General features: G+C 57.9%; 41 protein-coding genes (1 of these 41 running past the window's edge). 22 read left to right on the forward strand and 19 right to left on the reverse strand.

Annotation, left to right across the window (positions count from 1 at the left end; all coding sequences use genetic code 11):
- From AC3ZU9_RS15050 to AC3ZU9_RS15060, 3 genes are all read left to right on the forward strand, one after another.
- Positions 1-681 (forward strand): ShlB/FhaC/HecB family hemolysin secretion/activation protein (locus AC3ZU9_RS15050; protein WP_490090900.1); only part of this gene is annotated, 681 nt, incomplete at its 5' end.
- 33 nt (positions 682-714) lie between these two features.
- Complete coding sequence (locus tag AC3ZU9_RS15055) at positions 715-13,056, forward strand: two-partner secretion domain-containing protein (RefSeq protein WP_490090901.1); 12,342 nt, start codon at positions 715-717, stop codon at positions 13,054-13,056.
- Between the two features lie 18 nt (positions 13,057-13,074).
- The gene (locus AC3ZU9_RS15060) at positions 13,075-13,812 is read left to right on the forward strand and encodes a hypothetical protein (protein ID WP_256577188.1); all 738 of its coding nucleotides are present in this window, start codon (positions 13,075-13,077) and stop codon (positions 13,810-13,812) included.
- A 413-nt stretch (positions 13,813-14,225) separates the two neighbouring features.
- Here the strand turns inward: AC3ZU9_RS15060 and AC3ZU9_RS15065 are convergent, their stop codons facing one another.
- Positions 14,226-14,780 (reverse strand): thioesterase family protein, encoded by a 555-nt coding sequence (locus AC3ZU9_RS15065; protein ID WP_490090902.1) that lies wholly within the window; start codon positions 14,778-14,780, stop codon positions 14,226-14,228.
- 254 nt (positions 14,781-15,034) lie between these two features.
- Here AC3ZU9_RS15065 and AC3ZU9_RS15070 point away from each other — a divergent pair, with 254 nt between their 5' ends.
- Positions 15,035-16,570, forward strand: coding sequence for an aldehyde dehydrogenase family protein (locus AC3ZU9_RS15070; RefSeq protein WP_490090903.1), 1,536 nt, complete (start codon positions 15,035-15,037; stop codon positions 16,568-16,570).
- 9 nt (positions 16,571-16,579) lie between these two features.
- On the opposite strand, the gene AC3ZU9_RS15075 is transcribed toward AC3ZU9_RS15070, so the two are convergent.
- The 4 genes from AC3ZU9_RS15075 to AC3ZU9_RS15090 all read right to left on the reverse strand — a co-directional run bounded on the left by AC3ZU9_RS15075 (position 16,580) and on the right by AC3ZU9_RS15090 (position 21,138).
- Positions 16,580-17,593, reverse strand: a complete 1,014-nt coding sequence (locus AC3ZU9_RS15075; RefSeq protein WP_490090904.1) for an AraC family transcriptional regulator — start codon at positions 17,591-17,593, stop codon at positions 16,580-16,582.
- 20 nt (positions 17,594-17,613) lie between these two features.
- Positions 17,614-19,050 carry a coniferyl aldehyde dehydrogenase gene (locus AC3ZU9_RS15080; protein ID WP_490090905.1) on the reverse strand — a complete coding sequence of 479 codons (1,437 nt, stop codon included), beginning with the start codon at positions 19,048-19,050 and terminating at the stop codon, positions 17,614-17,616.
- A 54-nt stretch (positions 19,051-19,104) separates the two neighbouring features.
- Entirely contained in the window at positions 19,105-20,253 is a 1,149-nt protein-coding gene (locus AC3ZU9_RS15085) for an amino acid deaminase/aldolase (protein ID WP_490090906.1), read from the reverse strand.
- A 210-nt stretch (positions 20,254-20,463) separates the two neighbouring features.
- Positions 20,464-21,138 carry a TetR/AcrR family transcriptional regulator gene (locus AC3ZU9_RS15090; protein WP_490090907.1) on the reverse strand — a complete coding sequence of 225 codons (675 nt, stop codon included), beginning with the start codon at positions 21,136-21,138 and terminating at the stop codon, positions 20,464-20,466.
- 162 nt (positions 21,139-21,300) lie between these two features.
- Here AC3ZU9_RS15090 and AC3ZU9_RS15095 point away from each other — a divergent pair, with 162 nt between their 5' ends.
- The 7 genes from AC3ZU9_RS15095 to AC3ZU9_RS15125 are packed head-to-tail and all read left to right on the forward strand — an operon-like array spanning position 21,301 to position 29,058.
- Positions 21,301-21,726: a DUF2147 domain-containing protein gene (locus AC3ZU9_RS15095; RefSeq protein ID WP_421526466.1), complete on the forward strand. Its 426-nt coding sequence runs from the start codon at positions 21,301-21,303 to the stop codon at positions 21,724-21,726.
- A gap of 27 nt (positions 21,727-21,753) precedes the next feature.
- Positions 21,754-22,635: a TorF family putative porin gene (locus tag AC3ZU9_RS15100; RefSeq protein ID WP_330211931.1), complete on the forward strand. Its 882-nt coding sequence runs from the start codon at positions 21,754-21,756 to the stop codon at positions 22,633-22,635.
- A 10-nt stretch (positions 22,636-22,645) separates the two neighbouring features.
- Positions 22,646-24,274: a xylulokinase gene (locus AC3ZU9_RS15105; protein ID WP_490090908.1), complete on the forward strand. Its 1,629-nt coding sequence runs from the start codon at positions 22,646-22,648 to the stop codon at positions 24,272-24,274.
- Entirely contained in the window at positions 24,271-24,948 is a 678-nt protein-coding gene (locus tag AC3ZU9_RS15110; RefSeq protein ID WP_490090909.1) for a class II aldolase/adducin family protein, read from the forward strand. The genes AC3ZU9_RS15105 and AC3ZU9_RS15110 overlap by 4 nt, the downstream gene beginning before the upstream one ends.
- Complete coding sequence (locus AC3ZU9_RS15115) at positions 24,945-26,426, forward strand: aspartate aminotransferase family protein (protein ID WP_490090910.1); 1,482 nt, start codon at positions 24,945-24,947, stop codon at positions 26,424-26,426. Before AC3ZU9_RS15110 ends, AC3ZU9_RS15115 begins: the two co-directional genes overlap by 4 nt.
- A gap of 10 nt (positions 26,427-26,436) precedes the next feature.
- On the forward strand, positions 26,437-27,057 hold the full coding sequence (locus AC3ZU9_RS15120; protein WP_330211927.1) for a hypothetical protein: 621 nt from the start codon (positions 26,437-26,439) through the stop codon (positions 27,055-27,057).
- Between the two features lie 24 nt (positions 27,058-27,081).
- Positions 27,082-29,058 carry an SDR family NAD(P)-dependent oxidoreductase gene (locus AC3ZU9_RS15125; RefSeq protein ID WP_490090911.1) on the forward strand — a complete coding sequence of 659 codons (1,977 nt, stop codon included), beginning with the start codon at positions 27,082-27,084 and terminating at the stop codon, positions 29,056-29,058.
- Between the two features lie 9 nt (positions 29,059-29,067).
- Here the strand turns inward: AC3ZU9_RS15125 and AC3ZU9_RS15130 are convergent, their stop codons facing one another.
- Entirely contained in the window at positions 29,068-30,114 is a 1,047-nt protein-coding gene (locus tag AC3ZU9_RS15130) for an AraC family transcriptional regulator (protein WP_490090912.1), read from the reverse strand.
- A 221-nt stretch (positions 30,115-30,335) separates the two neighbouring features.
- Between AC3ZU9_RS15130 and AC3ZU9_RS15135 the strand changes: the two genes are divergently transcribed.
- The 3 genes from AC3ZU9_RS15135 to AC3ZU9_RS15145 are packed head-to-tail and all read left to right on the forward strand — an operon-like array spanning position 30,336 to position 32,947.
- Positions 30,336-31,760 (forward strand): flavin-containing monooxygenase, encoded by a 1,425-nt coding sequence (locus AC3ZU9_RS15135; RefSeq protein WP_490090913.1) that lies wholly within the window; start codon positions 30,336-30,338, stop codon positions 31,758-31,760.
- Positions 31,750-32,619, forward strand: coding sequence for an SDR family NAD(P)-dependent oxidoreductase (locus AC3ZU9_RS15140; protein ID WP_490090914.1), 870 nt, complete (start codon positions 31,750-31,752; stop codon positions 32,617-32,619). The genes AC3ZU9_RS15135 and AC3ZU9_RS15140 overlap by 11 nt, the downstream gene beginning before the upstream one ends.
- Positions 32,620-32,635: 16 nt before the next feature.
- Entirely contained in the window at positions 32,636-32,947 is a 312-nt protein-coding gene (locus AC3ZU9_RS15145) for an Mpo1-like protein (RefSeq protein ID WP_490090915.1), read from the forward strand.
- A gap of 66 nt (positions 32,948-33,013) precedes the next feature.
- On the opposite strand, the gene AC3ZU9_RS15150 is transcribed toward AC3ZU9_RS15145, so the two are convergent.
- Both AC3ZU9_RS15150 and AC3ZU9_RS15155 read right to left on the reverse strand, forming a co-directional pair.
- Positions 33,014-34,006 carry a CobW family GTP-binding protein gene (locus AC3ZU9_RS15150; RefSeq protein WP_490090916.1) on the reverse strand — a complete coding sequence of 331 codons (993 nt, stop codon included), beginning with the start codon at positions 34,004-34,006 and terminating at the stop codon, positions 33,014-33,016.
- Entirely contained in the window at positions 33,996-35,597 is a 1,602-nt protein-coding gene (locus tag AC3ZU9_RS15155) for an amidohydrolase family protein (RefSeq protein WP_490090917.1), read from the reverse strand. The genes AC3ZU9_RS15150 and AC3ZU9_RS15155 overlap by 11 nt, the downstream gene beginning before the upstream one ends.
- 318 nt (positions 35,598-35,915) lie before the next feature.
- Here AC3ZU9_RS15155 and AC3ZU9_RS15160 point away from each other — a divergent pair, with 318 nt between their 5' ends.
- The 6 genes from AC3ZU9_RS15160 to gabP all read left to right on the forward strand — a co-directional run bounded on the left by AC3ZU9_RS15160 (position 35,916) and on the right by gabP (position 43,737).
- Positions 35,916-37,154 (forward strand): MFS transporter, encoded by a 1,239-nt coding sequence (locus AC3ZU9_RS15160; protein WP_490090918.1) that lies wholly within the window; start codon positions 35,916-35,918, stop codon positions 37,152-37,154.
- Positions 37,155-37,364: 210 nt separating this feature from the next.
- Positions 37,365-40,274: an FAD-binding and (Fe-S)-binding domain-containing protein gene (locus AC3ZU9_RS15165; RefSeq protein WP_490090919.1), complete on the forward strand. Its 2,910-nt coding sequence runs from the start codon at positions 37,365-37,367 to the stop codon at positions 40,272-40,274.
- 174 nt (positions 40,275-40,448) lie between these two features.
- Complete coding sequence (locus AC3ZU9_RS15170) at positions 40,449-41,681, forward strand: pyridoxal phosphate-dependent aminotransferase (RefSeq protein WP_490090920.1); 1,233 nt, start codon at positions 40,449-40,451, stop codon at positions 41,679-41,681.
- 11 nt (positions 41,682-41,692) lie between these two features.
- Positions 41,693-41,884, forward strand: coding sequence for a hypothetical protein (locus AC3ZU9_RS15175; RefSeq protein WP_490090921.1), 192 nt, complete (start codon positions 41,693-41,695; stop codon positions 41,882-41,884).
- A gap of 35 nt (positions 41,885-41,919) precedes the next feature.
- Positions 41,920-42,201: a hypothetical protein gene (locus tag AC3ZU9_RS15180; RefSeq protein ID WP_490090922.1), complete on the forward strand. Its 282-nt coding sequence runs from the start codon at positions 41,920-41,922 to the stop codon at positions 42,199-42,201.
- 102 nt (positions 42,202-42,303) lie between these two features.
- Positions 42,304-43,737: a GABA permease gene (gene gabP, locus AC3ZU9_RS15185; protein ID WP_152748527.1), complete on the forward strand. Its 1,434-nt coding sequence runs from the start codon at positions 42,304-42,306 to the stop codon at positions 43,735-43,737.
- Between the two features lie 69 nt (positions 43,738-43,806).
- Here gabP and AC3ZU9_RS15190 read toward each other — a convergent pair whose 3' ends face one another.
- From AC3ZU9_RS15190 to AC3ZU9_RS15205, 4 genes are all read right to left on the reverse strand, one after another.
- Entirely contained in the window at positions 43,807-45,168 is a 1,362-nt protein-coding gene (locus AC3ZU9_RS15190; RefSeq protein ID WP_490090923.1) for an aminotransferase class III-fold pyridoxal phosphate-dependent enzyme, read from the reverse strand.
- Positions 45,169-45,373: 205 nt separating this feature from the next.
- Positions 45,374-46,849: an NAD-dependent succinate-semialdehyde dehydrogenase gene (locus tag AC3ZU9_RS15195; protein ID WP_490090924.1), complete on the reverse strand. Its 1,476-nt coding sequence runs from the start codon at positions 46,847-46,849 to the stop codon at positions 45,374-45,376.
- Between the two features lie 69 nt (positions 46,850-46,918).
- Positions 46,919-47,278, reverse strand: coding sequence for a tautomerase family protein (locus AC3ZU9_RS15200; protein ID WP_152748510.1), 360 nt, complete (start codon positions 47,276-47,278; stop codon positions 46,919-46,921).
- Positions 47,279-47,392: 114 nt separating this feature from the next.
- Positions 47,393-48,637, reverse strand: coding sequence for a D-amino acid dehydrogenase (locus AC3ZU9_RS15205; RefSeq protein ID WP_490090925.1), 1,245 nt, complete (start codon positions 48,635-48,637; stop codon positions 47,393-47,395).
- A gap of 245 nt (positions 48,638-48,882) precedes the next feature.
- Between AC3ZU9_RS15205 and AC3ZU9_RS15210 the strand changes: the two genes are divergently transcribed.
- Entirely contained in the window at positions 48,883-49,788 is a 906-nt protein-coding gene (locus AC3ZU9_RS15210) for an NAD(P)-dependent oxidoreductase (protein WP_490090926.1), read from the forward strand.
- A gap of 20 nt (positions 49,789-49,808) precedes the next feature.
- On the opposite strand, the gene AC3ZU9_RS15215 is transcribed toward AC3ZU9_RS15210, so the two are convergent.
- From AC3ZU9_RS15215 to AC3ZU9_RS15230, 4 genes are all read right to left on the reverse strand, one after another.
- The gene (locus tag AC3ZU9_RS15215; RefSeq protein WP_490090927.1) at positions 49,809-50,291 is read right to left on the reverse strand and encodes an Lrp/AsnC family transcriptional regulator; all 483 of its coding nucleotides are present in this window, start codon (positions 50,289-50,291) and stop codon (positions 49,809-49,811) included.
- Positions 50,292-50,401: 110 nt separating this feature from the next.
- Positions 50,402-51,685 (reverse strand): 4-aminobutyrate--2-oxoglutarate transaminase, encoded by a 1,284-nt coding sequence (gene gabT, locus AC3ZU9_RS15220; protein WP_490090928.1) that lies wholly within the window; start codon positions 51,683-51,685, stop codon positions 50,402-50,404.
- Positions 51,686-51,901: 216 nt separating this feature from the next.
- Positions 51,902-52,621, reverse strand: a complete 720-nt coding sequence (locus tag AC3ZU9_RS15225; RefSeq protein WP_152748515.1) for a haloacid dehalogenase type II — start codon at positions 52,619-52,621, stop codon at positions 51,902-51,904.
- Positions 52,622-52,710: 89 nt separating this feature from the next.
- Entirely contained in the window at positions 52,711-53,040 is a 330-nt protein-coding gene (locus AC3ZU9_RS15230; RefSeq protein ID WP_152748516.1) for a tRNA-binding protein, read from the reverse strand.
- A gap of 398 nt (positions 53,041-53,438) precedes the next feature.
- Between AC3ZU9_RS15230 and AC3ZU9_RS15235 the strand changes: the two genes are divergently transcribed.
- Positions 53,439-55,004: a PucR family transcriptional regulator gene (locus tag AC3ZU9_RS15235; RefSeq protein WP_330211917.1), complete on the forward strand. Its 1,566-nt coding sequence runs from the start codon at positions 53,439-53,441 to the stop codon at positions 55,002-55,004.
- Positions 55,005-55,034: 30 nt separating this feature from the next.
- Here the strand turns inward: AC3ZU9_RS15235 and AC3ZU9_RS15240 are convergent, their stop codons facing one another.
- The 3 genes from AC3ZU9_RS15240 to AC3ZU9_RS15250 all read right to left on the reverse strand — a co-directional run.
- Positions 55,035-55,970: a DMT family transporter gene (locus AC3ZU9_RS15240; RefSeq protein ID WP_490090929.1), complete on the reverse strand. Its 936-nt coding sequence runs from the start codon at positions 55,968-55,970 to the stop codon at positions 55,035-55,037.
- Positions 55,971-55,996: 26 nt separating this feature from the next.
- Positions 55,997-56,740, reverse strand: coding sequence for a haloacid dehalogenase type II (locus AC3ZU9_RS15245; protein ID WP_490090930.1), 744 nt, complete (start codon positions 56,738-56,740; stop codon positions 55,997-55,999).
- A gap of 397 nt (positions 56,741-57,137) precedes the next feature.
- Positions 57,138-57,671: the final stretch of an efflux RND transporter permease subunit gene (locus AC3ZU9_RS15250; RefSeq protein WP_490090931.1), read on the reverse strand. It continues 2,526 nt past the right edge of the window; the window shows 534 of its 3,060 coding nt (coding positions 2,527-3,060); its start codon lies off the right edge, out of view; its stop codon occupies positions 57,138-57,140.

The raw sequence follows: 57,671 nt of genomic DNA on the forward strand, positions 1-57,671 counted from the left end.
GTGGCCTACCTGCGCACCAACAACTTCATCGAAGACAGCAAACTCGCCCTGAGCAGCAACCGCCTCAGCGAAGCCCAATTCGGCATCAACCATGGCCGGCGTATTGGCGGCTCGTTCCTCAACATCGACCTGGGCATGCAGGACGGCATCGGCGCGTTCGACGCCCAGGCCAATCACAACCCACGCCCTGGCCAGGCCGATGCGCGCTACCGCAAATACACCGCGACCCTGAGCTACCTGTACCCGTTCAAGTTGTGGGGCGAGTCGTTCAGCTTCAGCAGCCTGATGACCGGCCAACGCAGCGAAGACGTGCTGTTCAGCCCGCAGCGCATGAGCCTGGGCGGGCAGTCTTCTATTCGCGGTTACAAGGATCAAAGTCTGTCCGGCGACAGCGGCGGCTACTGGCGCAACGACCTGCGCTGGAGTAGGCCGGTGACCCTCGCGTGGTTGCAGCCAGTGTTCGCCGAGTACGGCACCAGCCTCGGCTATGACCAGGGCGTGATCCGCCGCGACCGCTACAACGCCGAACAGTACGGGCGCATGACCAGCAACTCCGTGGACCTGTTCGCGCGCGGCCAGAACGTCGCGGCCACGGTGACTTTTGCACACTCTTTGGAACGACCGGGGCCGATCACTGAGCGTGAAGCGCCGATCTATTTTCGACTGGATTTCTTTCTTTAAATTTTTACCGCCCCTCGGGCATCGAGACATGACATGGACGTTCGCCAGCTCGCCTTCCTTGCGCGCCAACCTTCTGCAGCCGTGAAAAGCCGTTCCAACTTCTTGGGCTTGCCCAAGCGCGGGCTTGCGTTGGTCTTGGCCAACGCCATGTTCTGGCAGCCATTGCTGGCCCAGGCGGACGGGATTGTGGTCAGTGCGCCGGGGACGACGCTCGGCCAGGCGGGCAACGGCGTGCCTATCGTCAACATTGCCGCGCCCAATGGCAGTGGGCTGTCGCATAACCAATTCCAGGATTACAACGTCGGTCAGCAGGGCGTGATCCTCAACAACGCGACCGGTCGGACCCAGTCGACCCAGTTGGGCGGGATCATCCTCGGTAACCAGAACCTCAATGGTACGGCTGCCAGCGTGATCCTCAACGAGGTCAACGGCGGCAGCCCCAGCCAGTTGCGCGGTTTCACCGAAGTGGCAGGGCAGTCGGCGCATGTCATCGTGGCCAACCCGTATGGGATTACCTGTAACGGCTGCGGGTTTATCAACACCCCGCAAGCCACGTTGACCACCGGCAAGGCCGTCATCGAAAACGGCCAGATCAGTCGCTACCAAGTCGATCAAGGCAGCGTGTCCATCGAAGGCGCAGGCCTGAACGCCAACAACATCGACCAGTTCGAAATCATCACCCGTTCGGCCAAGCTCAATGCCGAGATTCAAGCCAAGAACCTGACGATCATTGCCGGTGCCAACGACGTCGATGCCAAGACCCTCAAGGCCACCGCACGAGTGGCCGACCCAGCAACAGCCCCGCAACTGGCGATCGACTCTTCAGCCCTGGGCGGCATGTACGCCGGGGCGATCAAGCTGGTCAGCAGCGAAGCCGGTGTCGGGGTAAAACTCGATGGCAAGATGGCTGCCAGCGCAGGCGACATCCAGATCGACGCCAACGGCGACCTGACCGTTGCACAAGTCGCCGCCGACGGTGCAGTGAACATAGAGGCCGTCAGCGCCAACATCCAAGGGTCGGCCTACGCCGGCACCACACTGGAGATGAAAACCCGAGGCGACCTGACCAGCCAGAACAACCTTGTCGCCAAGGACCGCATAACCCTCACCAGCGGCGGCCAGTTGGCCAACAATGGCATCATCGAAAGCGGAGTCAATCCCGATAACACCCGCAACACCAACGCCGATATCCGTATCAGCGCGCAGAGCCTCAACAACGCCGGCAGGAACATCATTGCCAGCCGTGACCTCGACATCACCACCACCCAGACCCTGAACAACCAGGGCGGCACCCTCAGCGGACAGCGGCAGACCACCGTCACCGCCGGCACCTTCGACAACCAGAACAAGGGGCGGTTGCTCAGCACCGACCGTCTGACCTTGACCGCCGACAAGGCCGTGAACGGCCGGGACGGTCTGATCTCCAGCAACGGCGACCTGGTGGTGAACGTCGGTGCATTGGGCAATCGCGGTGGGGAAATCTCCAGCCTGGCCGATGTCACCCTGAATGTCGCCAGCCTCGACAATACGTCCGGCTTGATCGCGGCTGACAGGGGGCTCAGCCTCACTGCCAGCGGCGCGATCAATAACCGTGACGGCACCTTGTCGGGTTCAACCCTGGCGACCTTGAAGGCCGTCAGCCTGGACAATACCCGCGGGCAGATTACCGGCGATCTGGGCTTGAGCATCGACCTCAGCGGTGCCTTGGATAACCATGCTGGGACCCTGGGTTCCGGCAAGGCCTTGACCTTGGCCGCCGCCAGCCTCGACAACCGCGCGGCGGGCACGGTGCTGGCGGCGGACGGCACGCTGAGTGCCACCGTTCACGGCGCGCTGGACAACCGCGAACAGGGCAAGCTGCGCGCCACGGGCAGCATCGAGCTGACCACCGGCAGCCTGGACAACCGCGGCGGCAGCCTGGCGGGCAAGGACCACCTGACCGTACGCGGAGGGTCGGCGGACAATCGTGGCGGCCTGATCCAGGCCGACAAAGACCTCAAGCTGCTGGTCGATCAACTGGACAACCGCGACAAGGGCAACCTTGTCGCCAAGGCGGCCGTCGGCTTCGAAGGCACCCGCCTGGACAATAGCGGTGGCCTGCTCAGCGCAGTCGGCCCGGTCAGTCTCAAGGCCAAGGAGGTTGCCAACACCCAGGGCCGTATTGCCAGCCAGGGTGACCTCGAAGCCAGCATCGACAGCCTCAGCCAGCAGGGCGGGGCGCTGGTGGCCCAGGGTTCCCTGCTGCTGACCGGCAAGAGCCTCGACAACCGCAATGGCGGCACGGTCGCCAGCACCCAGGGCCTGACCATCAATGTCGAGCAGATCGACAACCGTACCGGCGAGCTGTCCAGCACCCACAGCAGCGTCAGTGTCAGCGGGCAGCGTTTGGACAACAGCGATGGCGGCAAGCTGCTGACCGAGACTGATCTTGGCGTCGCAGTGGCGCAAGTGATCAACCAGAACCAGGGCCGGCTGTTCGCCAGGGGCAGCGTCAACCTGAACGGCAAGACCCTGGATAACAGTGGCGGCAACATCTCCGCCCTGCAGGGCCTGGATATCCGCCTCGATGGCGCGCTGCTCAACAACACCGGCTCGCTCAGCAGCGAAGGTGCGCTGGGCCTTACGGTCGGCAGCCTGGACAACACGGCCGGCAAGCTCGGCAGTGCCGCCGACCTGTCGATCGACAGTCTCGGCGCGGTGCTCAACCAGGGCGGGTCGATCCTCACGGACCAGGGCCTGGTGCTTGCCAGCGGCAGTCTCGACAACAGCCAGAAAGGCCTGATCAGCGGCGAGGGTGCGACCCGCGTCACCACCGGCACCCTGGATAACCACCAGGGTGGCCGCCTGACCAGTGGCGACCGCCTTGACTTGACGGCCACCCAGGTCAACAACGGCGCTTCCGGGCGTATTGCCAGTGCCAAGGATCTGACGGCCAACGTCAACGGCCTCGACCAACAGGGCGGCGAACTGTTCAGCAAGACCCAACTGAACCTGGACCTGCACAACGGCCGCCTGGACAACAGTGGCGGCCTGATCAACGGCCCGCTGCTGGTGCTGAAGAACCTCGACGTGGTCGTCAACCAGGGCGGTGAAATCTCCAGTGCCCAAGCCTTTGCCCTGGCCGCGAAAAGCCTCGACAACAGCAACGGCAAGCTGCTGAGCAACCAGGGCCTGACCCTGCGTATCGATCAGGCGCTGGGCAACATCAAGGGCCTGGTGGCCGCGGCTTCTCTCGACAGTCGTAGCGCCAGCCTGGACAACAGCCAGGGCCTGATCAGCAGCCGCGGTGCGGTCGACCTCGGCGTAAGCGGGGCGTTCATCAACCAGGGCGGCACCCTGGTGGGCGACGGCGCTATCCTGTTGACGGCCAACAGCCTGGATAACAGCAACGGTGCCGTTTCCGGAAAAGCCGATGTCACAGCGAACATTGCTGCTCTGGATAACCGCAACGGCAAGCTGATCGCCAGCAGCGCGCTAGCCCTGAGCGGCGCCTCCGTGGATAACCGGCTGAACGGCCTGGTAGGGGCGACAAAAGCGCTGACACTCGATGTCGACGTTATCGACAACCGCGGCGGTGAACTCTCCAGCAGTGCCGATATTCGCCTGACCGGCAAGCGCCTGAACAACAGCGACAGCGGCAAGCTCCTTGCCGATACCACGCTGACCCTCGAAATGGCCGAAGTGCTCAACCGCAACCTGGGACTGCTCAAGGGCAAGATCGGCGTCACGCTGGACGGCCAGGCCCTCGACAACACCGGCGGCCAACTATTCAGCGACCAGGACGCACGACTCACCCTCGGCGCTGACCTCGACAACAGCGCTGGCCTGATCAGCAGCGAAGGCCGGCTGGACGTCAGCAGCGTCGGGCTGACCAACACGGCAGGTAGTCTGTCGAGTGGCGGCGCGCTCAACGTCAAGGCCAACGGCACACTGGCCAACCAGGGTGGACGCCTGGTCAGCGACAGCAGCATCAACCTGAACAGTGCCAGTCTCGACAACACCCGGCTGGGAGTGATCAGCGGCAAAGGTGCGGTGACTGTCACTACCGGCGCCTACGACAATCGCACCGGCAGCCTGAGCAGCAGCGACAGCCTCGCCCTGACGGCAGGGCAGGTCAGCAACCAGAGCGGCCGCATCGGCAGCGACAAGGCCCTGGTCGCCAGCGTCACCGGCCTGGACCAGCAGGACGGCAAGCTCTTCAGCAACACGGCACTGACCCTGGACCTGAACAACGGCCAACTGAACAACCAGAGCGGCCTGATCAACGCGCCGTCATTGCGGCTCAACAACCTCAAGGGCGTGAACAACCAGGGCGGTGAAATCTCCAGTGCCCAGGCCTTCGTGCTGGCCGCCGACAGCCTGGACAACAGCAGCGGCAAACTGCTGAGCAACCAGGCCGTGACTCTGCGGATCAACCAGGCACTGAGCAACCTCAAGGGCCAGATCGCGGCCGCCGCGCTCGATATACGCAGCGCCAGCCTCGACAACAGCGGCGGTACCGTGACCAGCCGGGGCGCCCTCGACCTGACCACCAGCGGTCAACTGAGCAACCGCGACCAGGGCCTGATAAACGCCGCCCAAGCCCTGAGCGTCAGCAGCGCCGACCTCGACAACAGGGGCGGTACCCTGCTGGGTGCCAGCGCCGTGACCCTCAACGCCATGGCCCTGAACAACAGCGCCAAGGGCCTGATCAACAGCCAGGCCGGCCTGACGATCAACGCCAGCCGCCTGGACTCCGGCAATGGCGGCGAAGTCTCGGCCAAGGGCGATATCGACCTGAGCCTCGGCGCCCTGGCCCAGAACGGCGGCCGCCTGCTCGGCGACCAAGCCATCCGCCTCGACCTGGCGGGGGGTGATCTCGACAACCGCAACGGCCTGCTCAAGGCCAAGGGCCCCCTAACCCTCAATCATCTGCGTGACCTGAACAACCAGGGCGGCGAGCTGTCCAGCAGCCAGAGCTTCAACCTCACCGCACGGACCCTGGACAATAGCGGCGGCAAGCTGATCAGCAGCAACCAGTTGGGCGTGGCCGGCGACAGCCTGGTCAACCAGGGCGGCCTGATTTCCGGCTGGCAGGGGCTGGCCGTCAACGGCGCGAGCCTGGACAACCGCAACAGCGGCACGCTGTCCAGTCGCAGCGGCAATCTTGATGTCAACGTCAGCGGTGCATTGCTCAACAGTAATGCCGGTGCGCTGGTCAGCCAGCAAGCCCTGACCGTCAACGCGGCCAGCCTCGACAACAGCGCCGGCATTCTTTCCAGTGGCGCGGCCCAGCGCCTGACCGTCAGCGGTTTGTTGAACAACGCCCAGGGCGGCTCCATCGACAGCGCCGCCACCCTGACACTGCAAGCTATGAGCCTGAACAACAGCGGCAGCATCAGCGCACAACAGGCCCTGGATTTCACCGGCAGTACCCTGGACAACCGTAACGGTACCCTGAGCGGCAAGGCCGCAGTCAGCCTCGACCTGCTCGGCGCCTTGACCAACAGCAACGGCCAGCTCGCCAGCGGCGGACCACTGGTGATCAGCCGCAGCAGCCAGATCGACAACCAGGGCGGCCAACTCGTCAGCCAAGGGGGGCTGAGCCTGCTCACCGGCAGCCTGGATAACCGCAATCGCGGTACCGTCGCGGCCAATGACAACCTGGTGATCAGCAGCAGCGGTGCCGTGCTGAACAACAGTGACGGCCTGATCTACAGCCAGAACGCTGGCGTCCGTGTCGACGCTGCGAGCCTCGCCAACGGCAACGGCTCCGTGCAAGGGCAAGGTGCACTCAACCTGATGGTCAGCGGCGATATCGACAACCAGAGCGGTAAGCTGATTAGCCAGAATGGCGACCTCAGTGTCAGCGCGGCCAGCCTCGACAACCGTGGCGGCACCCTGGCCAGCCTCAAGGGCGCTTTCGAAGCCCATGTCGTCGGCGTGCTGAAAAACGGCTATGACCTGGCCAACAATCGCCAGGGCGGCATCATCCAGGCCCAGCGCCTCAACCTCAGGGCCCTTGGCGGGATCGACAACTACGGTGGGCGGATCGCGGCGCAAAGCGGCGATGCCCTGATCACCACCGCCGACTTCGACAACCGCAACGGCGGCCTGTACGCCCAGGGCCTGGTACAGGTCAGCGGCAACAACTTCGACAACAGCGGCGACAACGACGGACAGATCGCAGGCCAGCGCATCGACCTCAGCCTCAACGGCGCGCTGAACAACCGCCTGGGCGTTATTGAAAGCGACAGCAGTTTGAGCGTGCGTGCGGCCAGCCTCGATAACCAGACCGGCCAGATCCGTGCACTGGGCTCCGGCGGCAAGACCGACTTCCAGATCGGCGGCCTGTTCGATAACCGCAACGGCAAGCTGGAAACCGCCAACAGCGACCTGACCCTCAATGCCAGCAGCTTCCAGAATATGGGCGGCAGTCTGCTGCATGTGGGTAACGGCACCTTTGATATCAGCACCGCCAATATCACCAACGCCGGCGGCAGCCTGTTAACCCGTGGCGGCCTGACCTTGACGGCGGACAACTGGACCAACAGCAGCGTGATCCAGGCCGGGCGCCTGACGGTGAACGTCAACACCCTCAACCAGACGGCGGGCGGACAACTGCTGGCCTCGGACAGCCTGACCGGCAACGGTGGCAATTGGAACAACGATGGGCTGATCGCCAGTGACGGCACGGCCAACCTGACCCTGGCCGGCACCTATGGTGGTAACGGGCGCTACAGCAGCGTCGGCACCCTGGGCTTGAGCGCGGCCCAGGTAACCCTGGGCACTGCCACGAGCATTGCCGGTGGCGGGGATACCACGATCAATGCCGGTGGCCTGAGCAACGCCGGGCGCCTGACGTCCGGCGGTTCCATGACGGTCACCGCCAATAGTATCGGCAACACCGGCACGCTGGGGGCGACCCAGGACCTGACGCTGAAGACGCCCACCCTGGTGAACGATCACGGCCTGATCTTCAGCGGCCGAAACATGGGCTTGCTGGTCAATGACTTCACCAACGACAACGGGGATGTCTACAGCATCGGCAACCTGAACATCTCGGGACTCAATGGCGGTCGCGCCAACAGCGCGACCAACCTGGCGTCCTCGATCAATGTCGACGGGGATTTCTCGCTGTCGGCGAACAGCTTCAACAACAAGACCGAAGGGGTTATCGGCAAAGAGCGGCTGGTGTCGGGCGATATCACGTTTAACGGCAGCACGTTCTATATCGCCGAAAACTACACCTCGGAGTCGACCATCAGCGGCACGCGAGCGAGCCTGGCGGTGGCCGGAAACATTGATGGCGATGTCGGCCGCTTTTCCAACACCGCCTCGACGATTTCTGCTGGCAAGAATATTCGCTTGAACGTGGATACCTTCGAGAACCTGGGGTTGGAGGCCGGCAACTTCGCCCGTAACCGGGTCTATACCGGCGTGCGCAATATCTTCACTAACAAAACTTACGCGAACGAAGCGCTGGACGCCTACGCGCGAAGATATTCCCAGTACGTCTACCGATACACCAAGACCGTGCATGAGCCCGACAAAGGCGGGACTCACACCGAGCTCAACGATTACGGCAAACAAAAAACCACAACCGTGAACACCAAATTCGGTCAGGGACCGGATGTGGCCATTCCCGCCGGCATCCTGGCCGGCACCCTGAGCAGCGATAACAAAGTGTTTACCGCCGGGGGTGGCAGTGTCGCTTCGGTGGTCCAGGCCGGGCAGGCGATACAGATCAACGCCAAGAACACCATCGACAACAGCAATCTGCACGCCAATACCCAGTTCTCCGGGACGACGAAGACCGGGACCGGTACCCAGGTCGGCAGCGCGGCCAAGCCGACGGTCGTCTACCTGAACCCACAACTGCCGCCGAACCTGTCCCAGCAGCGGGTGGACCCCGTGGCGTCGCGGGGTTTCAGCCTGCCGGACGGACAAAACGGTCTGTTCCGCCTGAGCGGCCAGGGCGGTTCTGCGGCCCAGGCAAGCCAAACCAGTGCCGGGCCACAGAGCTGGAGCATGGGCAGCGCGACAGTCAGCAGTGCCCAGCGCCAACAGGGCGCGGATGACGTCCAGGCGCGCAACCTGCAGTTCAGCGATGCGGCGCGGATCGCCGCGAGCACTTTTCAACTCGAACAAACTACCCGGCAGGCCACGGGCGCTGGGGTGTCCGGCAGCGTGATCAGTGTCAGTGCGCCGGGCGATTCCGGCAGTGTCCAGTTGCCGGGGCAGGCGGGCGTGGTTTCCACGGTGGGCAGCCAGGTCATCAATCGCGTGCAGGGCCTGCCGGACACCTCGGGCAGGTCCAACCCGCAGAAGTACCTGATCGAAACCAACCCGGTACTGACCGACCTCAAGCAGTTCATGAGTTCGGACTACCTGCTGGCGAACCTCGGTTACAACCCCGATCAAAGCGCCAAACGCCTGGGCGACGGTTTCTATGAGCAGAAGCTGATCCAGCAGGCGGTGGTCGAGCGTACCGGTCAGCGTTTCATCGACGGCCAGACCTCCGACGAAGCGCTTTACAAGTACCTGATGGACAACGCCATCAAGAGCAAGCAGCAGCTCGACCTGTCGGTTGGGGTCAGCCTGACCTCCCAGCAGGTCGCGGCGCTGACCCACGATATCGTCTGGCTCGAAGAGCATGAAGTGAATGGTGAGAAAGTCCTGGTGCCGGTGCTCTACCTGGCCCAGGCGACCAATCGCCTGGCGCCAAACGGGGCGCTGATCCAGGGCGCGGATGTGACGCTGATTGCCGGTCAGGATCTGCAGAATGCCGGGACATTGCGTGCAACGAACAATCTGAGCGCGATGGCGGGTAACAATATCGTCAACAGCGGCCTTATCGAGGCCGGCAATCGTCTGGATCTGCTGGCCAGCAACAATATCGTCAACAAGGCCGGGGGGATCATCTCCGGTCGCGATGTCAGCATGGTCGCGATCGGCGGTGATGTGGTCAGTGAGCGCACTGCCTCGACCACGGGTTACAGCATCAAGGGATATACCCAGACCCAGGACTATGTCGACAGCGCTGCACGCATCGAGGCAGCAAACGACCTAAGCATCAGCGCCGGGCGTGATATCACCAGCGCCGGCAGCGTGATGTACAGCGGCCGTGATACGACCCTGACTGCCGGTCGTGACGTCAACATTGTCTCTGCCGAGCAACACCGTAGCGAAGCCGGCCGGGGACAAAGCAGCAGCGTTAGCCAATATGGCTCCGACCTGATGGTCGGCCGTGACGTATCGGTAAGCGCCGGTCGTGATATCTCGGTGATTGGCAGCGATATCGACGCCATGCGGGATATTAGCGTGAAGGCCGCCGAGAACCTGACCTTGAGTTCTGCAGCTGACGAAAGCCATTCCTACTCCAAGTCCAAGAAGCTCAAGACGCAAGAGGATCACGTCAAGCAGATCGCCAGTAACGTGACGGCGGGTGGTGATGTCGTGTTCAGTGCGGGTAAGGACATGACGCTGGTATCCAGCCGGATCAATGCTGGAGATGAGGCGTATCTGGTAGCGGGTGGGCAACTGGATCTGCTCGCAGCACAGGACAGTGACTATTCGCTCTACGACAAGAAAAAGAAGGGCAGTTTCGGCAAATTGCAGACCCGCCACGATGAAGTGACCCAAGTGACAAATGTGGGGAGCGAGATCAAGACCGGGGGAGACCTGACGCTAAAGAGTGGAGATGACCAGCGTTACCAGGTTGCAAAGCTTGAGAGCGGTAAGAATCTCACGCTGGACAGTGGTGGCAGCATTACTTTCGAGGGGGTGAAGGACCTTCATGATGAGAGCCATACCAAAACCAACAACAATGCTTTCTGGAACTCATCCAAAGGTAAGGGCCATACCGACGAAACACTTCGCCAGAGCCAACTGACGGCGGCTGGAGCAATCACCATCAAGGCTGTCGAAGGCCTGAAAATCGATGTCAGGGAGGTCAATCAGCAGACGGTCAGTCAGACCATCGACGCGATGGTCAAGGCTGATCCGAAGTTGGCATGGCTCCAGGAAGCCGAGAAGCGCGGTGACGTGGATTGGCGGCAAGTGAAGGAGATTCACGAATCCTTCAAGTACAACACCTCGGGACTGGGGCCTGCATCGCAGTTGATCATCGCGATTGCGCTGGCTGCGGTGATGGGGCCGATGATGGCCGGCTGGAGCACCATGGCCCAGGCGGGCGCCGTCAGCGTTGCGACCAAGGCGACCGTCAGCACCATCGATAACCGGGGCAACCTCGGTGCGATTTTAAAGGATGTCACGTCCAAGGACAGCCTTAAGGGTTATGGCGTTTCGATCGCGACGGCGGGTGTGGCGCAAGGGCTCAACTACAGCCCCGGCAGCATGGGTTTCGATCTTCAAAGTGCACAGACTGTTGCCTTGAAGGTGACCGCGGATGCGGTGATCAAGACCGCGGTGTATGGCGGTAGCTTCCAGGACAACCTGGCCAGCTCGGCGATGGGTACTGCCGCCAGTATTGGTGGGGCAATCGGGGCCGGGAAAATCGGTGATCAGGGACTGCCCGAAGGTGGATTGGAAAAGATCCTGTTGCACGCGGGTCTTGGTGGCCTGCTGTCCAAGGCCATGGGCGGTGATTTCCGCACGGGTGCCATTGCCGGTGGCGCCAACGAGCTTTTAGTCGGGCTGTTGGGCGACCAGCTCCTGCCGGAAAACCTGGTAAAGGGCTCCCCTGAATATATCCGGGCCGAAGCGAACCTGATGGCGCTCTCGCAGATTGCCGGTGTGCTGGGGGCGGTAGCATCCGGTGGTGATTCCGCCATTGCGTCCTCGGTGGCAGCGAATGCCACCCAGTACAATTTCCTGGGAAATCATTCGCAAGCCGTGCGTGATCGAGCGCGTAACGAGTATGAGGAAACTGGAAGCCTCGACGCCGCCAGGAAGTTGTCCACGCTTGAGGGCGCTGATCATCGTAGCGATGATTTGCTGGCCAAGTTCCATAACGACCCCACCTCCCTATCCGCTGCGGAAACAAGTGAGCTGAAGGCCTATCTTCAAGTCTATGCCTACGAGACGCAGCTCAAGTATGGCCCTGAAGTTGCCGCGTCCAGCGTCAAGATGCTGATAGAGAATGGACCGGTTCCTATCCGTGATTATCCGTTTGCGGGCACGACCGAGGCGAAAATCGCCTATGCCGATGCGTTGCGTGCAGTGGACGGTGTCTCTGTACTGAATCCGTTCTGGAGCCGAGAACAAACGGCCAACGAGATGGTGTACAGGGATGCGCAAGGTTATTTGCGCATCAGCAACGAACAGCAGGGCCTGGCAAACATCGGGACGCCGGCGATTTACGCACTGTCAGGTCCGTTGGGTTCGGCTATTCGTATCGCCGCAGCTGCCAATGGAGTATTGCAGGCGGGTTACGGGGGTAAACAGGTCATCGATGGCGATACCTGGAACGGTCTCGGGAACATCGTCGTCGGAGCCCTGGGGGCCGCGAGCGTCAAGTTTCCTGGTGGTGTGACCGGCGTTGCAAGCAACGAGCTCAAGGGCGTTGTGGCGAGCGAGCTGCGCGGTCCTTGCTGTTTCGCCGCAGGCACGATGGTTGCGACCCCATCAGGGGATCGCGCCATCGATACGCTCAAGGTCGGCGAAATCGTCTGGAGTAAACCTGAACACGGCGGTGAACCGTTTGCCGCGGCCATCCTGGCAACCCATGTGCGCACGGATCAACCGATCTATCGCCTGAAGCTGGAGAGTATTCGTAAAGACGGTGCGGCGGAGGGAGAAACGCTGTTGGTGACCCCGTCGCACCCATTCTACGTTCCAGCCCAACACGATTTTGTCCCAGCCATCAATCTCAAGCCTGGCGACTTGCTGCAGTCGCTGGGAGACGGCGCCAGCGAAAACGTCTCGACTCGGGTCCAGTCCCTGGAGCTGTTCCAGCCGGTGGGTAAAACGTTCAACCTGACAGTTGATATCGGGCATACGTTCTATGTTGGCAAGCTGAAGACCTGGGTCCACAACACTGGGCCATGCAAATTGCCCCAGATTACCCTCAATCGCCAAAATGGCATTGAGTTTGAACGGCAAGTCATCAGTGCCTTTGATGATATGGGCGGGGTGAAAAATACCAGCCTGGTAACTGTCGAGCTGGCTAACGGCGCAAAAGTAACAACGATTCCTGATATGTGGGGGAAGAACGTAGGGGGGATGTTGGAGATCAAGAATGTACTCAATCTTTCAATGTCCAACCAGTTGCGTGCGCAGGTCAAGGTCGCACTCGATACCAGCCAACCCTTGAATATTGTGGTCAGCTCCAGAACAAATGGTATTTCGAGGGAGGTGATGCGCCAGGTGGAGAGCACGGGGGGGGAGGTTTATAGATACAATCCTGTCACGCGTGAATTGACGAGATTTTGAAGACATATGAAGCCTTACGTGCAGATCGCAATCAGGACGAAGTCTGAAACTATTGGATGGGGCGTTGGAGAGGCGTTCATTGCGTCGTTAAGCCGGGATGGGGGCGTACTGGTTCCAGAGCAGGTGTCGCACAACGCGGATAAGTTCGTGGAGTCTTTCATGGGCATGGCCGCGAGTGAGGCGTGCTGGGCGTCCAAGGCGGCCATACGGATTAATGGCGCATTGTCGGACTTCTACCAAGACTTTGCCTGGCGGAGAAAAAAAAAGGTTAAAGGCTCTGGGAGCGTTGTTCATACTGCGCGCAACGCCCGGGGGCAGGTGGTTCCAGGCGCAATCAGCTATCGCTCGGCCAGTAGCGAGAGAGTCGATTGGTATTCACTCTTCAAAACATGGTGTGAAATTTTTCCTCCTCAACTTGGAATGCTGCACCTTTTCAGTGAACCCGAACTCGGCCCTCATGAGAAAAATAATAGTTTTCAGATCGGCTCATTCAAGTCAGCTTTGAACCCGGACGTGCCGAATATGGGTTGGGCCATGTTCTACGGCGATGAGTTCGCTGAAGAGGTCGATTTTGAGCGGATTGCTGCAGCAGGCTTTCCTATTGAAAAGCTTAATAAGGGCTATCTTGTAACGGTCACAGAGAATATCCAAGATGTGGCAAGTAACTTCTCACTGTTCTCAAAACGCCGGGGTGAGCTTAAGCGTCTGTTTCGAGAAGATTTTTTCTTGATAAAAACTGAGCCATCCATTGATTGATCGCTGCGTGTCCGTTACGCAAAGCGGCACAACCAGCTGCTCAGGCTGCAGGTGAATGGGGCTCCATGGTTTGTAGAAAGGCTGATCAGACCAACAGCCTGCCCGACGACGCCTAAAGACTCTCAGGGTCGCCAAAAAACATTTTGACTTGGCTCTAGAACGGCGTTTTCAGCATAAAGAAACTTTAGTATGCCCCCAGATTTGCCCCCAATGCGCGCGCCATACCTGTGTAATTGTGGATGGCGATTTTTGGCGGGGCCGAGGTGGCACAAGGTGATCTTCATTTACGTCCACGCCGGTCTAGGCGCAATCCACTCGCCCGGTGCACGTGCCAGCTCAGGTGGTAATTTAATTGGATTCACTATTTGGCGATTCGAGTATTCATTCCATGGATGAGCTGCGCAGGATTCCCCTCAAAGTCGATCATTGGTGCTTTCTTCATCTCTGAGTTGGCGGCTCATGGCGTCGCAGCTCTGCGACCACGACATTAGCCATTTCGGTATCTCTGGTGACTGTGCGGGCAGTCCCAGTTCTCGAACAAATTCGCTTGGCGGAATAGTACCTTTCTGTGAACGAAATAGACCTCGCATCATGACAACGCCGATCACTCTGCCTTTGCTCACAAACCGATGCTCCATGAAGCTCCACTTGTCGACCCAGCCAAGCATCCTTGTGTGGATTTCAAAAGCTTCAAACAGTCTGAGCTCACGCCGAAATTTACCCCAAGTGTCTCTGACGATGGGCATCGCCTTTCCTTTAATAGCTACTCGATAGGCGCCGCTGCGCAAAACGAAGTCCATGCGTCCCACATCTGCCAATGTGAAATATCGGCCGTTGGTGACGTGTCGATTGAAGTCGAGATCCAGTGGCCATACGCGCATTCGGATGACGGTCGATTCGAGTGCTTTTGCCGGTTTGCGCCAAGGTCGACGAAGCAGCATGAGGAGAAGCCGAAACCAGAGATTCATAACGACGCCGATGATTGAATGATTGGCGTACTTTAAAGTGTCGGGGGCTGAGTCAGGTAGGTCCGTAAATGACTCAATTCTGCACAAAAGTACATTCCGATCACTAATTTCATGGTTTAGGGTTTTCTCGCGGGGCTCGCAGGTCGCTATCGCGATATAGCCGGTTTGAACCCTTTTTCGTCCGTATCAACCCTGCCTCAGTGCCCGACAGCCGGTTATCTTGGCAGCTGGCCGATGATCCCGAGGAGCGTTGAATGACCCCGCCTAATGAATTCGAATCCCGCCCGCACGACAATGTGCTGTCATATGAGGCTGCGATTTCCCGGGTCGCATTCGAAAACGCCCGCACGGCCTTGCGTGCTCATTCACAGCTGTCGATCCAGGCGCGTCTGGCCGAGTTGTCCAAGCTCAAAAACGCGATTCTGGCCCACCGCTCAATGATCATCGCGCGGGTCATGCAGGAGGTTGGCAAATGTCGAACAGATGCATTGATCGCGGAAATCCTTGGCACCCTCGATTGGCTCAATTGGTTGGAGAATAATGCCGAACGGTTGCTGAAACCTGAAAAGGTCAAGACGCCAATTACATTGTTGGGCAAGCAATCGTTGCTGCTGCATGAACCCCTGGGTGTAGTGCTGATCATCTGTCCCTGGAACTACCCGTTCCATAACGCGATTACTGGTATTGCAGCAGCGATTGCGACGGGCAATGCGGTGGTCTACAAACCCTCCGAACACGCCCCCTGCAAAGGCCTGGTCGAACAGGTCCTTGCATGCTCTCCGATACTCCAGGCCCTGGTCCAGGTGGTGTACGGCAACGGCAGCCTGGGTTCGGCGTTGATCGACCAACAGCCGGCGAAGATCTTTTTTACCGGCAGCGGCCCTACCGGCAGCAAGATCATGGCCCAGGCCAGTCGCGAGTTGATCCCCGTTGAGCTGGAGCTGGGCGGTAAAGATCCGATGATTGTGTTTGCCGACGCGCCAATAGCGCGTTCGGTGGCGGGTGCGTTGTGGGGCGGTTTCACGAATGCCGGACAATCCTGCAGTGGTGTGGAGCGTTTATTGGTAGAACACAGCGTGCTGGATCGTTTCGTCGACAGTCTGGTCCAGGCGGCGGAAGAGGTCGTAGTACGTTGTGGCGATAACGGCGACGCCGACGTCGGGCGCATGACCGTCGGCTTTCAGCGCGACAAGGTCATCGAACATGTTCAAGACGCCCTGGATCGCGGTGCCCGCCTGCGATTCGGTGTTGTACCCGATGCGAATTCCCTGACAGTGCGGCCAATCATTCTGGACCGTGTCACGCCGGACATGCGGGTCTGGAACGAGGAAACGTTCGGGCCTGTATTGCCGATCATGGCCTTTACCAGCGAATCACACGCCATCGAGTTGGCCAACGACACCCATTACGGCTTGTGCGCCAGTGTGTTCAGTGCCGATGCGCAGCGCGCGCTGCGGGTGGCCGGTGCACTTGAGGTCGGCGGCGTTTCGATCAACAACGTCAACATGAGCGAAGGCAATCCAGGCCTGCCGTTCGGTGGGGCGAAGAAAAGTGGATTCGGAAAACTGCGTGGGCCGGAAGGGTTGCTGGGGTTCACTCGCAGTAAAGCCATACTGATCGACAAGGCCGGGAGCAAGATCGAAGCCAATTGGTACCCCTACACACCGCGCAAATTCCAACTGTTCGAACGCTTCATCCAGGCGCTGTATGGGCCGCGGCGTTTGCGCCTGCTGGCAATCGCTTGGCATGGCCTTAGGCTTGAAGCCTTCAGCCAAAAGCCGCGTGACTGATTGAAATGTTCAAGCGCGCGGTTGCCGTGGACACTGTCCGGTCCAGCGCTTGAACGCCTTGCGGAAGTTCTGCGCGTCGCTGAAACCCACCTCGTAGGCAACTTCATCCAGGGTCAGGCGCACATTGCCCAGCAGCGCCAGGGCCCGTTGTTTGCGCAGGTCATCCAGGATGGCCTGATAGGACATGTCGTTCTGGGCGAGGCGGCGGCGCAGGGTTCGTTCGCTCATGCACAGTTGTGAGGCAACTGCTGACAGGCTGACAGGCGTACGTAGATCACGACGCAGAATGCGCTCGACGGACTCGATGAACTCAAGTTCACCGCCTCGATCGGCACTCATCTCCAGTAGCTCAACGACTTGTCGATTGCTCAGCGCATCGTGGGTGCCGATGGGGGTATTGGCCCAGTGATTGGCACAGACAAATAGATTGTCCTTGTGATCAAAGTGCACCGGGCATCTAAACAAGTGTTCATAGTGATCGGCGTAGGCGGGCCTTGGGTAACTCAGTTCGATCGACGATGGGCTGAAAGTCGGGCCCGCCAGCGCGCGGGCGATATTCAGCAGCATCCCGAAGGCTTCTTCAACGAGAAAGGTCAGAATGTCGGGCTCATGAAATGGGCAAGTGACTTGGAGCGTAATATGCCCAGGGGATTCGAGGTGCTCAAAGCTCAACAGCGCGCCGGTCTGCTTCTGCAGGTCGATGCCCAGGGCTATCGCACTGCCGAGGGTGGCGCTGGTCAGCATGGCGTAACCTACCAGGCCCATGGAGGTGATGGACTCGGTCGCGCTCATGTCCAGACCCAGTCCTCGGTCGCGGCCGTTAGTCATCTCCAGGGCGCGTTTGATCATCAGGCAGGCTTGACGAATCGAGACCCGGCTTTGCGGGTTGGCCAGGTCTGCGACATTGAAACCCAACCCCATGCACAGCCGGCTGGGGTCCAGGTCTAATTGCGCAATGAGATCCGCCAGGCTACGTAGCAGGTTGACCGGTAAATCCGCGGTGTGTCGTAGGGGGGCAAGCATGTAGTGCTCCTGTTGTGCGCCTACTTGCCCAGCATCAGGCGGACCACCAGGCGGGTCAGCCGCCCATAGGGTGCCGAGACTTTGTCAGACATATTGAAGGGGCTTAGTTTGAATACGCCCCGTGCATGGGACAGGCGCACGAACCCTTCATAGCCGTGATAGGCACCGGTGCCGCTTTCACCGACGCCGCCGAAGGGAAGGTCATCCTGGGTGGCATGCAGCATCGTGCCATTGATGGTCACACCGCCTGAACGGGTTTGCTGCACCACTTGCTCGATGCTGGTTCGATCATTGGAGAAGCAATACAGCGCCAACGGTTTGGGCCGCGCGTTGATGAAGGCGAGCGCCTCGTCAAGTGTGTCATAGGCGATTACCGGCAACAGTGGGCCAAAAATTTCCTCGCGCATGATATCGGTGTTCAAGGGCACGTCGGTCAGCAAGGTTGGGGGGACTTTGCGCTCGGTGCTCTGGTCGAACGCCTTGTCCTGCCACACCTTGGCCCCGGCCACGATGGCCTGATCGACCAGATTCAACAGGCGTTCGTAGTGACGCCGCGAGATAATCGAGGTGTAGTCTTTGTTGCCGTCAATGGTGGGATACAGCTGCTTGGCCGCCGCTACCCATTCGGTGGCAAAGTGCTCGACCAAATGGCGCGGCACCAGCACATAGTCGGGGGCGACGCAGGTTTGACCGGCGTTGAATAGCTTGCCGATGGCGATCATCCGCGCGGCTTTCTTCAGTGGAAAATCCGCAGCGAGTACCACTGGCGATTTGCCTCCCAATTCCAAGGTCACCGGGGTCAGGTTGCGCGCCGCAGCCGCCATTACCAGACGCCCGACCTGTGTAGAACCGGTAAACAACAAGTGATCAAACGGTAGTTCGCTAAAACGGCTGGCCACTTGCGCGTCGCCGATGACCACGCTGACCTGGTCGGCGGGAAAGGTTTGGGCCAGCAAGTATTGCAGCAACAGGGCGGTACGCGGCGTCAGTTCCGATGGTTTGATCATCACCCGATTGCCCGCTGCCAGCGCTTCCACCAGCGGTGCAAGGGTCAGTGTCAGCGGGTAATTCCATGGCGCCAGAATGCCGACTACGCCCAAGGGTTGATAGATCACCCGTGCCGTGGCGGGCTTGAAGGCAATGCCCACTTTGCGTTTGCTGGGGCGCATCCAGGCTTTGAGGTGCGAGCGAATATGCTTGATGCCGTTGACGATGGGCATCAGCTCACTGAGTTGGGTCTCGGCGAACGAACGGTTGCCGAAATCCGCACACACCGCTTCCAGCAGTTGGTCGTGGTGATCGCTGACCAGGCGCAACACGGCGTCCAGGGCAGCGATACGCTGCTCGTAGGTGGGGGCTCCCTGGGCATGCACGGCGGCTTGTTGGGCCGTGAACAGTTCACTGAGTAACGGCACGGGCTCAAGCGAAGAGGGCAGGTTGCTGAGAGGCTGATTCATGACGGTATCCTTGGGCAAAGTGCAGGAAGAGGGGAGGTGAGAACGCGTGGACCATCAGGAGAAGTTTTTGCCCTCGCCGCGGTAAGTCGGTACACGGTCCACCACGCGCCCGTTGCTGATTAGCAACAGTTCATCGAAACGCTCACACAGCTCGCCCGCCTTGGCGTGACGAAACAGTACCGGGTCACCGATGTTCAACGCTTGCGCCAGGGTATGCAGCAGTGGGGTCTGTACTTCGCCGGCGGCTTCGTTGTCGATCAAGCGGCAGCCGCTGGGCAGCCAGGGCCGGGGCAATCGGTCCTTACCCGCCGGCCCGGAGGCGATGTAACCGCCGCCTGAGCACACCATCACGCCGGGAGCCTGGGTGCGTGTCACCGGCAAGGCAAAACCGGCGGCGGGCGTCAGTTCGAAGGCTTGGTAGTGGTCGAACAAGGTCGGTGCGTACAGGCCGGAGCCGGCCGCCAACTCGGTAACCGAAGGGTCGAGTCGTGTGCTTTCAAAACTGCCAGTGCCGCCGCCGTTCACGAACTGCAGCGTATGGCCGGCATTACGCAATGCCTGCACGACCTGCTCACGGCGTTTATTGACTTCGGCAATGGAGCGGCGCTTGAGAAAACGGATGATTCCATTCTTGACGACTTGGCCTGGCACCGCGTCCATCAACCCGGCAATTTGCCCTTCATAGCCCATCAGCCCCCGCAGTACGACGCCCTGGCACGAGGCGATATTGGCGGCCAGCTGGAGCGCACTCCCCACGTCATTGATCGGCGAACGGTGCACGCCAAAGTACAGCCCAGGAAAAGCCGATGACATATCCAGATCGATCGCCAACGGCATGACCACACCTTCTGTCACGGCTATCTCATTGATCGCCTGCACCTGGGCCCGGTTATCGACCATCAAGGTAATCGAGCGTCCGCGGTGCAATTGGCAGGCGACTTTTACCAGACTGCGTTCATCGACCGTCGGGTAAGCCACGACGATGTCGTCAAACCCCAAGCCGGCCAGCCAGGCGGCCTCGGCGGCGGAGTAGCACAGCAGGCCCTGCATAAATGGCCCCGCGGCCATGATCGTGCGAATCATCTCCACCGAGCGTATGGATTTGGTCACCAGCCGCACGGGTAAGCCCCCAGCGCGTTTGCCCAGGCGCTGTAGGTTTACGATGAGTGCATCCAGGTCGATGAAGGCGGCGGGTAGCTGCACCCCAGCCAGCGCCTGATGATAATGGGCGTAATTGCGAACAGGGGGCGGCGGGGGATTTTCGACTCGGCGCATGAAGGACCCAATGAGTTCAGCGGTAAGTGAGGTGACGCGTGGTCTCGCTGCTGAGAGGGTAAAGGGCACATGGCTGCTGTTGAAGGTGCGATCCGGCCGGGCAACGGGTCCGCACCGGCCATGTTCGCTCCTCTCTCTTTACACGTTTGGAGTCGGGGTCAACCGATCCAGATGACTGATAATCATCGAGGCAACCATGGCACACACGCTCTTGGGGTCCAGGGACTCATCGAACAACAACTCGATCGTTGCGTGGATCATCTCTACCGCCACCCTGGCGGCGGTGGCGAGTTGCTGTGGATCTGCCCGCGGGAACACCTGCGCGAGGATTTCTGCCTGTGCGCTTGAGACCTGCCGGTGGGAGTCGATCCTCACATGCTCCAGCGCCGGTACCGCGCGCAGCCCCTTGAGAATCCACATGCCGCCCAAGGTGGCGTCGGTGACCCGGTAGGTTTCCAGGATCAGTTCGGCGAGCGCCGATTCCAGATCCTCGGGCGGGCCGGACAACAATTGTGGGGTAATCCAGTGGTCGATCAGGCCGTTCTGTTTTTCCAGCAGGCGCTCACCCAGCACGCTCAGTAGCGCGTATTTGTTCGGAAAGTAGCGGTACAACGCCGGCGGCGTCAGCCCTGCACATTCGCAAACCAGGTTGGTGGACAGACGTTCGATTCCCACATCACACAGGGTCTGCGCGGTCGCGACCAGGATCCGCTCGTAGGTCTCGGTGCTGCGCTGCTGTGCAGGCGATTTCTTTTGGTCTTGGGTTTTCCCGGCGCTAACGGCGCGGGCGCTGGCAGTGTTGGGCTTGGCCATAGGCACCTAGCAAAGAAAGGTTGAAGAGTCAGCTTATCAAAATAAAAAAAAATGTTGCTGAGCTAGAAAATGGTAGTTATAACTATCGTGTAGCGATGGCTATCATAACCGATGCATCGCTAGTGTGACGGTCTCTTAAAACAAAAAATACAGGTGATGACTATGAACGCTCGGCAATGGCTGTTCCTTTCACTGGCACTGGCGTGCTCTTCCATTGGTTATGCGGCGGCGGGTCCACAGGAAGCCAAAGGTCTATGGCTTACCTCGGAAAAGGATGCGGTGGTCAAAGTCGACGATTGCGTCGATAAACCTGGCGCGCTGTGTGGAAAGGTGGTCTGGGTCAAGGACATGGCCTCCACCACCAGCGATTGCGGCGTACAGATCATGCAACTGGATCGTTTCGACCAGGAAGCATGGCGCGATGGTTGGGTGTTTGATCCCCGCGATCATAAAAAATACAAAGGCGTCGTTCGGGTCAAAGAGGGGCTCCTCAATGTCCGGGCTTTTGTCGGTACCGAGATACTCGGTAAGACAGAGCAATTCGAACGTGTTGCCTCACTGCCTCCTGCACCGGTTTGCACTTTGTAAATCCGACCTTTCTTGTAGGAGAGCCTCATGCGTGCAACGACACACCATTGTCTGATGGCTGCTTTGCTGTGGCCTATCGTCAGCCCGTCCTTGGCATTCGCCGACGAAATGGCCAGCTATGCCATTGATGTCACAGCCAAGGCTGTATCCGATGTCAGGACCCGGGGCGTTTCGGATTCGTTGAACCATCCCGGCGCCCGCGTCACCGTTCAGGTTGCCCATGAAAGTGGCCTGGTCGCGCTTGCCGAGTTCACCACCGTCAGCAAAAAACAATTCATTGATGGCGACGGAGTGGGCGTTTTACTGGCGGGCGGTTATCGGTTCGGCGATCCGGAGGCGTGGCATTACGGCCTGGGCCTGGCCGCGGAAATGTTCCCCGGCGCGCAGTTCAAGGCGCCGAACAAATTTGACTTTGAAACCTTCACCCCCACCGATGAGCGCACGACCAACTACAACAGCCAGTTCGCGGTGCTGGAAATTGGTTACGGTGCGTTGGAAGGTCGAGTCGCTCGGGTGCTGTCCAAAACTTACCGTGGTGCCAACACCGGCGGCGTGTGCGGCGCCCAGTTGCAGTTTCGTGACGATCCCACGAAGGGCTTGGAATGCTACGCCAAGGGCGACCGTAACTCCCGTGGCAGCATGCTCTATGACCTGGACTACAAATATGCGCTGGGGATGAACACCACGCTGAAGCTGCACGCTGGTTACCAGCAACTCGTCAATTTTTCCGAGGCGGATGCGGCCGACTATGACATCGGCCTGAGCCACCGCTGGTTGGGATTCGACTGGGGCATCGACTGGATAGCGGTCAAGACCAAGGCGCGTGAACTGTACATGGTCGAGGACGACGGGCATGTGCGTGCCACGGATGACAACCGTTGGGTCGCATCGATTTCGCGTACTTTTTGAGTAAACCTCTATGACTTCGCTTTTCTTATCCCGGACACCTCAGGCGGCCACCGGTCTGGAGCAACTCGTCCTCGCTGTGGACCTCGGCACCTCCGGTTGCAAGTGCGCCCTGGTTTCACTAGAAGGCGATATCCGGGCGTGGGCGTTTCACAGTGTGCCGCTGCATGTGAGCGGGTTGAGCGTCGAACAGGAACCGCAGGATTGGTGGAATGCGTTCCTGCGTGGCGCCAACGAACTGCTCAGCGCCGATCCAGTCCGGCGGCGCCAGGTGATCGCGGTGTGTTGCTCGACACAGGGCGAAGGCACGGTGTGTGTAGATCGGGACGGCGTGGCCATTGGACGTGCCATGTTGTGGCTGGACAAACGAGGAGCCGGCGCGGTGAAAAAACGCATGGGAGGAGGGCGGTTCAGCCTGGCTGGCTATGGACCGCTCAAGCTCTGGCGTTCACTGCGCCTGACCGGCGGCGTGGCCTCGTTGTCCGGTATGGATGCCGCCGGCCACATGGCCTATATCCTTGATTATGAGCCACAGCGCTATGAGCGAACCCACAAGTTTCTCAACGTGCTCGACTACATGAACCTGCGGCTGTCGGGTCGCTATTGCGCCACCAGCGACTCGATGTTGACCGCATGGATCACCGATAACCGCGACCCCCACCGCATCCGCTACAACGACGGGCTGGTTAAGGCACTGGGAATAGAGGCCGGAAAACTGCCTGAGCTTGTCCGCTCCACCGACGTTATCGGCACGCTGCGCTCGGAGCTTGCCGAGACCCTTGGACTGGCGCGCACTACGCAAGTGGTGGCGGGTGCCGTCGACACCTCGGCGGTGGCCGTTGGCGCCAGCGTCAGCGATTTTACCCCGCACCTCTATTTGGGGACCTCGTCGTGGGTGGGGGCTCACGTCCCGTTCAAGAAAACCAGCGTGCGCCACCACATTGCTGCAGTACCCAGTGCCGTCAACGGCCGATACCTTGCGATGGCCATGCAGTCGGCGGCGGGCGCGAACCTTTCTTTTCTGCGCGACAAGGTGCTGTACCACCCGGATGAGCTGCTCAGTGATGAACAACAGCCGGATGTCTATGCCTTGCTTGATCGTATCGCCGCACGCGTGCCGCCGGGGTCTAGAGGCTTGATCTACACGCCCTGGCTGTGTGGTGAGCGCTCACCGATCAGTGATCCAAGCCTGCGCGCCGGTCTGTTCAACCTGAAGCTGGAACACTCGCGGGAGGACATCATCCGCGCCTTCATGGAGGGGGTCGCGCTCAATACGCGCTGGATGTTCGAGCCGTTCTCGCGTTTTCTCGGCCAGCCCAGCGATGTGATCGTGGCCACCGGTGGCGGTGCCCAATCGGACGTGTGGTGCCAGATCATGGCTGACGTCTGTGGGCGCGTTATCCAGCAGCCGCAGAACGCCATCCAGACCAATGCACGCGGGGCGGCGTTCATTGCGGCGGTGGCGTTGGGCAAGCTGCAGTTCCAAGACCTATCCAGCCTCAAGCGCCCCCACCGCCTGTTTGAGCCGTCCCGCGTGACCCGCGCGCTTTACGACGATCAATTCGCCACATTCCAGGAGGTGCGTAAGCGCCTTGCGCCGCTTTACCGGCGACTGAACCCCATACAGGAGACGGCCTCATGAGTCATGTCCAAGAGCAAATTGTCGAGCTCTCGCAGCATCTGTGTCACCGCGGCTTTTTTGCGGCCACAGGCGGCAATCTCGCGTTGCGCATCGACGCGCAGCACATCGCTGTCACGCCGTCTGCGACTGACTATTTCACCATGCGCCCCGAGGATGTCTGCGTGCTGCGCCTCAAGGATCTGGCGCAGCTCTCCGGTGACCGTGCCCCCACGGTTGAAAGCGGGCTACATGCAAAAATCCTGCGGGCGCGCCCGGATGTGCAGTGCAGCATCCACACGCATCAGCCCGTAGCCAGTGCTTGCACCTTGCTCGGTGAACCCATGGATGTGCCCAACCCTGAACTGTGGGACTCCTTGGGTAAACACATTCCCCTGGTCGGGTACGCGCCTTCAGGGTCCAGCTGGCTGGCCGGCAAGTTCGGCCGGGCCATTCGTTGGGATTACAACGCGTACCTGATGCGCAACCACGGGGTGTTGTGCTGTGGCCCGGATGTCGAGACAACTCTGTTGCGCCTCGAGGACCTCGAGACCTTTTGCCGTGACTACCTGTTACGCCAAATCACCGAACAGTCCCGTCATAAATCACAGTCACCTGCCGCCGTGGCACGCCTGGTCGAGGCCCTGGTGCGTTCCAGCGCTGTCGATGCTCACCCTTCTTCCGAGACCCCATCATGAACAAGCCTCTTGATCCCATCACATTGCCTGCTGCGGCAGACTCAGCGGTTTCGCAATGGCCTGATGTCGACTCGTTGTATCGGCGTTTCGATGCACTGGTCAAACAACCGATTCGCCCATTGAAGCGCGAGGCACTAAGCAAGGTGATGGGTTACTTCGACGAGCGTTGCCAGGGGTCGAGGCGGCTGGCTGAGGAGGCGAAAAAATTTATACCGGGAGGCGTACAGCACAACCTGGCATTCAACCACCCATTCCCTCTCGCCATCGCCCAGGCCAAAGGCGCGCACCTGACCGATGTGGACGGCAACCGCTATATCGATTTTCTGCAGGCCGGTGGACCAACCCTGTTGGGCTCCAGCCATCCGGCCATTCGTGAGCAAGTCAATCGGGTACTCGATGAGTGCGGTCCGGTCACCGGCCTGCTCCATGAATATGAGGTGAAGTTGGCGCAGTTGGTCTGCGAAGTGATGCCCGGCGTCGATATGGTGCGCCTGTTGGGTTCCGGCACCGAGGCCGTCATGGCGGCGGTGCGTCTGGCGCGTGCTTACACTCGCAAGAAATGGGTGATAAAGATCGGTGGTGCTTATCACGGCTGGAGTGACCAGTTGGTGTATGGCATGCGCTTGCCGGGCACCGGCCGTATGGAGGCCGTCGGTATTCCACGTGGCGCCACGGCGCACACTCAGGAGAGCCCGCCGAATAACCTGGACGCGTTACGTCGGCGCTTGCAGATCAATCGCCTGCGCGGCGGCACGGCGGCGATCATGGTGGAGCCTTTTGGCCCGGAAAGCGGCACGCGTCCGGTGCACCCGGACTTCAACCGCCAACTGCGTAAACTGTGCGACGAGTTCGATACCCTGTTGATTTTCGACGAAGTGGTCACCGGCTTCCGCGCAGGCTTGGGGGGCGCACAAGCGTATTTCAACGTGATGCCGGACATCACCGTACTTGGCAAATGCCTGACCGGCGGCTACCCCATGGCCGGTGCCATCGGCGGGCGCAGGGATGTGATGCAGCTGCTCGCCGGCGGTATTGGTACCTCTGCACGACGGGCCTTTGTCGGCGGCACATTGTCGGCCAACCCGTTGTCCTGCGTGGCGGGTTACTACGCCTTGATCGAGGCGCGCAAACTGAATGCGCCGGCGTTGGCGGGACGCGCGGGTGACCGTATGCGCAAGGGGCTGGACGAAATCATTAACCGCCGTGGCTTACCGTATGTGGCCTATAACATGGGCTCGATCGTGCATCTGCAAACCTCAGGCGTGTTGTTGCTGGATACCAGCAACCCGCTCAAGTTGCTGCGTGCACGTAACGAAGCCAAGTCGCGCAAGCACATGATGGAAGAAATGGGGGCTGCTTATACGGCCCACGGGCTGATCACGCTGGCCGGCAGTCGGATCTATACCAGCCTGGCTGATACCGACGACGTCATCGACGACGCGCTCGAGCGATTCGACGCCGTTTTTCAACTGGTGTGAGGTGAGCGTGATGCAGGCTGTACTGCGGCAACAATGGCTGGAAATCCGGCAACGGCTGGTGGGTCTGGTGCAGGAAGGGAGCAGTTTTTCCTTGCGCATACCGGGCGAGCAAAGCATGTGGTGGGGCCAGTTGGATGACTTGGCCCCCACTCATGTCGATTGGCCGGTGCATGTGCTGGGTGACAGCCAGACCCACCACGCGATCTACCGTGCCCGGAGTGACGTCGGCGCCATTTTGCTGGGCGGAGGGGACTTCGCCCAGCGCTTGGCAGACTTTGGCGGGGTCATGCCCATTCTGTTTGATGAGCAGGCACGGCATATTGGCCACATGGGTGCGCCGGCGGCGTCAGTCCACGACATTCCCGGTACCTTGCAGCGGGGCGGCAATGCTGTGTTGATCAAGGGCGTGCCCGCGACCCTGGGCACCACCGGTACCCGGATGGCGATGAATGCGCAGCTGTTTGAAAAGTGCGCCAAGGCGTTCACCCTCGCCAAGGCCTCCGGTGCCAAGATGACACTGCTACCTTGGTGGGTAGTGCGAGTTGCCAACAGCCGACTGATGAAAGATGAGCAACGTGCAACGCAATGTTTTGCCCGAGGCGAGATTCCGCCCGAGAACCGTGGTTACTGAAAACCCTTCAAGAGGTGTAACGCCATGCACATGTCGTCCGCTGTTTCCCGTAAACACTTGAGTGTCGCCTTGGCGCTGGGCTCGATCGCCGTGCTGATGGTGGGGCTGCAACCCTTGTTGCTGGGAGAGTTGCTGGCGCAAAACCGCCTGACACTTGAGGGCGTCGGCTTGGTTGCAATGGGCGAAATTCTCTCGTTGGGGCTGGGTGTCGTCCTGGGCGATTTATTGCGCTCCGTGTTCAGCCTGCGCCAGCTTACTGTCGTCGCTATCCTGGCGGCATCGGGTATGGACCTGGTTACGGCTAATACCACCGGGGATGGCGCACTGGCAGTGGCGCGGGCCTTTGCCGGTCTGGCCGAAGGTTTGCTGTTATGGGGCACCGTGAACCTGATCGTCCAAGGCCCGGCACCTGACCGCGTGGCGGGGGTGTTCATGGTGGTGCAAACCCTTGGCCAGGCATTGGTGGCTGCGGTGTTGGCGTATTGGGTCCTACCTATTCAGAGCACCTCGTCTTATGGTTTTGTGTTCCTGGGTACGCTGACGGCAGCTTCTTTGTTGTTGGTCCGGTGGCAACCCATTCGGCTGGCCAATCAGCAAGCACAGCGAACGGATGATGCCGGGTTCGGTTGGGGTCTTAATCACCTGTTATTGCTCGGGCTGGTCTTTATGCAACTCAGCGCGATTGGTGGGCTTTGGGCTTATCTTGAGCCGTTAAGCAAATACGTGGGGCTTGATGCGCAAAACGCACAACTGCTGATCTCCGGTACCTTGCTCATGCAGGTATTGGGCGGTTGCCTGGGTATCGTCCTGGTACGCCGGGTCTCGGACTTTTCGTTGTTGGCCGTCGCCGCCGTTTTGTTGGGCGGCATCGCGCTGGGTATGTATTTTTCTGCGGACATGGGCGTCAGGGTATTTCTGGTGCTGTGCGGCGCGTTTGGCCTGGTCTGGCTGATGCTGACACCCTTTCAGGTACGTATTGCTCTGCAACTTGATCCTTCGGGGCGAGTTGCCGCGTTGGTGCCGGGCATGCAGCTGTTGGGGTGCGCTTTCGGGCCCTTGATGGCGTCACAATGGGTGGTGGGGGAGAACGCCGAGTACGTGCTGTTGGTCAGTGCCGTCTTCTCGCTGATTGCATTGACGTTGGTCGGCTTGCTTCGCCGGTGCCCGGCAAGCAAGCGCGTCAGCTTTGCACGCAAAGTGGTCCTGGTGGTGGGGGCGTCCTCAGGCATGGGGCGCGCTCTAGCGGTGCGTCTGGCACAGGAAGGCGCCTGGGTTGTGGCCACGGCCCGGCGCAAGGAGCTGTTGAACGACCTGCAACTGGAAATCACGCTCCAGGGTGGCAAATGCCTGGTCTCGGCAGTGGACGCCCTGGATGAGCATGCGGCGGCCGATCTGGTGGGTGAAATTGTCGAGCTATACGGTCGTCTGGATGTGGTCGTACTCAATGCCGGCGGCGCACCTGCGTTGGATATGCGTGAGATGAATGCGTCCGACGTCACTGCATATATGCGCTCGAACTATGATGTGGTGGTCAATTATCTGTTCCCCGCCCTGGAGCATATGAGTCTCCAGGGGCATGGTTTTGTCGTGCACACCAATTCACTGGCGGGGTTCCTGGGGGTGACGTTGCAGGGGCCATATAGCGCCGCTAAGGGTGCACTGCGCTTGTTGATTGATACATGTCGCATTGAGTTTGGTAACAGAGGTATTCGCTTTCTATCGCTCTACCCAGGGTTTGTGGCCACCGCTAAAACCGCAAACGATGGCATGCCGGCACCGCTGGAAATTTCCGAAGCGGCAGCCGTCGATCACATGCTCTACGCCATGCGCAGCCAGCGCTGGGACTACTTGTTTCCTTGGCCGATGAGGTGGCTGATCCGTTTGGCCAGAGTTCTGCCCAAACCGATCACGCTCTGGGTATTGCGTCGAGAGTTGCCGGTGCTGGCCAATGACAGCAGCGCGTCTTCACCCGGGATCGCCTTCAAGAACACCTCGACATAAAGTCTGACGTCAGGTGGTGCGCTGCGTATTCGGCAACGCACCCGTCCAGCGTTTGAAGGCGCGCCTGAAGCCTCGTGCGTCGCTAAAGCCAATGGTGTGCGCAATGTCAGCTATCGACATACGGGTGTTTTGCAGTAAGTCACAAGCACGCTCGTGCCTGATTCGATCCAGCAGCCCGCTGTACGTCACGCCCAGGTCCGTCAGGCGACGACGCAGGGTACGCTCGCTCATGTTGAGCTCCTTGGAAAATGTCTGTAGCGCTTCGGGATCGTCGAGGTTGAGGCGGATATGACTGGAGAGGGTTTCGATCAAATCATTTCGTGAACCAACTCTGTTCATCAGCTGATCCAATTTCGCCCGCAATGGTCCACACGCCATGTCGTCATAATCCGGCAGGCGTGCGTTCAACCAATGGGCTTCGCAGATCAAGCGATTTTTCCCGGCCATGAATTTTATCGGGCAACGAAATTCGCGCCGATAGGCCTGGGCATAATTCGGGCGAGCGTACGACAACTCTACCCTGAGGGGGTTGAAGGCTGGCCCGATAAGCCGCCTTACCACGGACACTGCGCTCGAAAAGGCTTCTTCGATCAAGAAGGGCTCAATTTCCAGATCAAACACTTTGGGTTTGACCTCAATGATGAACTCATTGGGATGGACGCAGGCACGGTGCTCCAGTAACGCACCGGTATCACCTTGGTGTTCGAGACCGTAGGTGATGGCTTCACCCAGCGTTTTACAGGTCAGCATGGCGAGGCCCGCCAACCCCCACGACACCGGGGTCTGACGCGCGCCGGTAGATAGACCCAGCGCAGGGTCCTTGACCACTCGCTGCGTTCGAGTAATCAGCATTCGGGTTTGCCGATAAGACAACCGCATGTCCAGATCAAGCAGTTCGGCATAACCGAAGCCGAGCCCGCGACAAATGCGCTCTGTCGAGAGCCCGCTTTCCATTAACAGGCTGAACAACGCCCGCGCGACGTTGGGAACCACCACCGCTTCATTTTGTTGGGGATGCTGCTTCCAGTGCTGGGCAGCGGCTGCGGGTTCTAACATAGATCACACGCTCTCCATCAGAATGAGTCTGTAGACGATACCTTTCGGTCAGTAATCTAGCACCTCCCTTTCTGCTATTGCGGGCATAGCGGGTGATTTCCTGTGCGCGCAGCTTATCTGTCCTCCATGGTCCCCTGAATGGCCGCGAAAGGCTCATCGAAAGCATCGACTTCCCTTTAGATTTCGGTTCAACACTGAACTGGATATCCAAGGAAAGCGCTATGAAATTAGAACAAGACGCAGCGATTATCGACCGAGGAAATAGCGCCTGCATTATTGGCGCCGGGCCTGGTGGGCTGAGTGCCGCACGCGCACTCAAAGCAAAGAAAATTACGTATGACCAGTTCGAGCGGCATTCGGATGTTGGAGGGATTTGGGATATCACCAATGTCGGCACGCCGATGTACGATTCGGCGCATTTTATCTCGTCCAGGGATCTGTCGGGATTCGTCGGGTTTCCAATGCCCAGGGACTTTCCGGAATACCCCTCCCACCGTCAAATCGCGCACTATCTCAGGAGCTTCGCTGCAGCATTCGGGCTGCGTGAGTCTATTCAGTTCAGTACAACGGTGACCCTGATTAGAAAGGATCCTGACGGGCACTGGTCCGTCAGCCTGAGTGATGGTTCTACACGGCGATACCGTTGGATCGTGTTAGCGACCGGGACAAACTGGAAGCCCAACCTGCCAGCGTTTCGTGGTGAGTTCAATGGGGAAATACGCCATTCCAACTCGTTTCAATCCGGATCGGAATTCCAAGGTAAGAACGTGTTGGTGGTGGGCGCGGGAAATTCTGGCGCGGACATTTCCTGCGAGGCCGCCATTCACGCAAAACAAGCCTTTATCAGCATGCGCCGTGGTTACTATTTCATTCCCAAGCATGTGTTTGGTGTACCTGCCGATGTGTTTGGTGAAAATGGGCCGCACCTCCCTTTGTGGCTGGCCAGGCCTGTCTTCAAGTTCTTATTGAAGCTGCTTGTGGGAGACCTGACACGATGGGGCTTACCGAAGCCTGATCATCGTTTGTTCGAGACCCACCCGATCGTGAACTCGCAACTGCTGCATCATCTTCAGCACGGCAATATTGCGGTGCGTAAAAACATCGACCGGCTGGAGGGGGATTTCGTCATTTTTTCAGATGGTGCACGCGAAAAAATCGACTTGATTCTTTGTGCCACAGGGTTCAAATGGGGCGCTGAATGCGCTGCGCAGTTCTTCGAATGGAAGCATGGCAGGCCCCTGCTTTATCTGTCGATGTTCAGCCGCACTCACCGTAACCTCTGCGCCATCGGTTACCTCGACCAGAACTCCAGTGCTTTCAAGCTTTTCGATACCCAGGCGCTCACCCTGGCTGCGTATTTTCGGGCGCAGCTGGATGGGCTCGACACCGCGCGCCAATTCGATCAATTGATTCAGAGCGACGAGCCGGACCTCAGTGGCGGGATTCAGTTTGTTCAATCGGACCGGCATGCGGTTTATCTGGATGCTCGGTCCTTCACTGCTTACCTGGAGACGCTACGCACACGCATGCATTGGCCGCGCTTGACTGAAGATATGTATGCAGCCATCAAGCTCGATCAGCCTTTTCCAAAGAGCGCTGCTCCTGTGGTTCATGAAGTGCTGGGGGAGAGTCTGCATGGCAAGTAATACGTCATTCACGGGCTGGACAGCGCTGATTACGGGAGGCGCCGGTGGGTTGGGGCGGGCGATCGCGGCGGCGCTGATCGCCCGTGGTGTCAAATGCGTGCTGGTCGATATTGATGCGGTGCGCCTGGCCGAGGCCGCCACCGCCCTCGGGCCCCAGGCATTGACCTATCAGGCGGACCTTACCGATCGTGAAGCGCTTGGGGGGCTGGTGAACTATGTGAGTAGTGAGATCGGTCGCCTCGATCTGCTGGTCAATAACGCCGGGATATTAAGCAATATTCCATTCGAAACCAGGCCAATTGTATCGATTGCGCGTGAAGTCCAGCTCAATATGATGGTTCCTTTGGAACTGTGTCAGGCGTTTCTACCCTTGTTGCAACAAGCCAGTGACGGACGGGTTATTTCAATTGTTTCCTTAGGGGGATTATTTCCCATGCCGGAAACCTGCATTTATTCGGCAACAAAATTTGGCCTGCGTGGCGCCATGCTTTGCTTGGGGTTGGATGGCAAACGCTTAGGCGTAAAATTCACCATTGTGAATCCGTCCGCGACGGAAACGCCGATGCTGATGCGTGAGGCCATTGAAAATGGCAACAAGATGCAGTTTATGGACCCGCCTCAAATGCCCGCAGACGTGGCTAAAACCGTCATCAAAGCGCTGGAAAAACCTCGGCTGGAACTGTTCGTTCGTCCCAGTGAATCCTGGACTGCGCGGTTAGCCATGCTGGTGCCGGGAATTTTACCGTACATATTGCCCTTGTTCCGGCGCAAGAGCGAAAAGGGCCATCGCAACTACGTCGTGTCGCTCGAGCAGCGAGGGTTGATAACCAGAGATGGTGAAGGCTGGCGCCTGAAATGAGCCAAGGGGCAGTAATATGAACAGAGCAGAGAAGGGCGAAGCATTCGATGAGTTCTACAGGTTCTATCTGAGTGAACACCTGAATAGAACGTCACGTCGACTGCATTTTATCGGATCGACTCTTGCAGTCGTCCTGCTGGTAGTGGGCGTAGTAACCGGTGTGTGGTGGTTGCTGGTGCTGGCATTTATTGAGGCTTACACATTTGCCTGGGTCGGGCATTTTTTCTTCGAGAAAAACCGACCGGCCACTTTCAAGCACCCCTTGAAGAGTTTTGCTGGGGATTGGCGAATGTGGTGGGAAATACTGACGGGAAAAATACCGTTCTGACAGATGCTGGAAGATAGGCCGCCAGACGAAGTGTCTGGCCGGCCGGTGGATGAAGCAATCTGCCGCTCATGAGGCCCACTCTACGCTCAGATGCGTGCCGACACTGGAAAGCAACGCAACATCCCCATCATAAACGATGAACACGACGCATGTGCGCTCCGTCGCTGGGGCCGACAAGCGTCGCGCTGCTGAGAATGTCGTACCGACGCTTTGGAGTAAAATCGCGATGCCCTGTGGGTCATTCACCAGCGCCTTTATCCTCAAAAGCCGCTCGCCCAGCACGCTGGCAATGTTTTCCAACCAATCCTGTACATCTTCCCATTCCGGCTTGTCCAGCTGTGCATGAAGAACCTGGATGCGCGGATGCTGAACCCTTTGCGAGTCTATTGGCCGTGAGATGAAGGACTGAACGTGCCGCTCGGTGGGCCCGCTGATACAGGCCCAATTCATTCGTTTGTGTGGTTCGATTTCATTGATGACGGTCGCGAACGGATTCAGCCGTTTGACGGATTCAACGCGATGAGCGCTTACTGTATTTGAAACCAGATCTCCCTTGGTCAGTACGATCACCTGTGCGGCTGCCAACTGTGCCAACTCTGCTTGCGCATCAATGCTGGAACCTATGTCCCGGCTGCAATCGAGAGTTGAAACGACACTGACGCGCATACGCAGTTCTGCCAGTCCGGCCAATGAACGCATAACGGGTCCTGGCTTTGAAAGCCCGCTGCACTCCAGGATGATACGCGCCAAGGGGGGCGAGCCAGATCTGGCCCGGCTAGCGATAAGCTCTTCTACCGTAAACACCAGGTCATTGGTCAGCGAGCAACAAACGCAGCCGTTGCTCAGCGTCGCCATCGGCAGGCCTTGGGCGGAGTCGGACAAAATAGCCCCATCAATGTTGATAGCACCGGCTTCATTGATGATCACCGCCGTCGAGGTCGCCATGTTTGGGGCGGTGATGACCGCTTCAAGCAGGGTTGTTTTACCGCTGCCCAGCGGGCCTGCAAGAATGATGAACTGGGTGAGTTCCCAAGGCGTGCTGTGAGCGTCAGCGTTCATCACGGCTTTCTCTCTTCCAGGTGCGTGCGACCATGTCACGCACGTCAGCCAGGAGATCGGTCACCTCAAACAGGACCCCGGCTTTAATCGTGGTTTCAAGGGCACGATTCTGTTCCAGTGAGCGGGTGCTGTCGTTCAGCCGCAATGCACCGGTGCCATAAAGCAGTTTGAAATCCGTCATCGGATTTTGATTCAGGATCAGGATATCCGCTCTCTTTCCAGGTTCCAGCGTACCGGCTTCGTTGTCGATTCCCAGCAGCTCGGCGCCGTGCAGAGTGGCTGCGCGCAAGACCTCCTGGGGGGTGAAGCCGGCCTCTTGGAACAGCTCCAACTCCCGAATGAAACCAAAGCCGTAGATCTGGAACATAAACCCGGAGTCACTGCCGGGGCAGACACGGCCACCTCTGTTTTTGAACTCGTTCAGAAACTGCATCCAGATCGTGAAGCTTTCCTTCCACTCAAGCTCATTCTTGACCGACCATCGATAGAAATAGGCGCCGTGCCCGCCACGTTGCGGCTGAAAATAGTTCCAGGTGGTGCTGTCGGTGTATTGGTCATGCCATTCCGCACGCCGCGCACGCATCAGGTCGCGATTGGCATCGTATACATTCATGGTGGGGACGAATGTATGGCCGGCCTCAAGAAACGCCTCCAACACCTGGTTCCATTTCGAGCTACCCGGCTTGGCCGCCTGGAGGAAAGTTTGTCCGGCCGTGGCGAAGCGTAAGTACTCGTCGTTGTAGTTGTAGTCGTCGTCGATAAGGGCCAGCGTGCGCCCCTCCAATAGCGCTTCCGGCAATCCATAGGAGTGCTCGGTACTGGTCAGACCCCACTTGGCGGTGCGCAACGCATTCATCCGGCCGACCGATAGCTGGGCGTGGTGACAGCACGTGCGCAGGCCAAGTTTCTGCGCTTCGTCGAGGGCCGCTTCCATGACCGCGGGGGAGGCGCCGAAGAACTTCACGCCGTCAGCCCCTTTGTCCTTTACCTGGCGCAGCCATTCACGGCCTTGTTCGGGTGTATGGATCGCTTTCAGGTAATCATTCACCGCCGGAAAATAGACATAGGCATACAGATGCGGCGCTGCAATGCGGTTTTGCGAAGACGCCAGCTTTTGCTCACAGGTCCATGCCAGTCCGTTCATGCACCCGGCTTCGCGCACCGACGTTACACCATGAGCCAGCCACAGCTTGTAGGCGTAATCGGCGGGAAGCATTTGGCCATTTTCGCCATGAAATGGCGTGCCGACATGCGCATGGCAATCGACAAAGCCCGGGGTGATGAACTTGCCGGTGCAATCGATTTCGTGGTCGCCACTGGCGGGCCGTCTCATGGGGTTGATGGGCAGTCCGGGCACGCCGACGGCCGCGATTTCAACAATGCGCTCACCTTCGATCACAACGTCGGCAGGCCCCCAGGGCGGGGCGCCTGTACCGTCAATCACGGTGGCACCACGCAACACGAGGCGCTGGAAGGGGCCGTGCCCCCGATCATTGGTCGTGGCAGGTACGACTTGGCCAAGCCCTTTTTTCGCAAAGCCTGCGACCATCTCTTCGCCGACTTCGATGGCGGGGGTTACACGGTCTTTCACTGAATCCTCCCGGCGCCTCGCCCTTCAGCCCACCTGTGCATGGGAAGGGGGCGGGCTCAGATTGTTATTGAGGCACGTCATCAGAACGTGTTGTCAGCATAGATTTGCGCCGCTGGCGGGTTCTCCTATTTCAGGTGCTATTGCAGCAGTTTTTTTTCCTACTTGGCTCAGGTGACGCAGGTGTCGCCCAAGTGGGCCAAATGCATACACCCCCAACAACAAGATGGGCACGGCTTTTTCACTCGCGCGAATAGCTGAAAGCTCGGAGGCGTTATGACTACAGCACCGCTAGCAGTCCATTCCCAGGCACATGGATCAATGCGCCGCAAGGCCATCGTGGCCACCGTATTGGGCAATGGTTTTGAGTGGTTTGACTTTATGGTGTATGGCTTCTTTGCCATCACCATCGGCAAGCTTTTTTTCCCCACCGGCAATGACGTCACCTCGCTGATGCTCTCTGCCGCCACCTTCGGCGTCGGCTTCCTGGTGCGCCCCATAGGCGGAGTGCTCATCGGCATCTATTCGGACCGTTACGGAAGAAAAGGCGCACTGTCCCTGACGATCATTCTGATGGGGATAGGCACAGCCCTTATCGGGCTGGCACCTACTTACTCGCAAATCGGCATGGCGGCGCCCTGCATCATCGTATTTGCCAGGCTGCTGCAGGGGATTTCCGCGGGCGGCGAAATGGGGACCGCCACGGCGTACCTGACCGAACACGCTCCGGCGGGCAAAAAGGCCTACTACTCCAGCTGGATCCAGACCAGTATCGGTTTTGCCGTGCTGGTGGGGGCCTGTTTCGGCACAGGCATTACCCTCAACCTGAGCCCGGAGCAGGTCGAGAGCTGGGGCTGGCGCATTCCGTTTCTATTCGGCTTGTTGATTGGCCCTATTGGTTATTTTATTCGCCGCAACCTGGATGAGTCGCCTGCATTTCTGGAGGCGGGTGACAAATCCGAGACGCCCTTCAAGGACGTGATTCGGGAGTACCCCAAGCAGGCCTTTGCCAGTTTCGCCATGGTGGTGCTCTGGACGGTGTGCATTTACGTCATTCTGTTCTATATGCCGACCTACTCGGTGAGGGTCCTGCAACTGCCGCAATCAGCGTCCTTCATGGCTGCGATTGTCGGCGGGACAGTGATCTCGATCTGCTCACCGATTACCGGCTGGTTGTCGGACAAAGTGGGGCGCAAATGGCTACTGGGCGGAGCGTCTGCTGCGATGCTGGTGTTGGCCTGGCCGCTGTTCAATATGATCGTTTCGCAGCCGTCATTGCAGACGCTGTGCATTTTCCAGGCGGTGTTCGGGCTGTTGATCGCGACCTACACGGGGCCGATATTGGCGGCGTTGTCTGAAACGTTCCCGACCAAAGTGCTTTCAACCGGGCTGTCGGTGGCCTACAACCTGGCAGTCATGACGTTTGGAGGTTTCGCTTCGCTGATTTTGACGTGGTTGATTCAAGCGACGGGCACCGCAACCGCACCCGCCTTTTATGTGATGTTCGCCGCTGCTTTCAGCTTCCTTGGCGTCATGCTGGGGTATCGCCAGCCCAAATAACGCCTTTTCGTTGCTGGGCGGGCTGCGTTATGCGATCGGCCGGGCTCACACTTGGCGCAGTAGAGAAGGTTATTTCTTTCCTACTTTTCAGCCGTGGAGCCGCCGCCCGGCAATGCATAGGATGAATCATCGCTGAAGGCGCCGGCCGACGCCGGCGCAGCACCAGTCGTCACCCAATGCGTAGCCGCTGACACAACAATAGGCAACCTTATGACCTCCAGTACCGCCGCATCCATCATTGACCTGAACGTGCTGATGAAGCTTCGATCACAATTGGAGGCGCAAACCACTGCGGACATTCGCTTCGATGCCGCCACACGCGCAGTGTATGCTTCGGAGGCATCCAACTACCGCCAGTTGCCCATCGGCGTTGTAGTGCCCCGATCCATTGAGGATGTCATTACCGCCATGCGCCTGTGCCGGGAGGCAAACCTGCCACTGCTGCCTCGCGGGGCGGGCACCTCGATGTGTGGCCAATCGGTGAACGCTGCGGTCATCATCGACACGTCAAAATACCTGAACCGCATCATCGATATTGATGCCCAAAAGAGGATTGCCCGAGTAGAGCCAGGCGTTATCTGTGATCAGCTCAAAACGGCCGCGGCCAAACACGGCTTGACCTTCGGTCCGGATCCGGCCACCCACAGCCGCTGTACCTTGGGCGGCATGATCGGCAACAACTCCTGTGGTGCGCATTCGGTCATGGCCGGAAAAACGGTCGAAAACGTGGAGCGCCTGGAGATCCTCACTTACGACGGTGAGCGCTTCTGGGTAGGCCCGACAGACGAGGCGCAATACCAGGAGCACCTGGCCGCAGGCGGCAGGCGTGCGGAAATTGTACGTGGGCTCAAGGCACTGGCTGATCAGTACGGCGACGACATTCGCGGGATTTTCCCGACGATCAAGCGCAGGGTCTCGGGTTATAACCTCGATCAATTGTTGCCGGAAAATGGCTTCAACATTGCACGGGCCCTCGTTGGCGTGGAAGGCACCTGCGTGACGGTACTGCAAGCTGAGACGTTACTGGTCAAGAACCCCACCCATCGCCTGCTGGTCGTGTTTGGCTTCGAGGATATTTTCCTGGCGGCTGACTCTGTTCCCCAGTTGCTCCCGCTGGAACCCATCGCCATGGAAGGGCTGGACGATGGCATCATCGGCGGGTTGCTTGAGCGGGGCATGAAGGTCGACGATATTGCAGAGCTTCCGGCGGGAAATGCTTGGCTGATGGTGGAGTTCGGCGCCACCAATGACGCGGACGTACTGGCTGCAGCGACCAGGGCTCGGGATATCGCTGATTCATTGCCAGGGCGTCCCAGTGTGCGATTGGTCACGGATGCGGCGTTGATGAACCGAATCTGGACCATCCGTGAGACCGGTGCATCCGCGACATCCCTGGGGCTCGATCCAAACGAGCCCGATCCGACAGTTGGCTGGGAAGATGCCGCCGTCGAGCCGCATTTGCTGGGCCAGTATTTACGCGAATTTTCCCGGATCGTTGCCAACTATGGCTACAAGACCAACTTGTATGGCCACTTCGGTGACGGCTGTATCCATTCGCGTATCACCTTCGACCTCAAATCCCAAAATGGCATTGATACCTGGCGAGCTTTTCTGGACGAGGCCGCCCATCTGGTAGTGCGCTATGGCGGATCACTGTCCGGTGAGCATGGCGATGGCCAGGCCAAGGGGGAGTATCTGCACATCATGTACGGCAAAACCATCATGCAGGCCCTCGCTGATTTCAAGGCAATCTGGGACCCCCTGAATAAAATGAACCCCGGCAAGCTAATCCACGCCATGCCGGTGGACGCCAACCTGCGCATGGGGCCGGACTACACGCGCAAGGAGGTCAGCAGCCTGTTCACGTACGACGCGCGGCTGGGCGACAAAGGGTTTGCCAGGGAGACCGAGCGGTGCATCGGCATGGGCAAGTGCCGCTCGCCGGAAGGCGGGACGATGTGCCCCAGCTACCGCGCAACCAAAGAAGAGCGTTACTCTACGCGGGGCCGCGCCCGTTTATTTTTCGAATTGCTCAAGGGCGATGTGATCCAGGACGACTGGAACAACAAGGACATCAAGGACTCCCTTGACCTGTGCCTCAGTTGCAAGGGCTGCAAGTCGGATTGCCCGACCAATGTCGACATCGCACGTTATAAAACTGAATTCCTGTATCGACACTACCTGAAGAATTCTCGATCACTGATGGACGCCATGATTGGTCGCATTGGCGAGTGGCTGCCCGTCGCGACGAAGGTCTCACCCGTCCTCAATTACGCCATGGGCAACCCGCTGTTCAGGGCTGCAGGGGCGTTGTTTGGCCTGGCGCCGAGTGTCAAGTTTCCCAGGATCGCGGGCCAGAGTTTCAGGGCAGGCAAGACCGCCAGGCGTTTGCGTGAACATAAGGACGATGTCTCGGCAACGGATGTCCTGCTCTGGGTCGACAGTTTCAATAACGGGTTCACACCGACGGTGCTGGAGGCCGGGGTCGAGGTGCTGGAGAAACTGGGTTTTCGCGTCAAGCTCATGCAGCGGCATATCTGCTGTGGGCGGCCTTACTACGATGTGGGGATGCTCGATCAGGCCAAAGCCAATCTGGAAGCGATCTTGACGCAGTTGGACAAACCGCTGCGCGAAGGTATTCCGATTGTTGTGCTTGAGCCCAGTTGCCTGTCTGTGTTCAGGGATGAAATGCCCGGGCTTTTCCCGGATGACACCCGGGCAAAGCAATTGACTAAATCGTTGGTCACGCTGAGCGAGCTGATTCAAAACCACGCTATTGAATTGCCCAGAATCGAGGAAGACGTTCGCATCCATGGGCATTGCCATCAGAAGTCGTGCGGGGGGCTGAGCGCTGAGCAATCGGTCCTCAAGCAATTGGGTGATAAGGGCGGGATCATCCCGGCAGGCTGTTGCGGGGTCGCCGGAGCCTACGGCTACCACCTGAAAAGTGCGCCCATCGCCAAGATAATCGGTGAACAGGAGTTCAAACCGCACCTGGACAAATTGCCCGAGGACGCCCGAGTGGTGGCTGACGGGTTCAGCTGCAGGGGACAAATACGCAACGTCAGTGGCCGACAACCGATGCACCTGGCGGAGTACCTGGCGATGATTCTGCGCTGAAGCGTCCTATCCCGAATAGGATGCCGTCTTCGCTTATTCACCTGCGGAGTTTGAAGAATTAAAGCCCGCGATTGTTGATTCTATGAGCTGTACCGCATTTGGTTTCTGCGCTGCGGTGCCATCGACTTTGATCGTGCGAGGGCACCTCGTCGTTTACATAGGAAAGACTCGACCATGACTGAGACGAAGCCGACATTTCTAAATAAACACCTGGCGCGCGCTCAACCATCGGCGACTTACGGGATGATCGCTCGCGTGGCGGAACTTAGATCACAGGGCAATACTATTATTTCGCTCAGTGCAGGTGAACCGGACTTTGATACACCGGCCTCTATCAGCAATGCCGCGATTGACGCGATCAATGCCGGTTTCACAGGTTATACGGCCGTTGCCGGTATGCAGGCACTGCGCGAGGCGGTTGCAAACAAGTTTCGTGTTGAAAATGAGTTGGACGTAGGCTGGAAAGATACGATTGTTGGCAATGGTGGCAAGCACGTTATCTTCAATGCGCTGGCCTGCACGCTGAATGAAGGCGATGAGGTTATTATTCCCGCACCTTACTGGGTCAGCTATCCCGAAATGGTGTGCCTGGCTGGCGCCACGCCTATCATTGTGCCGTGCCCCCCTCACACCGGATTCAAGTTGACGCCGGCCTTGTTAAGGGCAGCTATTACGCCGGCAACGAAGTGGTTGATATTGAATTCACCGTCAAACCCGACCGGTGCGGTGTACAGCAAAGAAGAACTAAAAGCGCTGGCTGAAACCTTGCTGGATTACCCAGGGGTTTTAATCCTGTCCGATGATATCTATGAACACCTGATATTCGACGCCAGGCCGTTTTTTACGCTGGCTCAAGTAGAGTCACGCTTGCAGCCACGCGTATTGACGATGAATGGCGTGTCGAAAGCCTATGCGATGACGGGCTGGAGGATTGGTTTTGCCACTGGGCCCAGGTGGCTGATCGAGGCCATGGAGAAACTCCAGAGTCAGCAGACATCCGGTGCGTGCACCATCTCCCAATATGCGGCATTGGCGGCGCTGAACGGGCCGAAGGATTTCATTGCGCGCTCTCGTGGCGTGTTTGAGCGCCGTCGGGACCTGATGGTGCGGTTGCTCAACGCAACACCTGGTTTGTCGTGCTCATCACCTGCCGGTGCCTTCTATGCGTTTGCCGATTGTGAAGGGTTGCTGGGCAAGATGACGCCGGGCGGTCGGCTTCTGAACACCGATGAAGACGTGGCCTACGCGCTGCTTGAAGAAGCCCATGTAGCCGTCGTACATGGGGCGGCCTTCGGATTGTCACCCTTTATCCGGATCGCTTATGCACTGGACGACGCATCACTTGAGCAAAGCTGTAGCGCTATCGCCAACTTCTGCACATCGCTGAAAGAGTACAGCCACCGATAGGAAGATGACGTGTGAGCGAATTCGCGATCCTCAAGATAACTCAGGGTGAACTAACTAATCGCCACGAGTTGCAACCGGCCCTTTTTCGTCAGGTTATTGAAACATTATTGAAGATGTTGGCGCGTGGGGTAAAACCTGTAGTCGTTATACAGGCTGAACCGGGGGCGGCGATCTATTGCATGGGGGGGCTCCCGCTGCGCTAATTGAACAAACTCGGCTGATTGCACAGTGGGTCGCGGTGTTCAGTGAGTCCAATATCCTGAGTGCGCAACTGGTGGTGGAACGTTGCCGTGATGGTACTGATCGTCAACTTTTGCACGCACTTTCCACGATAAGAACCCTGGCGGATCTGGGTGTTATCCCTGTGCTTATTCATAACCAACTGACTTGGTTGACCGGTCGAGCCGAGGAGGTGCAGTGGGACATTGCCGAGTGCCTCGCCGATAGATTGCGAGCCACTATTGAAGCGCCGAAACGGGAGCAGGAACAGGTCATGGAACGCGACCATGTCATCGCCTGAGTGAAACCAAGTTCGAATATTTGGAGAACTATAAAACAATAATAGGGTGTCTTCGTGCACCCGGAATTTCACAACCTGCCTAATAAAAAAAACGGTGAATCTATGTCAAAGATACAAACAACCCTCGAGTCCGGAGGACAGGCCGGCTCTTCGCTTGCCCCTGGTCTGAAACAGCGGCATGTTACGATGTTATCGATTGCGGGCGTCATCGGTGCCGGGCTTTTTGTCGGTTCGGGTCATGCCATTGCGGCCGCAGGGCCTGCGGTGCTGCTCTCGTACCTGGCTGCCGGCACGCTCGTGGTGCTGGTCATGAGAATGCTCGGCGAGATGGCCGTAGCGTCGCCGGATACCGGATCTTTTTCAACCTATGCAAATCGCGCCATTGGGCCTTGGGCGGGATTTACCATCGGCTGGCTTTACTGGTGGTTCTGGGTGCTAGTGATTCCCCTTGAAGCCATTGCTGCCGCAGCGATCCTGCACAGTTGGTTTCCTGGTATTGATACGTGGATCTTTGCGCTTTCGATCACCTGCGGGCTCACCCTGACCAATCTCTACAGTGTGGCGCGGTACGGCGAGTTCGAGTTCTGGTTTGCCCTGGCGAAAGTGCTGGCGATCATCGCGTTCATCGTGGTTTGCGCCATCGCACTGGTGGGTGGGCTTCCTAATATTACGGTCAGTGGTATCGGTACACTGATCAACAACAACGGTGGGTTCGCGCCAAATGGATATGCCCCCGTACTGGGGGCCTTGCTCACCACTATGTTCAGCTTCATGGGCACTGAGATCGTCACCATCGCGGCGGCGGAATCTCATAACCCCAGCAAGCAAATTGCGCGGGCCACCAACTCGGTGATCTGGCGTATCGGTTTGTTCTACATCGTCTCGATCTTCATGATTGTGTCGATTGTCCCTTGGAATGATCCGGCCCTGGCTCTTGTGGGCTCGTACCAGCGCGCACTTGAGTATCTGCAAATTCCGAACGCGAAGTTTATTGTCGATATCGTAGTATTGGTCGCTGTTGCCAGCTGTCTCAACTCCGCTATCTACACCGCGTCGCGAATGCTGTTTTCGTTGGCCAAGCGCGGTGAGGCGCCAGCGTTCCTGAAAACGACGACGCTCGCCAAAGTGCCGCGCCAGGCGGTCATTGCAAGTACCGCCATTGGCTGCGTCACTACGATCATCAACTACTTCGCGCCGGAGCGCCTGTTCTCCTTCCTGTTGGCCACCTCCGGCGCGGTTGCGCTGCTGGTTTACCTGGTGATTGCAGTCTCCCAGTTGCGCATGCGTAAGAAACTGATTGCCCATGGGCACCGCATCAGTTTCAGAATGTGGTTGTACCCAGGGCTGACCTGGGCGGTGATTGTGTTCATCGTTGGCGCGCTGGGCGTGATGCTCACTCTGCCGGCGCATCAAGGCGAAGTCCTTGCCACTGCAGGGTTGGCAGCCTTGGTGGTGATTACCGGTCTGCTGGTTAAACGAGGCAGCCCGTCCCAGGCGTGGGTGCCTGACCGGGTCGTCCAGGAAGCGCCACGCTAACGCCGTGGTCATATGAAAAAGCCCAGGCCGTTATGGTCTGGGCTTTTTTGTGTGTTGCTGTTCCGTTCCCTAGAGCGTGTCAGCAGCCGTCTTCTCGATCGCATGTTTCAAGATGTCGATGAGCGTATCGACATCGGCCGTGGTGTAGTTCAGCGATGGTGCAAACCCCAGGATGTCGTCGGAGAAGGCTCTGAATACCAAACCTTCTGCAAACGCGCGCTTAAGGACTTTCTGCCCGAATTGCAGAGCAGCCGGAGGCTTTGATTTGCTCTGTTTATCGACCACGAATTCCAAGGCCGCCAACATGCCACGTCCGCGCACTTCACCCACGCAAGCCAATGACTCCAGTTGCTTGAGCTTGCGTTGAAAGTAAGCGCCAACGTCCTGGCCATTCTGCAGAAGACCACCGTCGAGATAGAGGTCGAGCGTTGCGTTCGCGATGGCGGCACTGACCGGGTGTCCTGCGTAGGTTTGACCATGCCCCAATGCTGTTCCGTCACTGCCGGCCGCGGCAATGGCGGTGTAGATTTCCTCGCCAATCAAGGTTGCGCCCATCGGCGCATAACCGGAGGTCAGGCCCTTGGCGAGTGTCATCAAATCCGGGCTGACCCCTTCCGACTCGCAGGCGAACATCGGGCCTGTACGCCCGAACCCGGTGATTACTTCGTCGACGATGAGCAGGATATCCAAGCGATCACACGCGTCACGCATCGCCCTTAAAAAGCCGGTCGGCGGAACGATTACTCCACCTGAACCTTGAATGGGTTCGCAGATGAAGGCCGCAACGTTCTGCGCGCCGATCTCAGCGACTTTGTCTTCCAGCGCCTTGACCATGCTGCGCAGCACCTGGCTCTCGTCCGGGCCTGCTGGATGCCGATAGGTGTAAGGGGAGGGTATGTGATGCTGTTCCTGGGTGGGCACATCGAAATAGCGGTGGAACAAGGGCAATGCGGTCAACCCGCTGCCATTGGACGAAGTGCCGTGGTAGCCGCGCTGCAACCCGATGAACTGCTTCTTTTGCGGCCGGCCAGTGGCATTGAAATAGTAACGAACCAGGCGAATCGCCGTGTCGACTGCATCCGATCCACCCTGGCCGAACACCACCCGATCCAGGCCTTTAGGTGCTATCGCTGCGAGCCGGGCTGCGAGCTGTATGGCCGGCTCGCTGGAGAAATGAAAATAACCCGTGGCGTAGGGCAGCGTCTCCAGCTGTTGCTGGGCCGCCCGCACAATGGATTGCTGCCCATAGCCGGCATTCACGCACCACAAACCGGAGAAGGCATCCTGTACCCGTTTGCCGTGAATATCGGTCAGATGGATACCTTCGGCCGACTTCCATATACAGGGCCCCATCGCTTCGTGTTCCAGCAATGCGGTGACCGGGTGAACCCAATGACGATCCTGGCGCACCAGGCGATCTACGTCGTGCATATAAACTCCAATGACTAATGGATGGATGAGATCAAACAGGCTGTGCACGGGCTTCCAGGTGGGACTTAAGGCCGTTCCGCGTGGAGGGCAGGAAACAACCGGCACAGCAGGGGGAGGGCGCAAATAGAGGTGTTATCGAATAGAGGCCAGTCATTACCGACCCCGTGGCACGGCAGCCGGTAATGCGCCCTTCAAGTGTGGTAAATCAATCCAGCCCGCCTTGGCAGGTGTATTTGATATGCATGTACTCTTCCAGGCCATGGGTGGAGCCTTCGCGGCCATAGCCCGAGTCTTTCACACCACCAAAAGGCGCTGCTTCGGCCGCCAGGGCACCTTCGTTGATCCCTACAATTCCACACTCGAGTGCTTCGGCCACTCGGGTGACTCGGCGCAGATCTGTCGTGTAGAAGTACGAGGCCAGGCCGAAGGGTGAATCGTTGGCCCACAGCAGCACTTCAGCCTCGGTGGTGAATCGGGTGACCGGCGCGACTGGGCCGAAGGTTTCCTCCTGGAAGCACCTTGAGGACTTATCGACATCGACCAACACAGTCGGCGCATAGTAGGTACCACTCACGCAGTCCTTCGACTGGATTCGCTTGCCGCCGGTTGCCACTCGCGCCCCGCGACTGACGGCATCCGCCACATGACTCTCGATTTTTTCAATGGCTTTGGCATTGATCATCGGGCCAATCTGCGAAGCGGGGTTTGTCGCAGGGCCAACTACCAGCGCGGCAACGCGCGTAGTCAGTTTGTCTACGAACGCGTCGTAAACGCCGTCCTGCACATAAATGCGATTGGGGCATACGCAGGTCTGACCGCCGTTTCGGAACTTGGCAACCATCAGGCCCTCGATGGCGTCATCAATCACGGCATCATCAAAGACGATGAAGGGGGCGTTGCCGCCCAATTCCAATGACAGCTTTTTAAGGGTATCGGCAGACGCCCGCGCCAGGTGCTTACCGACCGGAGTGGAGCCGGTGAAGGTAATCTTGCGAACCCTCGGGTCATTCAACCAGACATCAGCGACTTCCTTGGATTTCGACGTCACAACGATGTTCAAGACGCCAGGAGGAACGCCGGCCAATTCGGCCAGCTTGACCAGTGCCAGGGACGTCAAAGGGGTTTCTGCCGCAGGTTTGCACACCACCGTACAGCCTGCTGCCAAGGCTGGCGCGATTTTGCGAGCGATCATCGCAGCAGGGAAATTCCAGGGGGTGATCGCCGCAATGACGCCCACGGGCTCTTTATGCGCAGCCATACGCCGTCCGGTCGCTGGAGAAGGGATGATCTCTCCATTGGAACGTGTCGCCTCCTCGGCGAACCACTCAACGTAACTGGCCGCGTAAGCGACCTCTCCTACACCTTCTGCCAGCGGCTTGCCCTGTTCCGAGGAAATGATTTTCCCCAGGTCCTGGGCGTTCGCCAGGATCAAGTCGTTCCAACGCTTGAGGATGTTGGCACGTTGTTTCGCAGGAACCCTTTTCCAGTTCGTGAACGCCGCCGCCGCCGCGTCGACGGCAGCCTTGGCGTCAACTTCATCACTGTCGGGAACAGTGGCGTACACGTCGCCCGTGGCCGGGTTGATTACCGGCAGTATGTTCTTGCTGCGGGCATCGCACCATGCGCCGTCGATGAAGTTCATCTGGAGCAATAATTCGGTATTTTCAAGAGCGAAAGACATGTTACCTCCATAACATAATGACAGTTCAATCGCGCCGTATAGCGTGCTTGATACTGCGAGAAAAAGTCGCTACGGCGCAGGCCGACCATTTCGGATACACCAGTTTTCGCGGGGCGATTCAATCAAACTGATAAAAATATCAATCTCGTGTATGCCTAAGGCGCCGAGGCGTTTGATGATCTCTTGGTACAGCATTTGTTTGGCGACATCTGTACGCCCGGAAAACAGTTGGATCGTAATAAGGGTAAAGTTCTTCGAGCTGTCTGGCGGCGTAAAAAATTGCTTAGGGTTGTGTTCGACATAACGCAACTGCCGATCTGAGGCGGGCGCATTGAATGCATTTAGCTGCGCCTCATAGATCGCCTGCAACAACTGCTCTATTTCATCATCGGTATGTTTGCGACAGGTTTCGATTAAGGTTAATGGCATGGCAAACCTCCAAGTCGACTCATCTTTAGAGTAAAGAGCGCGGTGAATTCGAACTACAAATACGGCATAGGAAAGAACGGCAGTTCTCTCCTATGACAGGCAGTAAGGGAGGGGCTACTGATACAGCATTGCGCTTATATCCAGGTCTGGTGTACGACCCCCGATGAGGTCGGCAGTCACCTTCCCGCTGCCGCAGGACATGGTCCACCCTTGGGAGCCATGACCTGTATTGAGGAAAAGGTTGCTGATCGGTGTTGCACCAAATAGCGGGTTGCCGTCCGGTGTAGCGGGGCGCAGGCCGCACCACAGTTCTGCCTTGCTGTAATCGCCAATGGTTGGGAACAGGTCTTTTGCGGCCTGTGTCATGTAGCGAAAGTCGTCGCGCGAAATGCTCATGTCATAGCCGCTGAACTCCGCTGTTGCGGTCAGGCGCAAGCGATCTCCCAGTACGGAAAATGCCAAAAGATTATCTTCGTCGAGCCCGCCCATCGTCGGGGCTTCTTCGGGCCGCTCGATAGGAACAGTCATGGAGTAGCCTTTGACGGGGAATACATCAATGTTTACGCCGTGCTTGCGCAATAGAATGGATGAGTAAGACCCCATGGCGACGACAATAGCGTCTGCAGCGATCAACCCCTTAGACGTGCTGACTGCGCGCACTTTTCTGTTGTCGATATCAAGGCCCAGTACTTGGGTGTTGAACATGAACTTGACGCCACGTTCCGCACACACGCGAGCTAATTCGGCCGTGAACAGCCGGGCGTCGCCCGTTCCATCAGACGGTACGTAAACGCCTCCCACCAGTTTATCGGCGACAGGTTTGAGTGCGGGCTCAAGCTCAGCGACACGCGCTCCGGACACCACCTCAATGTTCAATCCTGCTTGTTCCAGAAAGCGCATTTGGCGCAAGCCTTCTTCCATCGAATGGTGCGTTCGATAGACATACAGAAGGCCCTTATCGATGTGATGGAACTCGATTTGGGTATCGCTCACCACCTCTTTCATGACCGCCTGAGAATAGGCGGCCAATCTCAGGCGGGTGGCTGCGTGCTTATCTGCACGCGCTCTTGGGCATTCGCAGAGAAACTTGATGAGCCAGGACCACAGTCTTGGGTCGATCTTGGGTGTAATGCGCAACGCCTGGTCATTTCGGAAAAAAGATTTGAGCATGATGCGTGGCGCCGCCGGACTAGCCCACGGGTACGAGTGGCCCTGGCAAAGCAGGCTTCCGTTGGCAAAGCTTGTCTCCATGGCCGGCGCGGACTGGCGATCAATCACAGTGACTTCATGACCGTCCCGGGCCAAATAGTAAGCTGAAGGAATCCCGGCAAGACCTGCACCCAGCACCAACACTTTCATAATCAGACCTTTTGAATATAAACATCGTTATCGTTTGGCCGTGACGAAGTAGTCCCTGGCTCATTGCATGTACTGCCTGGCAATAGTCACCCGCTGCACTGCCACTTGATTATGAGCATCGGCTTATTATTTTTTATTCGAAACATCACTCGTGACGATGCAAATTCTCTTTTCAATGAAGCATTAAAGTTATTTTTTAAAAGGCGCTGACTTAGTCTGTGTTGACGACTAACGGAGGCTATTTCATGAAGGTTGTATTGGTTGATTGTACGCACGAGCTTAACGCGCTGTTTGAGACAGGTCGCTTGGTTATTCCGGAGGGGACTTATATACATGTCGGTGAGCCGACTGCTGCGGATGTCCTTGCGTTGTGTCAAACCGCCGAGGTCATGCTGGTTGAACACACTGTGATCACGGCACAGACGCTGGCTGCATGCCCTCATCTAAAAGCGATCGTTTTCATGGGCACGGGCGCCGGCACATACCTTCCACTGGAATGGGCGAAGGCCAACAACATTGCCGTGAGTACCACACCTGGATATGGCAGTACGGCAGTCGCTGAGCATGCCATGGCGTTGACGTTTGCTGCGGCGCGCAAGTTAGGGCCAATGGTAAAGGACATGGTTCGCGGCGTTTGGCGACCACGGGGCGGCATGCAGCTTAAAGGTCGCAAGGTTGCAGTGATTGGTTTCGGAGAGGTCGGCCGCTGCTACGCCGAAATGGCAAGTGCGCTGGGCATGTGTGTTTCAGTGTGGAATCGTACGCCGGTGGATACAGCCCATTTTGAGCCGGACTTAGAGCGGGTGCTTACCGGGGCAGAGGTCGTGTCACTGCACGTGGCACTTAATGATCAGACCGCAGGCTTTCTCAATAGCGCGCGCCTGCGCTTGCTTAACCCGGGAGCACTGTTAATCAACACCGCTCGCGCCGGGTTGATCAATCAGGACGACCTTGCTCAAGCGCTGCATTCAGGTCATGTCGGGCACGCCGCGCTAGACGTCTACTGGCAAGAGCCGATTGAGGCGAATGATCTATGGTGTGACAGGGAAGATGTAACCTTGACCCCGCATGCCGCCTATATGACCGAAGAGGCCTACATAGAGCTGTGGAAGCGAACGGTGAGCGCTATGGGCGCTTACGCGCATCGGTAGCGTTATCAGGCATTTCTGGACTACAGAAGTGCCTGTAAATCGACACCGTCCCTGCGAAATACTGTTTTAGTCACAAAGAACGTATGAAATCGTGCAACGCCGCAATTGCTTTGCAATAGCTCATCCATGATGGCTTGATATTCAACCACACTTTTGCAGGTGAACTTCAATACATAGTCTATTTTACCGGTCACCATGTAGCACTCCTGCACCTCGGGATACTTGCCAATGGCGACTTCGAATCGCTGAAAGCTCTCTTTACGATGCTGGTCCAACTCGATTTCAGAATAGATGGTCAGTGAGTCGGCTATCTTTGCGATGTTCAGGGTTGCGGAATATCGCAAGATGTAGCCACTTTTTTCCAGGCGTTTGACCCGGATGTAGCACGGGCTTGGCGAAAGGTTGACTCTTTCAGCCAGGGCCGCATTGGTCAATGAGCTGTCCTTTTGCAGTTGGGCAAGAATGGAAATATCTATGCGGTCAAGCCTGTTTAGATCGTGCATCTCCATTCGCCTCTCTAATGAACACCACACTCGGCGTATGCTGCAATGCAAAAGTCGCCAACCGAGGCGACTTTTGCTGATTCATTTGCCGTCTCGCAGAGGGCGATGAATCAAAGGCTGGCCTCCAGCGCCAGCTCAAACAGGTTCAATGCGTCCTCGACATCACTCTCGGAGGTATTGAGAGGGCACAGGAAGCGCACGATGTTTCGGTGAATCCCGCATTTGATCAGCAACAGCCCGCGCAACCGCGCCTGCTCGATGACTTTTTGTGCGATCTCACCGTCCGGTGCCTTGCTGGCTCTGTCGGTGACAAACTCAACCGCAGCCATCGCTCCCAGGGTGCGTACATCACCGATCTGTGGCAGGCGGGCTTTCAGTTTTTCGAACCCTGTCATCAACTGTTGGCCAATGCCTTGGCTGCGTTCCAGCAGATGCTCGTTTTCGAAAATGGACAGCACCGCCAGGCCAGCCGCGCAGCCCAGTGGATTGCCGCCGTAGGTGCCGCCCAAGCCGCCAGGCGCAGGGGCATCCATGATCTCGGCTTTACCCACTACCCCCGACAAAGGGATCCCGCCAGCCAAGCTTTTGGCAACGGTAACCAGGTCCGGCTGGATGCCTGAGTGCTCAAACCCGAACATCTTGCCGGTGCGGCCAAAGCCCGTTTGGATTTCATCGCAGATGAGCACAATGCCGTGACGTGTGGTCAGTTCACGCAGTGCTTTCATGAAAGCGGGTGGGGCTGCCACGAAACCGCCGTCGCCGAGCACCGGCTCAATGATGATGGCCGCAACGCGCTCGGGCAAAATCTGCGTATCGAAAATGTCCTGAAGTGAGGCGAGTGCCTGTTCGGTCGAAACACCGCGATACTCATTCGGGTAAGTCGCGTGATGAACGTCAGGTGCGAAAGGGCCGAAGTTCTGCTTGTACGGTTGGCTGAATCCGGTCAGCGAGATCCCCAGCAGCGTGCGACCATGGAAACCACCGCGAAATGCGATCACCCCGGAGCGGCGTGTGTGGCTGCGCGCGATTTTGATGGCGTTTTCAACGGCTTCAGCGCCTGTCGTGAGGAACACTGACTTATAGGGCGCTCCAGCGCCTACCAGTGCATTCAGTTTGCCCGCGAGTTCCACATAAGGTTCATAAGCCCCAACTTGAAAGCAGACGTGGGTAAAACTGTCGATTTGTTTCTTGATCGCATCAACGACCGCGGGGTGGTTGTGCCCTACGTTCAGTACGCCAATCCCACCCACGAAATCCAAGTATTTTTTGCCATCCGTATCCCAGACATAACTGCCGGCTGCACGGCTGATAACGATTGGGTGTGCGGACGCTACACCGCGAGACACGTGGGTTTCTCGTGCGGCCAAAACCGGGTTTGAATTAATGTCACTCATTCTAAAAATTCCGTTAGTTATTCAGCGCTCACAGAAGCGCTGGCCAAGCGTTATCATCTGGCGCCGTTAATACGAAACGAGCGGCAACGTTCTTTCAGACAGCCCAGTACTGCGATCCAAAAGAAGTAATAAATAAGGTACCGGCGGGTTAATGGTCACCCGGCAGGCGAAAGCTGATGCCACGCTCAGGTGGCATCAGCCAATAGCACGTGACTGTCAGCTCACCAGTTTCTTATGAGCTTCGACCATGTCTGCCATGCTGATAAAACGGAAGTCGTACTTGGCTTCGGTCGCCGGTACATGCGTTGCGCCGAAACCTTCCTTGCCATGACGACGATGAATCCATGCACCCGCCAAGCCGGCAACTTTGCCTGGAACATGGTCGTGATACAGGCTTTCTGCGGTATGCAGGATATCGTCTTTTGCAATGCCGGCCTCGGCCAACAGATCAATCATGTAGGTGAAGTTGTTGGGGTTCGGTTTGTAGGAGCCCACATCCTGAGCTGTCACAATGTGATCGAACTCAACACCCAGCTTCGCTTCACTGAACTTGAATTCGGTACGGTCGATGTTGGACAGAATCACCAGTTTGTAATGCTGTTTCAGGTACCGCAGGGCTTCTGCCGAGTCAGGGAATGCAGGCCAGTCCTTGACCGACGTGGCGAACTTTTCGCGTTCGGCGGCGATGGGTTCAAGCTCCCATTCGGTGGCAATGCGGTCATACACCGCGCCCAGAATGGTCGGGTACAAAGCGCCTGGGGTCAGCGTTTGTTGCGGCGATTCATGGCGGCCAAACACTTCCAGAATCTGCTCGCGATCCAGCCCTTTGCCGCTGCGATCAGCCAGCGGCTGGAGGCCGTTTACGATACCGCTTTCCCAATCAATCAGGGTGCCGTAGCAATCGAACGACAGTGTGGTGAAATCAGTGAGTTTCATTGCCTTTCCTCTCAATATACCCATCGGTATGACGTAGCGTTATTCGAGACCAACTTCATAGGCCGATGCCGTTCGGCGTCGGTGTACGTTTAAAAGATTTTTTGGCCAGGTGTGATCGGGCGTTCCGGTTTAAGAAAAACCACATCGCCAGGCGTTGTTTCCGCACCCAGCATCAGTACTTCTGAGGCAAAGCCAGCGATGTTTCGAGTGCCCAGGTTAACCACGCAAACGACATATTCACCCACCAGCTCTTCTGCTGAATAAAGACGGGTGTATTGCGCGCTCGTGGTTTTTACACCCAATTCACCAAAGTCGATCCAGAACTTGTAGGCAGGTTTCTTTGCCTTATCATTTATTTCAACTTTGGTTACTTGGCCGACTCGCATGTCGACACTGGAAAACGCTTCGTATGGCGTCATACATCGCTCCTGACATTTTAAAGTGAGCTTGCACCGATGCTCCCTGCGGTGGGGACCCGTGTTCACGTTTTACAATCATAGGAACTGTTAAATGGCCAAACCACCTACAAAAGGCAGCAGGTTATTCAGGGTTTATCCTGCTTTGTGCATGAAGATGGTGGGCTTTAGTCCTGGCGCCTGTCGAGCGGTGTTCCGCCAATCCGCGGGCGGCGGTCATCGGCACACATGAGGTGAGAGAAAACAGCATGGATAGTGTGTAAAGTAGGATGTTTATTTGATTTTGACCTACTCTAAGTAGGTAATAGTGCTGCTACATGCGGTTTAAAGTGAAACGCTCGATACACCCGTGATCGTGTTTATTGGCACACCTCGGTCGGCCCTCCACTTGTGGACAAGTAATGAAACTATCTACCGCACTAGAGCAGACCATCCTGCGGCAGGCCACCGTCGTGGCGGGAGCCAATGGCCTGGATCGGCAAATCGCCTGGGTCCACATTATCGATCACCCTGATATCACGCAGTGGTTGAAGGTGGGAGACGTGTTGCTTACCACCGGCTACAACTGGCCTCAGGACGATGAAGAAAGCCGGGGGCTGGTGCGAACACTCAACGATCTGGGGCTCGCTGGCGTAGTGCTTGCGGTGCCGCATTTCCGCGAGCATTTCTCGCAAGCCACCATTGCTGAAGCCGAACAGTGCAACTTTCCACTGTTGGAGCTGCCATGGGAGGTGCCCTTCAGTGCAATCACGCAAGAGATCCTGGCCAAGATCATCAACCTGCAGACCGAAATCATTCAGCGCTCGGATTTGATCCATCGCAAGTTGACCAAGGCCGCTATCGAGGCCGACAACCTTGATAGCCTGGGCAGCGCGTTGGCCAGTGCCCTGGAGGTGTCCGCCCTGGTCGTCTCGGCTTCCGGGGATATTTTGAGCGAGCATGACATCGATACGAACGAGCAGTTTGAACGCGATCTGATTACAAAATTTATCGCCGAACGCCCTCTGGAACACCGCTTTGATGAGTCGCAGACCTTATCGATCAACCTCTCGGATAGCCGGCCTCGTTTCAGGCTTGGCTGCGCGATATGGCTGCAAGGGGAGGTTGCCGGCATCGTTTGGCTTGAAAGCCCCAAGGATCAATTTGAGGAGCTGCATTCCCGAGCGCTTGAGCACTCGGCGGTCATTGCTGCGCTGCATCTTTCCCACCAGCGAGAGTTGCTGGACCAAGAGACTCGGCTGGGCCATGCACTGGTGGCGGGGCTGCTGGAGGGTAAGTTTCCAGAGACACCCAGCGCGATTGAGCGAGCCCTGGTGTCGGGGTGGAGCGAAACCCGCGATTACAGGATCTGCCTGGTGCTGTTGGACGAACCTATTCCGCTGAGTCTGGAAGGCTTCAAGCGGAGAAAGGAAAAAACCGCGCGCGTGTTTAATCTGATGATAGCCAGCAGCATTTCGCCGTTGATTTCAGTGTCGCTGAACCAGATCAGCTTTATTATTCCGGCGACGCTCGCGCCCGAAACGATCTGGAAGCAGTTGCGTCACGAAGGTGGGGCGATGGCTGTCAGTCGCGTCCATCGAGGTGTTTCAGGCATGGCTCAAGGAGCTGAAGATGTGGCGGCATTGGTGCCCTTGCTGCGGCCAGGGCGTCTTCATGTGTTCAACGAAGTTTTGTTTCCACGGGCCTTGATGGGCGACAAAAAAGCGCGTGGGATGCTGCTTCAGCGGCTGATCGAACCTCTGGCCAATCGAAAGAACGGCACCATGCTGCTGGAAACAGTCTGTGCCTTATCCAGCGAAGGTTTTCAGTTAGCCAATACTGCAAAGGTGCTGGAGGTGCATATCAGTACCTTACGCTACCGTTTGGCCCGTATTGAGAAGTTGCTCGACATCTCCCTGGAAAACCCGGAATCGCGGTTTCAAATTCAAGTCGCTGCAGAGATGTATCGCTTGGAGCATGACGAGTAAAAAACGCTTGGGTTCGGTATAGGGTGGTTACTAAAGCTGAGCGTCAGATCCTGATGGAACGGTTGTCCCTTTGCTGTAGCGCTTAAACCAGGCACTGGTGCTTTGATGGTTTTGGGGCGCAGTACTGCCGCCTGCTGCCATGGCCATCGATAGCGCTACCAATGCGGCACCTATCCAGATGGATACCTCCATGCCTTGGCCTAAATAGAAGGCTAAAAAGGCCGTGGATAAAACGGGCGTCGCGTAGCTTAAAACGGCGACTGTCTGGTGGTCCGCCTTCTTCATTGCAAAGTCCCACAGATAAAAAGCGCCGCCCATGGGGCCTACGCCCATATACAGCAGCGCCAGGCTCTCATTCGTGGTCAATGTGGGCCAAGGCGCACTGCTTAGATACAGAGTCAGGCAGGCCAGCCCGGAGATCATGCAAAACAAGCCAACAGAGGCACTTTTGACCTCTGGGAACCTCTTTGATGTCAGGGAGTACGCCGCCCAGACCACTGCAGATAAAAACGCGAGCCCGTAGCCTGCCAGGTTGCTCAAGTCATCAAGCTGCCCTGGTCGGCAACTGACCAAGGCACCAACGAAGCCTGCCACTCCCGCAAGCAGGCAACGCAATGAGGCCTTCCCGTTTTGGACGAAGAGTGGACCCAGTAATACGATCAATATCGGCCATAGATAATGGATAAGGCTCACGCCAATCGGGTCGGCCAACTGCAGCGCGTAGAAATAGATAACGTGATAACCGAGCATGCAAGCAGTACCGACCGCCAACAATCGCTTGGGCATTTTCCAGAAGCGTAGCCAGGGCAATCCAATAATGCCGCCCACCGACAACGCGGCTCCCGTGATAAACATTGGATTTAGCGTGTTGCAGAACGTCACGCTGACTGCCAGGGTGCTCCAGATCAGAATCGCACCGGCCGCAGCCATAAGATAAAAAGAAGAAGAGGGGTTACGGCTCGACATATCACTCGCTGCAGATAGTAGGGGAGTCAGACAATCACGTTGTCGGTCTTTTCCAATATCAGTTTTTTATGGCTCTCAACCATTTTTGCCAAACTGATAAAACGGAAGTTGTAGGTGGCTTCAGTCGCGGGGACATGGATCGCGCCAAAGCCTTCTTTGCCGTGACGACGATGAATCCACGAGCTGGCCAGCCCAGCCGCGTTGGCCGGCACGTGGTCGTGATACAGGCTTTCGGCCACATGGAGGATGGATGTTTTTTCAAAGCCCATTTTCCCCAGGGCGTCCATCAAGTAAGCAAAGTTTCTGGGGTCGGGTTTATAAGAGCCAACGTCTTGAGCCGTGACGACGCAGTCGAATTCAACGCCCAGTTTCTCTTTGCTGAATTCGAATTCGCCGCGGTCAATGTTGGATAGGATGGCAAGCTTATGGAATTGCTTGAAGTAGTTGAGTGCCTTGATCGAGTCAGGAAAAGGCGGCCAGTGCTGGACGGAAGTTCCAAACGCCTCGCGCTCTTTTTGATCGATCTCGACGTTCCATTCTTTCGCAATGCGGTCGTACACTTTGCGCAAAATATCTGAGTAGAGTGCCGTCGGTGTGGCTTTTTGCTGTGGCGACTCGTGCCGACCGAACACCTCAAGAATCTGATCGCGAGTAAGTTTTTTTCCCGAACGGACCACCAGCGGCTTCAAGGCATTGAAGATGCCACTTTCCCAATCAATCAGTGTGCCGTAGCAGTCGAAGCTAAGGACCTCAAAATCTGTCAGTTTCATGCTCAACCTCTCATAAATAGGCACTGGGGCAGCGGTCTTTGGCTTCTTCCAGCGCAACAAAGACCCTCTCCGGTCGAGCATACCCTGTCAGTTGGCTCGCATCACCAGGTGCACAAATGCGCGTGAGGACTGCCTGCGCTGAACAGGTGCCGAACAGGCATTTTCTGTGCCTTCAGGTGGGCCGCCGGCTTTTCTTGCCCGCCGAGCCTGATCGCGGCATTGCGCAAAAAATGCATCACCCTGCAGGTATTGAGACTCATGGACGCGCTTCTCGCTTCGATGGTGTTCGCTGTTGAACGGGCAAAGGTATTAGCGGGTCATGATAACGATGCCTGCTTGAACGTATCACCTATAAATCATAGGAATGTGTAGCGATTTTTTCCCATGTTTCGCGCGACTATTGCACAGGGGTGTCGGCCGATTTTTTATTGAACAGCACTACATAGAGCACCGGAATCAACCCAAGGGTCACCAATGTGCCCAGCGCCAGGCCACCCATCAGCGTGATCGCCATGCCTTCCCACAGTGGGCCGGCGAAGAGCATCAGCGGGATCAACCCGATAATGCAGGTCAGCTTGGTCATGACGATGGGGCGCAGGCGTTTCACGGCAGCATTCACCACCGCCTCGTACACCGGCAGGCCATCGTGGAGTTCCGCCTCAATCCGTTCCAGCAGCAACACCGCGTTGTTGACGATAATCCCCGCCAAGGACAACAGGCCGAACGTGGCCATGAAGCCGAACGGGTAGCCTGTGATCAGCAGCGCCACCGCAACGCCGATCAATACGAAGGGAATGGCAGAGACGACGATCAGCACCTTGCGCAACGAATTGAATTGCCAGACGAACAACAGCAGCATGGCGATCAGCGCGTGGGGCAGGTATTGCAACAGCGCCTGGTTGGCGTCCGCCGAGTCTTCGATTTCGCCGCC

The sequence above is a fragment of the Pseudomonas sp. A39 genome, assembly GCF_058145955.1.

What these genes read in the sequence shown, in the direction of transcription:
- AC3ZU9_RS15055 (WP_490090901.1), top strand. Translation starts at nt 715, where the DNA reads ATGGACGTTCGCCAGCTCGCCTTCCTTGCGCGCCAACCTTCTGCAGCC.
- AC3ZU9_RS15065 (WP_490090902.1), bottom strand. Translation starts at nt 14,780, where the DNA reads ATGAATCTCTGGTTTCGGCTTCTCCTCATGCTGCTTCGTCGACCTTGG.
- AC3ZU9_RS15070 (WP_490090903.1), top strand. Translation starts at nt 15,035, where the DNA reads ATGACCCCGCCTAATGAATTCGAATCCCGCCCGCACGACAATGTGCTG.
- AC3ZU9_RS15075 (WP_490090904.1), bottom strand. Translation starts at nt 17,593, where the DNA reads ATGCTTGCCCCCCTACGACACACCGCGGATTTACCGGTCAACCTGCTA.
- AC3ZU9_RS15080 (WP_490090905.1), bottom strand. Translation starts at nt 19,050, where the DNA reads ATGAATCAGCCTCTCAGCAACCTGCCCTCTTCGCTTGAGCCCGTGCCG.
- AC3ZU9_RS15090 (WP_490090907.1), bottom strand. Translation starts at nt 21,138, where the DNA reads ATGGCCAAGCCCAACACTGCCAGCGCCCGCGCCGTTAGCGCCGGGAAA.
- AC3ZU9_RS15095 (WP_421526466.1), top strand. Translation starts at nt 21,301, where the DNA reads ATGAACGCTCGGCAATGGCTGTTCCTTTCACTGGCACTGGCGTGCTCT.
- AC3ZU9_RS15100 (WP_330211931.1), top strand. Translation starts at nt 21,754, where the DNA reads ATGCGTGCAACGACACACCATTGTCTGATGGCTGCTTTGCTGTGGCCT.
- AC3ZU9_RS15105 (WP_490090908.1), top strand. Translation starts at nt 22,646, where the DNA reads ATGACTTCGCTTTTCTTATCCCGGACACCTCAGGCGGCCACCGGTCTG.
- AC3ZU9_RS15110 (WP_490090909.1), top strand. Translation starts at nt 24,271, where the DNA reads ATGAGTCATGTCCAAGAGCAAATTGTCGAGCTCTCGCAGCATCTGTGT.
- AC3ZU9_RS15115 (WP_490090910.1), top strand. Translation starts at nt 24,945, where the DNA reads ATGAACAAGCCTCTTGATCCCATCACATTGCCTGCTGCGGCAGACTCA.
- AC3ZU9_RS15120 (WP_330211927.1), top strand. Translation starts at nt 26,437, where the DNA reads ATGCAGGCTGTACTGCGGCAACAATGGCTGGAAATCCGGCAACGGCTG.
- AC3ZU9_RS15125 (WP_490090911.1), top strand. Translation starts at nt 27,082, where the DNA reads ATGCACATGTCGTCCGCTGTTTCCCGTAAACACTTGAGTGTCGCCTTG.
- AC3ZU9_RS15130 (WP_490090912.1), bottom strand. Translation starts at nt 30,114, where the DNA reads ATGTTAGAACCCGCAGCCGCTGCCCAGCACTGGAAGCAGCATCCCCAA.
- AC3ZU9_RS15135 (WP_490090913.1), top strand. Translation starts at nt 30,336, where the DNA reads ATGAAATTAGAACAAGACGCAGCGATTATCGACCGAGGAAATAGCGCC.
- AC3ZU9_RS15140 (WP_490090914.1), top strand. Translation starts at nt 31,750, where the DNA reads ATGGCAAGTAATACGTCATTCACGGGCTGGACAGCGCTGATTACGGGA.
- AC3ZU9_RS15145 (WP_490090915.1), top strand. Translation starts at nt 32,636, where the DNA reads ATGAACAGAGCAGAGAAGGGCGAAGCATTCGATGAGTTCTACAGGTTC.
- AC3ZU9_RS15150 (WP_490090916.1), bottom strand. Translation starts at nt 34,006, where the DNA reads ATGAACGCTGACGCTCACAGCACGCCTTGGGAACTCACCCAGTTCATC.
- AC3ZU9_RS15160 (WP_490090918.1), top strand. Translation starts at nt 35,916, where the DNA reads ATGCGCCGCAAGGCCATCGTGGCCACCGTATTGGGCAATGGTTTTGAG.
- AC3ZU9_RS15165 (WP_490090919.1), top strand. Translation starts at nt 37,365, where the DNA reads ATGACCTCCAGTACCGCCGCATCCATCATTGACCTGAACGTGCTGATG.
- AC3ZU9_RS15170 (WP_490090920.1), top strand. Translation starts at nt 40,449, where the DNA reads ATGACTGAGACGAAGCCGACATTTCTAAATAAACACCTGGCGCGCGCT.
- gabP (WP_152748527.1), top strand. Translation starts at nt 42,304, where the DNA reads ATGTCAAAGATACAAACAACCCTCGAGTCCGGAGGACAGGCCGGCTCT.
- AC3ZU9_RS15190 (WP_490090923.1), bottom strand. Translation starts at nt 45,168, where the DNA reads ATGCACGACGTAGATCGCCTGGTGCGCCAGGATCGTCATTGGGTTCAC.
- AC3ZU9_RS15195 (WP_490090924.1), bottom strand. Translation starts at nt 46,849, where the DNA reads ATGTCTTTCGCTCTTGAAAATACCGAATTATTGCTCCAGATGAACTTC.
- AC3ZU9_RS15200 (WP_152748510.1), bottom strand. Translation starts at nt 47,278, where the DNA reads ATGCCATTAACCTTAATCGAAACCTGTCGCAAACATACCGATGATGAA.
- AC3ZU9_RS15205 (WP_490090925.1), bottom strand. Translation starts at nt 48,637, where the DNA reads ATGAAAGTGTTGGTGCTGGGTGCAGGTCTTGCCGGGATTCCTTCAGCT.
- AC3ZU9_RS15210 (WP_490090926.1), top strand. Translation starts at nt 48,883, where the DNA reads ATGAAGGTTGTATTGGTTGATTGTACGCACGAGCTTAACGCGCTGTTT.
- AC3ZU9_RS15215 (WP_490090927.1), bottom strand. Translation starts at nt 50,291, where the DNA reads ATGCACGATCTAAACAGGCTTGACCGCATAGATATTTCCATTCTTGCC.
- gabT (WP_490090928.1), bottom strand. Translation starts at nt 51,685, where the DNA reads ATGAGTGACATTAATTCAAACCCGGTTTTGGCCGCACGAGAAACCCAC.
- AC3ZU9_RS15225 (WP_152748515.1), bottom strand. Translation starts at nt 52,621, where the DNA reads ATGAAACTCACTGATTTCACCACACTGTCGTTCGATTGCTACGGCACC.
- AC3ZU9_RS15230 (WP_152748516.1), bottom strand. Translation starts at nt 53,040, where the DNA reads ATGACGCCATACGAAGCGTTTTCCAGTGTCGACATGCGAGTCGGCCAA.
- AC3ZU9_RS15235 (WP_330211917.1), top strand. Translation starts at nt 53,439, where the DNA reads ATGAAACTATCTACCGCACTAGAGCAGACCATCCTGCGGCAGGCCACC.
- AC3ZU9_RS15240 (WP_490090929.1), bottom strand. Translation starts at nt 55,970, where the DNA reads ATGTCGAGCCGTAACCCCTCTTCTTCTTTTTATCTTATGGCTGCGGCC.
- AC3ZU9_RS15245 (WP_490090930.1), bottom strand. Translation starts at nt 56,740, where the DNA reads ATGAAACTGACAGATTTTGAGGTCCTTAGCTTCGACTGCTACGGCACA.